The following is a 57,671-nucleotide window of genomic DNA, read 5'->3' as shown; positions in this document are numbered from 1 at the left end:
CCCGCCGCCCTCATGCCGAGATCCCGCAGCCCGATCGCCACCGGGTTGCGGATCTTCGTCACCCTGCAGATCGCCATGGACCTGCGGACGATCTCCGCCGTACGGCCCAGCCGCGCCTCGGTGTAACCGGCCAGGTCCCCGCCCGCGTGGTGCGCGAGCACGACCGCGTCCTCGATCGCCTGGCAGGCGCCCTGCCCGAGGTTGGGCGTCATCGGGTGGGCCGCGTCGCCGAGCAGCGCCACCCGGCCCTGGTGCAGGCGAGGCAGCGGGGCCCGCATGGAGTACACGTCGTTGCGCAGGATCGCGCCCGGATCCACCGCCTCCAGCATCGCGGGGATCGGCTGGTGCCAGCTCCCGAAGCGCCGCAGCAGCTCGGCGCGCTCGTCGTCGGACCGCCCGCCAGGGGCGGCGAGGTCGGTGGCGTAGAAGTACACGATGTCGCCGGCGAGCTGATGAGTCCCGAACACCAGGCCGGAGCCCCAGCTCTCCGCGCTGTGGACGGTCGCGCCCTCGGGCCGCCGCAGCAGCCCGCGCCAGGCGGTGACCCCCGAGTAGACGGGCTCCGGGTGTCCGGGGAAGAGCCGCCGCCTGGTCCCGGAGCGGATGCCGTCGGCCGCGACGACCAGGTCGGCCCGGAACGTCTCCCGCCCGGTCTCAACGGCGCCGCCCTCGGGGTCCAGATCGGTGACCTCGGTGTTCAGGCGGATGTTCGCCCGGCCGAGTCCGTCGGCCAGCAGGTCCACGAGCACGCGCCGCAGCATGAGCACGACGCCGTCGCCGTAGCGGACCCGCGCGCTTTCCTGCGAGGTCTGTGACAGCCAGCGCCCGTCCGGCTTGCGCACCCCGGCGGCGCCCTGCACACGGGCCAGTTCGCGTACCGGGTCCCCGAGCCCGACGGTGTCCAGGGCGTGCAGCCCGTTCGGGGAGACGGCCAGTCCCGATCCCACGTTCTCCAGCGCGGGGGCCCGTTCCAGAACCGTCACGTCCCAGCCCTTGAGCCGGAGCGCCAGCCCCGCGGTCAGCCCGCCCACGCCGCCGCCGATCACCACTGCCGTCGCCATCGCCCACTCCCTCACTACGCCTGTAGTTCGCGACGGTACTACAGGCGTAGTTTCGACTACAAGTGTAGTATCCGGTGCCGTGAACCGTTCCGAGCTCATCGCGGACACCGCGATCGCATTGCTGTCCGAGCGGGGCATGCGCGGCCTGACCCACCGCGCCGTGGACGAGGCCGCGGGGCTCCCGCCGGGCTCCACCTCCAACCTGGCCCGCACCCGCGCCGCCCTCCTGGAGCTCACGCTGAACCGCCTCACCGTCCTGGAGCGCAGAACGTTCGAAGCGGTGATGGAGCCCGGCACCGACCCGATCGACCTGCTCGCCACCGCCCTCCACAAGCAGCTCCAGGACAGCCGCCGCACGCTGGCCCGTTACGAGCTCGCCCTGGAGGCCACCCGCCGCCCGGAACTGCGCACGATCTACGACGCGGCCGGCAGCCAGTTCCGCGCGCCCGCCACCGCCATCGCCGCCGCCCTGGGCTCGCCCGATCCGGTACGGCACGGCCGCCAGCTCATCGCCTACGCCGAGGGCCTGGTGTTCGACGCGCTGGCCGGGGCCGGCGAGATCCCTTGCTACGAGGACCTGCGCAAAGGCCTCGAAGAGGTCGTGCGCGGCATGACCGGGCGGTGATCCTCAACGCGGGCCGGTGCGCGGCGGCCGGCACAGGCCGCGGAAGGGCAGTTCGGGCAGGTGCTGGGCCCACTCCTCCCGGCTGAGCCCGCCCGAGTCGGCGCAGATCGCCTCGGCCGACCTGGCCGCGGCCACCGGGGCGGCCCGGCGCCCGCCGTCGGCGGCGATCGACAGCACCGTCCCGCGCCCGGCCAGCACCCAGATGCCCGCGCTCGACTGATCGAAGACCGCCTGCACCGGCCGGTCCCCACCGGCCAGCGGCACCTGCCGGTCCACCGTGAGCGTGCCGCTCGCCACCCGCCAGACCCGCACCCGGTCGCTGTCGGTCCCGGCCAGGTACTTGCCGTCGGGGCTGAAGCGCAGCGTGCCCGACGCGGGCTGCAGCGGCGTCGACAGCGTCGGCACCCCGGTCAGGTCGTAGAGCTGCACCCCGTCCTCGCCGGCGATGGCCACCCGCGAGCCGTCGGGGCCGAAGGCGGTGTAGTCGGGCGGCATCCGCTCCAGCCACGGCGCGGGGGTGACCCGGCCCGTGTGCAGGTCGTCGATCACCGAGCGGCGGCCGTCGAACTCCAGCACCCGCCGGTCGTCCGGCCCCACCACCACGAACCGGCCGGCGAACGCCTCCTCGTCCAGGCCGAGGTTCCAGGCCCACCGCTCGCCGTACTCGCTGCCCTCGGCGAACAGGAAGGCACCTCCCGGGCTGAACCACGCCGCGTGCCGGCCCGGCTGGCTGAGCCCCCGGGCGAACCTCACCTTGACCCCACCTTGCAACGTCGTGTCCCAGAAGTAAGTGCGTTCGATGCCGACGAGCGCGAGGTCACGTTCCAGCGACGACCAGGCGATGGCCCGGATCTTCTCCGGCGGGCCGGGCGTGGTGGCGAGCTGCTCACCGGTGAGGGTGTCGAAGATCCGCAGCACGCCGTCGGTCAGGGCGGCCAGCTTCCTGCCGTCGGCGCTCAGCGTGTGCAGCGACCGCTCGGTCGCCGTCGGGTCGGTGAAGGAACCGCTCACCGGGTCGGTGTCGGACTTGGCGAGCTGCCGCTCCGCCTCCGGCACCGGCGCCAGGGCCCAGGAGGTGAAGCTCAGCTTGCGGGCCAGCACCGGGTCGCTCGGCCTGATCGTCTCCGCCCTGGTGGCCGCGACCCTGGCCATCGCCTCGTCGACCTGGCCCTGGGCGGTGCCGTACTGCCAGATCGCGACCGCGAGCACCGCGACCGCCACCGACGCCGCCACGATCCAGCGGCGCCGGCCCCTGCGCCGTCCCGACGTCAGCCCCGCGTCGAGGAAGGCCTGCTCGTCGCCGCCCAGCGTGACGTGCCGCCGCCCGGTGGCCGCCCAGGCCAGCGCCCGGTCGAGCGTGCCGTCGTGGAACAGGTCGGCCTCGCGCCGTCCGCCGCTCTCCCACCGCCGCGCCGCCCGAGCCAGCTCCCGGTGTACGGCCAGCCCGTCGCGCTCGGCGTCGAGCCATTCGTGCAGCCTCGGCCACGCCCGCAGGAGCGCCCCGCAGCCCATGGTCACGCTCTCGTCGTCGCGGGCCAGGAGCCCGGCCTCGCCGTACACCTCAAGCACGCGCTCGATCGCGGCGGCCTGCTCCGGCGTGCGCCCGGCCACGAGCTCGGCCCGCCGGACGGTCACGCGGGTGTCGTCGCCGCGCTCGTCCATGCCCACCAGGCGCAGCAGCACCTCGGGGACGAGTTCCTGCTCGGCCCGGCTGAGCGCGGCGTAGAGCCGCTCGGCGCGGGTTCCGAGCGGCAGGTCGTGCACCGGCTCGGGCGGGAGTAATCGGCCCTGCTGCGACTGCGGCTGGTCCAGCAGCGACATGAGCAGTTGCCTGGCGCCGGGGCGGCGTTCGGGGTCGGCATGGAGGGCGGCGGTGACCAGGTCGGCCAGCGCGAGGTCCAGCTCGGCCAGGCCGCCCGCGGCGAAGGCGAGCAGCCGGCCCCAGGCGCGTACGTCGTCGGCGGGCCCGCACGCGTCTCCGGTGCCGAGGCCGACCAGGCGGGGGCCCGCGTCGGTGAGCAGGACGGCGCCCGGGTCGAGCGCGCCGTGGACGGCGCCGGCCTCGTGGATGGCGGCCAGTGCGGTGGCCGTGGCGGCGGCCAGGCGGTAGAGGTCGTCGGCGGAGTAGGGGCCCCGGGTCTCGACGGCCTGGCGCAGGCTGTGTCCCTCGACGTACTCGCTGATCAGGTAGGTGGCGGCGACCTCGACGACGGCGGCGACGTGCAGGCTCTTCACGCGTCGCAGCGGCTCGGTGTCCTCCGGCGGGACGCACTGGGTCAGGGCACGGCGCAGCCCCGACTCGTCGTAGGCCTCAACGGTGCGCCCACCGAGCCGGATGCCCAGCCAGTAGTCCCCCAGCCGATCATCCATCAGGGATTAGACGCCGCCTTTCGGCTAACGGTTCAGGCGAGCCCGGTGCTCGGGCCACTCCTCTTCGAGGATGCCGAAATAGGCGGAATCGCGCCAGGTGCCGTCGGGGCGTCTGCGGTGCCGGCGCAGGGTTCCCTCGTGGACGCCGCCGATGCGGGCGACCGCCGCCTTTGAGCGTTCGTTGAGGTCGTCGGTCTTGAACATCACCCGGTTGTAGCCGAGGGAGAAGGCGTGGTCGATCAGGAGGATCTTGCAGTTGGTGTTGACCCCGGTACGCCAGGCGGCGCGGCCGTACCAGGTCCAGCCGATCTCGATGCTCTCGTCGAACCCGGGCACGTCCGCGTAGGTCGTCTGGCCGATGGCGCGGCCCCGGTGAATCACGGCGAACGAGACGTGGTTGGCGGTGACGCCCTTGACGATCCGGGCCAGCTCCTCCTTGGTGCGCGGGGTGGGCGCGGGCATCCAGCGCCAGACCTCGTCGTCGTCGCCTCCGGCGGCGAACAGGTCGGGGACGTGGTCGAGGGTGAGCGGTTCGAGCCGGACGACGTCGTTCTCGAGCACGGTGGGAGCGGGCATGCGCGCGGTCATGCGGCTCAGCTTAGAGGGCGGGTTGACCTGGGTTTATGGCCACCTGCGGGGAAATGTGGGAGACCACTGTGGACGGTCATACCGACCGGTCGGTAAGGTCGCGCTATGGACTTCGCCTTCGACAGCGTCACCGAGGACCTGCGCGAGCGCCTGCTCCGCTTCATGGACGAATGTGTCTATCCGGCCGAGGCAGCCTTCGAGGAACAGGCCGCGGAGAGCGGCTGGAGCGCGCCCCCGCTCCTGGCCGACCTCAAGGACGAGGCCAGGAAACGCGGGTTGTGGAACCTGTTCCTGCCCGGGGACCACGGCGCGGGGCTGACGAACCTCCAGTACGCCCCGCTGGCGGAGATCATGGGCAGGTCACCGGCCATCGCGCCGGTGGCCACCAACTGCGCCGCGCCCGACACGGGCAACATGGAGGTCCTCTCCATGTTCGGCAGCGAGTGGCAGCGCAAGGAGTGGCTGCGGCCCCTGCTGGACGGCGAGATCCGCTCCGCGTTCGCGATGACCGAGCCCGACGTGGCCTCCTCCGACGCCACCAACATCGCGACCTCGATCACCCGCGACGGCGGCGAGTACGTCATCAACGGCCGCAAGTGGTTCATCTCCGGCGCCATGAACCCCAACTGCAAGATCTTCATCGTCATGGGCAAGACGGACCCCGAGGCGCCCTCACACCGCCAGCAGAGCATGATCCTGGTCCCGCGCGACACCCCCGGCCTGCACATCAAGCGCGGCATGCACGTCTTCGGCTACACCGACGCCGACCACGGCGGCCACGCCGAGATGGTCTTCGAGGACGTCAGGGTGCCCGCCGAGAACCTCGTCGGCGAGGAGGGCGGCGGCTTCGCGGTCGCCCAGGCCCGCCTCGGCCCCGGCCGCATCCACCACTGCATGCGCCTGATCGGCATGGCCGAGCGGGCCGTGGAGATGATGTGCAAGCGGGCGCTGGCCCGCACCACCTTCGGCAAGCCCGTCGCCCAGCAGGGTGTGGTCCAGGACTGGATCGCCGAGTCCCGCATCAAGATCGAGCAGCTGCGGCTGCTGGTGCTGAAGACCGCCTGGCTCATGGACACCGTCGGCAACCGCGGCGCCCACACCGAGATCCAGGCCATCAAGATCTCCACGCCGATCACCGTGGAGTGGATCCTCGACAAGGCCATCCAGGTCCACGGCGCGGGCGGCGTCTCCCAGGACTTCCCGCTGGCCGGCCTGTGGGCGGGCGCCCGCTCGCTCAGGTTCGCCGACGGGCCGGACGAGGTGCACAAACGTTCTCTTGCCTACCGGGAGCTGAAGAAGTGGATGTAAGGGACAGGATCGCCGGCCTGCTCGCCTCGGCCGACCCCGCCGACCAGGTGGGCTTCCTGCGGGCCCGTTTCGACGCCGGGCTGGCGTGGGTGCACTTCCCCGAAGGGCTCGGCGGCCTCGGCGCGCCCCGCGACCTGCAGCAGGTCGTGGAGAAGGAGCTCGCCCACACCCCGCAGCCCAACCTCGGCCTGCAGGCCATCGGCCTCGGCATGGCCGCGCCGACGATCCTCGCCTTCGGCACCCGGGAGCAGAAGGAACGGTTCCTGCGCCCCCTCTACACCGGCGAGGAGATCTGGTGCCAGCTCTTCTCCGAGCCCGGCGCCGGATCCGACCTGGCCACCCTCGCCACCCGCGCGGTACGCGACGGCGACGAATGGGTCGTCGACGGCCAGAAGGTATGGACCTCGGGAGCCCACCACGCCCGCTGGGCCATCCTCGTCACCCGCACCGACCCGGACGTGCCCAAGCACCGCGGCATGACCTACTTCGTCTGCGACATGAGCGCCCCCGGCGTCGAGGTACGCCCGCTGCGCCAGATCACCGGCGAGGCCGAGTTCAACGAGGTCTTCCTCACCGGCGTGCGCCTGTCCGACGACCTGCGGCTCGGCGAGGTCGGCGACGGCTGGCGGGTCGCCCAGACCACGCTCATGAACGAGCGCGTCGCCATCGGCGGCACCCCGGGCCGCCGGGGCGGCGGCATGATCGGCGTCGTCTCCGACACCTGGCGCTCCAACCCCGGCCTGCGCACCCCCGAACTCCACCAGCGCCTGCTCCAGCTCTGGGTCGAGTCCGAGGTGACCCGCCTGTCCGCGGTACGGCTGCGCGAACAACTGGCCGCCGGCCAGCCCGGCCCCGAAGGCTCCGGCATGAAGCTCTCCTTCGCCAAGCTCAACCAGGAGCTCACCGGCCTGGACCTGGAGCTGCGCCGCGACCTCGGCTACGACGACTGGTCGTTCCGCCGCTCCGAGGACGTCGACATGCTCGGCCGCGGCCCCGGCTACCGCTACCTGCGCGCCAAGGGCAACTCCATCGAGGGCGGCACCTCGGAGATCCTGCGCAACATCGTCTCCGAACGCGTGCTCGGCCTGCCCTCGGAACCCCGCATCGACAAGGACGTGCCCTGGAAGGACCTGCCGCGGTGACCACTCTGCTGTACACGGAGGTCGAGGAGGAGCTGCGGGCCGCCGTCCGCGCGCTGCTGACCGACCGCTGCCCGCCCTCGGCGGTGCTGAAGCGCGTGGAGTCCCCCGCGCCCTACGACCTCGACCTGTGGAAGACGCTCTCCCGCGAGATCGGCGTCGCGAGCCTGCTCGTCCCCGAGTCCTACGGCGGCGCCGGCGCCTCGGCCACCGAGGTGGCCGTCGTCCTGGAGGAACTGGGCAGGGCGGTGGCGCCGGTGCCGTTCTTCACCAGTTCGGTCCTGGCCACCAAGGCCGCGCTGGACACGGGGGCCGTCGGCCTGCTCGGCGAACTGGCCTCCGGCGACACGACCGCCGCGCTCGCCGTCCCCTTCACCGCGACCCCCTACCGCCGGGCCGCCGCCACCGTGGAGGTGTCCGGCGCGACCCTCACCGGCACGGTCGCGGACGTGGCGGGCGCCGAGGCGGCCGACGTGCTGCTGGTACCGGCCGGTGACGCGCTCTACCTGGTCGAGGCCGGGCACGCGGAAGTCACCACGCGCCCCTCGCTCGACCTGACCAGGCCCGTCGCCACCGTCACCTTCTCCGGGGCCGCCGCCGCGCGCCTCGGGGCCTGCGACGTGGCCGAGGTCCTGCGGTTCGGGGCCGGGCTGCTGGCCTCGGAACAGCTCGGCGTGGCCGAGTGGTGCCTGGAGACCACGCTGGCCTACGTCCGCGAACGCCACCAGTTCGCCCGGCCGATCGGCTCCTTCCAGGCGATCAAGCACCGGCTGGCCGACCTCTGGCTGGACGTGGTCCGTGCCAGGGCCGCCGCGCGCAACGCCGCCGCCGACGGCTCCGGCCTGGCGGTCGCGGTGGCCCAGGCGTGGAACGCGGGCGTGGCCGTACATGTGGCGGAGGAGGCGGTGCAGTTGCACGGCGGGATCGGGATGACCTGGGAGCATCCCCTCCACCTCTACCTGAAGCGCGCGAAGGCCGCCGAGATCGCGCTCGGCACGCCCGGCGACCATCGCGCGGCGCTGGCGGAGCTAGCAGATCTTCCTGGGTGACAGGCCCGGCAGATACCGCGCCCAGGCGGCCGGCGACAGCTCGCCGTCCTGGGCGCAGATGCCGCGCAGCGCCCGTTCCGGGTCCACGGCGATCGTTCGCCGCTGCCCGTCGGCGCCGACCGCCAGGACGTCGGCGCCCTGGGCCAGGACGGGCTCGGCGACCTCCACCGGCTGGCCGAGCCTGGCGCCGGTCCGTACCTCCCAGAGCGTCAGCCCCTCCTGCCCGGCGGCGGCCAGCACGGCGCCGTCCCGCGAGAACATCAGCGCCCGCACCCGCTTCCCGGTCGCCAGCGGCGGGCCGAGCGGGGCGCGCAGGCCGGTGTCCCAGAGCGTGACGTGGCCGAGCGTGTTGCCGGTCGCCGCCATCCTGCCGTCGGCGCTGAAGGCGACCACCCCGGCGGCCTTGCCGTTGGCGTTGGGCACCGACGGCGCGGCGGTCAGCGGGTCCACGGTGTAGACGCGCTCGTCGTCGTACGCGACCAGCAGCAGCCCGTCGGGCCGCCAGGCCAGTCCGGGCCCGCTCACCCCCGCCACGCGGCGTACCTGCCCGGCGGCGTGCAGTTCGACCCAGTCCTTCGAGGCCACGGCCAGCGTCCTGCCGTCGGGGGAGAAGGCCAGGCCCGCGACCGGGGAGGAGCTCAGCGTGCTGGTCCTGCTGCTCTCGGCCAGGTCCCAGATGTCCACGGACGGCTGGCCCGGGGTAGCCACGGCCAGGCGCCCGCCGTCCCAGCTGAAGGTCATGAGGGTGGCGGTGCTCGGCAGGGTGGCGGTGAGCCTGCCCGAGTCCCAGAGCGTGATCGTGGTTCCGTCGGCCACGGCCAGGATCCGGCCGTCCCTGCTCAGGGTGCGCGTTCCGGGGCCGAAGGGCGGCTGCGCGGTGGCCGGGACCGTGTAGGTCCGCACCCGGCCGCCCGCGCCGGCGTACCGCACCCCGGACGGCCCGACCACCGGTGCCCGGTCCGTGGCCTCGCGTCCCTGCGGCGAGTCGCGGAGGTGCAGCATGCGCTGCCAGGTTCCGGTCCGCCAGACGGTGACGCCCTCCTGGCCGCCCTGGGCGAGCAGCCGGCCGTCGGGGGAGTAGGACAGGGACGAGGCGGCGGGACCGGTGCTCGCCAGCGTCCGGCCGCTGGACAGGTCATGGACGCGGGTGCCCGAAGGGCCCGACAGGACGACCGTGGCGCCGTCGGGGCCGAGCGCCCCGGTCGTGACGGCGTCCCGGAGCGCGGCCAGCCATGGGAGGTCGAGTTTGCCGCCGCCCTCCCAGATCTCCGGCGGCCTGGGCGCGACCACGTCACTGGCGACCGAGGTGGCCAGCACCCGCCGCCCGTCCGTGCTCAACTTGCTCATCGGCCGCGCCGTCACCTGCCCGCCGTCCGTCCGCCACAACACCCCCAAGCCCGACTTGTCGGTCGTGGACAGCGTCTCGCCCTGATACGACAGCGCCAGCGCCGCCTTCACCGGCAACGAGCGCAGCAGGATGCCGGAACGTGTGTCGAACACCCGCACGTCACCCGTCGTGGCGACGGCCAGGGTGGTGCCCGCCGGGTTCAGCGCCGCCAGCCGCGCCGAACGCCCCGCGCCCCTGATCTCCATCAGCAACGTCTTGGCCACCGGGTCCCACACCCGCGCCGTACCCCCGCGCACCGCCACGAGCCAGCGCCCCGCCTGGTCGAAGGTATACACGGAGTCGGCACCGGCGTCCGGGTCGGCGAACACGTCACGCACGGGGTCCGTCGCCGCCGCCATCAGCGCCGAGCGCGCCTCCGGCACGGGCGCCAGCCGCCACGCCGCCGCGCTCAACTGCCGCGCCGTGATCGGGTCGGTGGTCCGCAGCGTCCCCGCCGTCCCGGCCAGTGCCTTGGCCGTCGTCTCGGAGAGCGCCCGCGTCGCCGTACCGGCCTGCCAGAAGGCCACGCCCGCTACGGCCAGCGCCGCCGCGAGCAGGACCGCGAGCACGCCCGCCGCCACCCCCCGCCGCCGCGCCCTGACCCCGGCCAGCCGCGTCCCGGCCGCGACGAACTCCTGTTCGGTACGGCTCAGCGCCACCATCCGCCGCCCACCGGCGGCCCAGCCCAGGACGGTGTTCAGCCGCTCACCCTGCGGCAGATCCGCCGCCCGCCGCCCCTTCCGCTGCCAGGCCTCGGCCGCCTCGGCCAGCGACCGCCGGACGACCAGCTCACCCCGCTCACCCTCCAGCCACTCACGCAGCCGCGGCCAGGCCCGCAACAACGCCGAGTGCGCCAGCACCACACCCCCGCCATCCCCTCCCGGCAGTCCCGGCTGGCCCGCGCCGTTCGGCCCTTCCGGCCCTCTCGGCTTGCTCGCGTCATCCGGCCGTTCCGCGGCACTCGGCTCTCCCTCGCCGCTCGGCTCCCCTTTGCCGGGCTTTCCACCTCGGCTGCCAGGGGTCGGCGGTCGGGTGTGGAGGAGACCGGCGTCGGTGTACCTCTGGATGACCAGGGCGGCGGCAGGCCCGACGAGCGGGCTGGTGTCGGAGCCGTCGGGGGTCCGGCCGGTCAGGTGGAGGAAGACCGCGGGGGCGGCGTCCTGTTCCGCCCGGCTCAGGCCGGCGTACACCTGCTCCGCCAGCTCTCCCAGCGACGGCTCCGGCGCGTCGGTGCGCAGGCCGCGGGCGGTCCCGGCGCCCTCGGCCAGCGGGTCGCCCGAGCTGTCCAGCAGCTTCAGCAGCAGGTCGCGGGCGGACGGCCGCCGGTCGGGGTCCTCGTCGAGCGCCTGCGCCACCAGGTCACGCAGCGGCGGCTCCAGCGCCGCCCCGGAGCCGGTCTCCTCACCGGTGGCGGCGAACAGCGTCAGGCGCCCCCACGCGTACACGTCGGCCTCGGGCGTCTGGTCCTCGGTCCCGGAGGGCCGGCCCGTGGAAGGGGGCAGGCCGAAGTCGATCACCTTGGGGCCGTCGGGGCCGAGCAGGACGTTGTCCGGCGTGAGATCCCGGTGCGCCACCCCGGCCTCGTGGATCGCGGTGAGCGCGGTGGCCGCGCCGGTGGCCAGGCGGTGCAGGTCCCCGCCCTGGTACGGGCCGGACTCGCCGACCTTCACCCGCAGGCTCGGCCCGGCCACGAACTCGCTCACCACGTACGGCGTGCCCCCGTCCACCCCGGCGTCCAGCACCCGGGACACGCAGAAGGGCCGGACCCGCCGGGCCGCCTCGACCTCACGCTGGTCCGGCGCGGTGTGCAGTGCCTTGAGCGCGTACCGCTCGCCGTCGTCGTCGTAGGCCTCGTAGACCACACCCTGGCCGCCGCTGCCCAGGCGTCCGGCTATCCAGTAGCCGCCGAGGTGTTCGGGATCCGTCTTCACAAAGACTTAGATGATGCGCAAAATCCGGCGGTTGTCCATGGGTAGGGGGTCACGGCTTGAGGGAGGTCAGGAGGAGCTCGGCGAACTGGCGGCCCACTTCGCCCCCCGACAGCGGCCCGTCGGTGTGGTACCAGCTGCCCAGGTGGTGCACCGAGCCGAAGAAGAAGTCGACGACGATCTCGGCCTGGATGTCCTCGCGGAAGACGCCTTCGCGCTGCCCCTCGGTGACGAGGTCCCGGAAACGCTCGTGGTAGCGTCGGCGCTCGGCCCGCACGCTCTTCTGCGTCTCCGGGGCCAGCAGGTGCATCGACCGGAAGAAGATCTTGGAATCGTCGAGGTTGGCCGTGGTGGTCTCGACCACGTCGGCGGCGGCGTCGCGCAGCCGTTCCCTGACCGGGCGGCGTTCGTCGGCGATCTGCGTCAGCCGTTCCATCTGCATCCGCAGGACCCGCGCGTAGATCTCATGCAGCAGGTCATCCTTGGAGTCAAAGTAGTGGTACATGGCGCCCTTGGTCACTCCGGCGGCGGCCACGATCTCCTGCACCGAGGTGCCCTCGAACCCGCGCTCGGCGAACAGCCTCGTCGCCTCGCTGAGCAGCCGCCGGCGCACCGGCTCATCCTTCCCCGTCACGAACCCCAGCATACCGACTGGTCGGTTGAGCGTCTTGCGCGTGATTCGCGGTGCTATTTCCCTCACCTTAGGGTGGCCTTTGTTTGATATTGGGTATCACGTGACGTGGCGAGGGATCTCCGGCGTGGCAGATCCAAGTATTTCCTAGCAACTCGGGGAGTTTGCCGTGCCTGGTGGCTCGATCTATGTGCAGCAGGACCCGAAGTTCACGGGGTCGTCGCCCCAGTGGTACTACGAGAAGTTCTGGAGGGAGGACACCAGAAACCGTCGTCGCAACCGTGCGATCAAGGCCGCCGTGGGCTTCGCGGCCGGCCTGGCTCTGGCGATCCGCTTCGACCTGCCGTTCCCCGCGCTCTACGCGCTGGGCCTGGCCGGCATCGTGGCGGGCGCCGACTGGTACTGGTACTGGGCGCAGTTCCGCGCCACCGCGGTCTGGCGAGGACGCCGCCGCGGTGAGGCGATCACCGGCAAGACACTGCGCCGCGCGCTGACCAAGCAGGGTTACCGCGTGCTGGACGGCCGCGCGATCCGCGGCCAGGCCTCCATCGATCATCTGGTCATCGGCCCCGGCGGTGTCTGGATCATCGACAACGAGTCCTGGAGCCCGGACACCGAGATCGCCTCCTACGGCGGCCGGCTGTTCTTCGGCGAGAAGTTCGGCACCAAGGTCGCCAAGGGCCTGGTGGAGACCGGCCACGCGTTCGCCGAGCTCCTCACCAAGGAGACCGGCATCCCGGTCACGATCACCCCGATGGTCGCGGTGCACTGCGGGATGATGCCGAGAGGCGGCCTGCTCACGGCCGAGGGTCTCACCCTCCTCAAGCCGCACCTGGCGCCCCGCATGATCCGGGCGACCTCGTCCGCGGCGCTGAGCACCACGCAGGTGGAACTCCTGGCCCGCATCGCCGCCCGGGAACTCCACCGCATGTGAGCACGTGGGCGCCGTCCGCCGGCGGCGCTTCGCTCGGCCGGTCCATAGCACGGAGTGCGGTTGATCGCATGATGGATACGGTGCGGGTCAATCAGGGTGACACCCGATCGGAATTGTTCACACTAGACATATGGCTCCCGCTCCTCAGCAACCGCAGGCGTTCGCTCACCTGAGCGCGCCCAACGCCGCGTTCTACCGGGAGATCCTGGTGGCGTTCGCGCGGGCGAAGGAGCGGTTCGTGGTCCACCTGCGGCCGGAGGAGGTCGCGGCGGAGCTACGGCGCGACAGCGACGACCAGCTCGCCCAGGCGCTCAAGCGGCTCGTCGACTGGGGCAACCTGCGCTCCGACGCCGACACCGGCAGGGTCTCCTCGGTCGAGGACTTCCACCGCAAACGGCTGCTGTTCCAGCTGACCGCCGCCGGCCAGGCCGCCGAGCAGGCCATCGCCTTCTACGAGGAGGCGATCGGCCGGCGGGGACAACTCCAGGCGGTGGCGCTCGGCGACATCGCCGACCAGCTCCAGGCCCTGGTCACGCTGAGCGGGCAGGACGACCCCGACCCGGCGGGCGTCCACCTGATCCTGATCTCTCTGGCCGAGCGGTTCGCGTCGCTGGCCGACAACGCGCGGGCGTTCATGGCGTCGCTGCGGCGCGCGATCGACTTCGCCGACGGCGACGTGGACGGCTTCATCGCCTACAAGGAGCGGTTGATCGACTACATCAACCGCTTCATCGCCGAGCTGGCCAACTCCGGGGCCCGCATCGCCCGGCTGCTGCTCGAACTGGAGGAACTGGGCCAGCACGGGCTGCTGGAGACGGCCGCGCGGCGCGAGGCCGCCGACGCGGTGCCGGACGGCGCCGACGCCGCGGCCGAGTACGCCAAGGTGCTGGCCGGCTGGGAGAACAAATGGCGTGGCCTGCGCGACTGGTTCGTCTCGCGCGACGTCGGCCACCCGTCACAGGCCCGGCTGCTGCGGCAGTCGGCGGTCACCGCGATCAAGCAGCTCATCGACACCGTCGGCCTGCTCAACGAGCGGCGATCCGGCCGATCGGACCGCTCGGCCGACTTCAGGACGCTGGCCAAGTGGTTCGCCGACGCGCCGGACGAGGCCGCGATGCACCGGCTCTGGCGGGCCGCGTTCGGGCTGGCCCCGGCCCGGCATCTGACGATCCCGCCGCAGGAGATCGCCGACGTCCCCGCCTCCACCCCGTGGGCGCAGGCGCCGCCGATCCGGATCTCGCCGCAGCTTCGCCGTACCGGATCCTATGAACGGCGCGGCAGGCCCAACAAGGTGGCCGACCGCTCGCAGGCCCGCCGGGTTCTGCTGGAGCGGGCCGAGCGGGAGGCGGCGCAGACGGCGCGGGCGCGCGAGCGGCTGCGCACGGACGGGCCGGTACTGCTGTCGCGGCTGGGCGTGCTGGACCCGATGGCCTTCCGGCTGTTCCTGGGGCTGCTCGGGGACGCGCTGTCGGCCCGCGGGCCGCACGACACGGAGGTGAAGACCACCACCGGCGACGGTTCGATGGAGGTACGGCTCACGCTGGTGCCGGACGGCGGGATGGTCGCGATCGAGACCGAGGACGGGGTGCTGACCGGCCCCGAGCACGTGATCGAGATCACGGTGGTCGCGTGACCCCCGAGGAGGAGCTGGCCCAGTGCCAGGCGGCGCTGCGCGCCCTGCTGATGAGCCCGCTGCTGCGCGACCCCGAGAAGCTCGTGCTGGTCCGGCGGCACGCCGCCGAGCTGCGCGACTGGCTGACCAGGGAGACCGGCTGGCGGCTCGTCGTGGACGCGGAGTCGGCCCGGTTGTTCAAGGCGGTACCCGACACCCTGGACGCGACCCGTCCCGCGCTCGGCCGGGCGGGCGAGCCGTTCGGGCGGCGGCGTTATGTAGTGCTCTGCCTGGCGCTGTCGGTGCTCGAACGGGCCGACGCGCAGACCACGCTGGGCAAGCTGGCCGAGGAGGTGCTGGACGCGGGCGCCGAGCACGCCTTCACGCTCGGCAGCAGGGCCGAGCGCGGGGACCTGGTGGCGGTGGTCCGTACGCTGCTCGGCTGGGGAGTTCTCGACCGGGTCTCGGGTGATGAGGAGGCGTACCTGGCCGAGACCGGCGACGTGCTCTACGACGTACGGCGCAAGGTGCTGGCCGGGCTGCTCACCGGGCTGCGCGGGCCGTCCACGATCACCGCCGAGTCCTTCGAGGAACGGCTGGCCGAGCTGACGGCCGAGCCGTACGCCGACACCGACGACCTGCGCAACCAGGCGATACGCCGCCGCCTGACCAGGTGGCTGCTGGACGATCCGGTCCTGTACTTCAAGGATCTGGGGGCGGACGAGCTGGCGTACCTGACCTCGCAGCGGCACGCCGTCATCCGCAGGATCGAGCAGGCCACGGGCCTGGTCGCCGAGGTCAGGGCGGAGGGCATCGCCATGGTCGACCCCGACGACGAGCTGACCGACGTACGGCTGCCCGAGCAGCGCACCGACGGCCACGTCACCTTGCTGGTCGCCGAGCGCCTGGCCGCGCTGGGCAGCGCCTCGACCGAGGAGCTCAGGGCGTTCGTCCGGCATGCGGCGGCCGAGCACACCTCCTTCTGGCGCAAGGGCGTCACCGATCCGGGCGCGGAGGACGGCCTGCTGGCGGTGGCGCTCGGCAAGCTCACCGCCCTGCGCCTGGCGCACGTGGAGGGGAGCCGGGTCACCGGCCTGCCGGCCATCTCCCGCTACGCGCTCGATCCGCCTACGGTCAAAGGAAACTGATGCTGCCCACCCCCGGCGCGGAGCGCTGGAAGCCGCTGCGCGCGGGCCTGGTCGACATGTTCTACTACGACGTCGAGGAGTTCCATTTCCACGACGGCCGCCTGCTGCTGCGCGGCAACAACGGCACCGGCAAGTCGAAGGTGCTCGCGCTCACCCTGCCCTTCCTGCTGGACGGCGAGCTGACCTCGCACCGGGTCGAGCCGGACGGCGACCGGCAGAAGCGCATGGAGTGGAACCTGCTGCTCGGCGGGAAACATCCGCATCCTGAGCGGCTCGGCTACACGTGGCTGGAGTTCGGCCGCCGCGCCGCCGACGGCGGCCAGGAGTTCCGCACGATCGGCTGCGGGCTGAAGGCGGTGCGAGACCGGGGCGTGGTCAGGCACTGGTTCTTCGTCACCCCGCAGCGCGTCGGAGCGGGACTGAGCCTGATCTCACCCACCGGCGTGGCGCTGACCAGGGAGAACCTGCGCGAGGCCGTGGACGGCCACGGCATGGTCTACGACCGGGCGGCCGACTACCGGCGCGCGGTGGACGAGGCGCTGTTCTGGCTGGGCGAGCACCGCTACGAGGCGCTGGTCAACCTGCTGATCCAGCTCCGCCAGCCGCAGCTGTCGAAGCGGCCGGACGAGAAGCTGCTGTCCAGGGCCCTCACCGAGGCGCTGCCCCCGCTCAGCTCCACGCTGCTGGCCACGGTCGCCGACGCCTTCCGCGGCCTGGACGAGGAACGCGACGCGCTGCGCGGCCTGGACGAGGCGCGCAAGGCCGCGGCCGGCTTCCTGGACCACTACCGCGCGTACGCGGCCACGGCCACCAAGCGGAAGGCGGCCGGGCCCAGGCTCACGCAGAGCCGCTACGAGCAGCTCGGCCGCGACCTGGCCGAGGCGGAGCTGCGCCAGTCGAAGGCGGAAGCCGAGCTGGAGTCGGTCGACGACCTGCTCAGCGAGCTGGCCACGGAGAAGAACCTGCTCGACGCCCGCCGTACGGCGCTGCAGCAGAGCCCGGAGATGCGTGACGCGGAGCGGCTGGACCAGACGCGCGAGGAGGCGGGCCGACTGGCCGAGCACGCCCAGCGCACCGGCAAGGAACTGAGCCGCGCCGACGGCGAGACCGGGCGGCTGGCCCGCCGGGCCGAGACCGCGCGCGAGAAGGCCGCGCGGGCGCAGGAGGAGCACGACACGATCCACCACGCGGCGGCGGACGCGGCGGGCCGGGCCGGGGTCGAGCTGTCCGAGTCCCGGCGCGAGGCCGAGAACGCCGTCGTCCGCCAGGAGCACGCGATCGCCCAGCTTGAGCGGCTGCTGCGGGCGGTGGCCGACGCCGCCGCCGGTGTCACGACGGCCAGGGCCGAGGTCGACCGGCTGACCGGTGAGCTCACCGAGGCCGCGGAGGCGATCGCGCTGGCCGGGCAGGTGGCCGGGGATCGGGCCGCCGAGCTGCTGGACTCCTTCACCGGCTACCTCACCGGGCTGAGCGAGCTGTGGGTGGCCGACCGGGACGGCGTGCTGGCCGTACTCCGGGACTGGGCGGAGAACGCGGCGGGACCCAACCCCGCGGCCGCCGCCGTGGACGACGCGCTGAGACAGGCCACGGCGGCGCTCGCCCGGCGCGAGACGGAGCTGGACGCCGAGCTCGCCGCCGCCCGGCTGGCCGCCGACGAGCTGGCCGTGGAGATCGCCCGGCTGGAGGCGGGCGGCCACGACGCGCCGCCCGCCCCGCACACCCGCGCCCCTCGCGGCGACACCCGGCCGGGCGCGCCGCTGTGGAAGGTCGTGGACTTCGCCGACGGGGTGCCCGCCGATCACCGCGCCGGTCTCGAGGCTGCCCTGGAGGCCTCGGGCCTGCTGGACGCGTGGCTGACCCCGCAGGCCGAGCTGATACTCGGCGACACGGTGATCCTGCGCGGCAGGGTGACCGGGCCGTCCTGCGCCAACGTGCTGCGCCCCGCGATCGACCGCGCCGACCCGCAGGCCGCCGCGCTCGACGACGCGATCGTGCTCTCCGTGCTGGCCGGGATCGGGCTCGGGCCCGGCTCGCCGACCTGGATCGCCACCGACGGCCGCTGGGTCAACGGCCTGCTGGCCGGCGCCTGGCACAAGTCCGGCGCCGACCACAACGGCGAGGGCGCGCGCGAGTCCGCCCGCCGCGCCCGCCTGGCCGCGCTCGCCCGGGAACTCGCCGACGCCACGCTGCGCGCCGACGACCTCGACCGCGACAAGCAGGATCTCGCGGTACGGCAGGCCGTCCTGGCCGCCGAGCACCGCGCCCTCCCCTCCGACGCCCCGGTCCGCGAGGCCCACGTGAAGCTGGCCGGAGCCCACGAGCACCGCAGGACGATTCACGAGCGCCACCAGCGCGCCGTCGGCGTGATGAACACCCGGCAGGCCGAGCTCGACGCGGCCCAGGTCAGGGCGGCCGAGTTCGCCGGTGACGTGGGCCTGCCGGCCGAGCACGGGCCGCTGGGGGAGATCAGGGCTTCGCTGGCGGAGTACCGGCTGGAGCTGGCCAGGTTGTGGCCGGCCGTACACGCGCTGAACTCGGCCCGCGAGGACGAGCGTGAGGCCGCGCAGGAGGTCGCGCTCGCGGCCGAGCGGCTGGCCGAGGCGGCGCAGCTGGCCGCGGAGGCGGGGGAGCGGGCACGGGCGGCGGCCGAGGTGTACCGCTCGCTCGCCGAGACGGCGGGCGCGGCGGTGGAGGAGCTGTTCCGCCGCCTGGAGGAGGTACGGCAGGAGCTGCGCGGGCGCGACCGTGCCGAGAACGACGCCCGCGCCAGGCAGCAGCGGCTGGCGACCGAACGCGGCAAGGCAGAAGGTGTGCGCGAACGGCTGGCCGGCGAGATCGTCGAGGCCACGCGCGCCAGGGACGAGGCGGTGCGCGACTTCCGCGCGTTCGCCGCGACCGGCCTGCTCAAGGTCGCGCTGCCCGGCCGCGACATGCCGGACCCGGCCACCGCCTGGTCGGCCACGCCCACGGTCGTCCTCGCGCGGGCGGTCAACGCCGACCTGGAGGCGGTCGACGACGGCGACGGCCCGTGGGAACGCGTGCAGCGCAAGGTCGCCGACGAGCACAAGCTCCTGTCCGACGCGATGGCCAGGCAGGGCCACTCGGCGGGGCTGACCGTCACGGAAGGCGTCATGATCGTCGACGTGACGTTCCAGGGCCGGGCCCGCGACATCCCCGACCTGGTGGCCGCGCTGGCGGAGGAGACGGCCGGCCGCGCCCGGCTGCTGTCGGCCAAGGAGCGCGAGCTGCTGGAGAACCACCTGCTCAACGAGGTCGCCGGAACGCTGCACGAGCTCATCGCGGCGGCCGAGACCGAGGTCGGCAGCATGAACGAGGAACTCCAGTCGCGCCCCACCTCCACCGGCATGCGGCTGCGCCTGGTGTGGAAGACCGCGAAGAACGCCCCGGAAGGCCTCGACCGCGTCCGCGGCAAGCTGCGCCAGACCGTCGACGCGTGGTCGCAGGACGACCGGACGGCGGTCGGCTCCTTCCTGCAGGAACGCATCGCCAGGGAGCACGCCGACAACCCGGCGGCGGGCTGGATCGAGGCGCTGACCAGGGCCCTGGACTACCGGGTGTGGCACGAGTTCGCCATCCAGCGGCTCCAGGAGGGCCAGTGGCGGCCCGCCACCGGTCCCGCCTCGGGCGGCGAGCGGGTGCTGGCCGCCTCGGTGCCGCTGTTCGCCGCCGCGTCCGCGCACTACAAGTCGGCGGGCAACCCGCACGCGCCGCGCCTGGTCGCGCTCGACGAGGCGTTCGCCGGGGTGGACGACGACTCGCGGGCCAAGTGCCTCGGCCTGCTGGCCACCTTCGACATGGACGTGGTGATGACCAGCGAGCGCGAGTGGGGCTGCTACCCGCAGGTGCCCGGCTTGGCCATCGCCCAGCTGTCGCGGCACGACGGCATCGACGCGGTCCTGGTCACACCGTGGCGCTGGGACGGCAGGGAGCGCCGCCGGGTCGAACGCCCTTCACCGGGAGGAGGCCTGGCCGATGAGTGACCGGCTCGCGCGGCTTCTGGGCGGGGACGAGCTGGCGTGGCTGGTGGACCGGGCGCGTACCCGCCTGGAACGCGGCAGGCCGCTGACCGGCTCGGTCTCGCTGGCGGGCGCGACGCACGGCCAGCGGCGGGCGGCCGAGACGCTGCTCGGCCGCCGGGCCGGGAGCGGGGCCTCGCTGTCGGTGTCGCTGGAGGAGGTCGACCGGGTGCTGCGGGCCAGCGGCGCCTGCGACGGCCTCGCCGAGGCGGTCGCGCTCCTGCGCGGCCCGATCCGCGACCTGACCGCCCTGGCCGCCGACCGCGACACCGCCTGGCGCACCGCGTTCGCGGTCTTGGACACGCACCTCGCCAGGCGCGCCGGGGACGGGCAGGATCTCGCGGGGTGGCGGGGCTGGCTGGACTCCTCCGGTCTGGTACGCAGGCTCGCGCCCGAACCCGCCGACGCCGGGTCGCTGCTGGACCGGCTCGTCGCGGTGCTGGCGCGGCTGCCGTCCACGGGCGTGCCGATCGGCCGGCTGGCCGCCGAGACCTGCGGCGACGCGCACGCGCTCGACGACGGCCGCCCGGTGGCGACCCTGGCCCTGTCGGCGGCCCGCGCCCTGGCCGGTCTGCCGTACGCGGCCGAAGGCGGCGCCGATGCCAGGCGGGCGGCCTGGGCGGCGGTCGGGGTGCACCTGGACGAGCTGTCGTCGCTGGTCCTGAGCCTTGGCCTGCCCGGCGACCCCACGCCGGGCGAGCCGCACGTGCGCACGCTGCGCCAGCTCCGCCGCGCGGACCCGATCGCCGCGGGCCTGGTGCGCCTGTGCGAGAACCCGGTCGTGGTGGCCGCCGCCGCGGACGACCTCGGCGCCGCCTGCCCGCCCCTGGTCTGCGTGAACGGCCGGCCGTCCGCGGCCGTCTGGCGGCTGCTCGGCCTGCTGGCCGCCGGGGGATCGTCGTTCGCCTACCACGGCGACTTCGACTGGGGCGGCGTCGCGATCGCCGCGGCCGTCCACGAGCGCGTGGGGTTCACGCCGTGGCGATACGACGCCGCGTCCTATCGGCGGGCGGCCGGTGACGCCCCGCTGGCAGGACGCGCCGTGCCCACGCCCTGGGACCCGCCGCTGTCGGAGGCGATGCGGCGGCGGGCGGTCCGCGTGGAGGAGGAGCTGGTCCTGTCCGAGCTGCTGAGCGACCTGGCCGCGCCTCAGGCGAAGACGTCCTGCTGGTAGCGGCCCGCGGCGTCGAGCGCCGCCAGCCACTCCTCGCCCGGCCGCCCGGTCTTGCCGTGGTGGATGGCGAGGAAGGCCTGCCGTACGGCGGGGGCCATGCGCAGCCCGTCGCCGCAGACGTACACGTGGGCGCCCCGCTCCAGCAGCTCCCACACCCGGTCGGCCTGCTCGGCCAGCGCGTCCTGGACGAGGCGGCCGTCGCGCGCGGAGAAGGCGACGTGCGCGTCCGGCGCCCACGCCGCCACGTCCGCGCGGTAGAGCCAGTCGTGCTCCGGATGGCGGCAGCCGGTGAACACCAGGGCGGGCCCGGTGGCGCCCCGCAGCGCCCGGTCCTCCAGGAAGCCGCGCAGCGGGGCGAACCCGGTCCCGGGACCGACCATGATCACCGGCGTCGCCGGGTCGGCGGGCAGCCGGAACGGCGGGGCGGGCACGCGGACGTAGCCGTAGAACACCTCGCCCTCCGCCAGCCCCGCCAGGTACGCCGAGGCCATCCCCCGATACTCGCCCGTCCCCGACCAGGCCGCGCCCTCCACCAGCCCGACCGTGATCCGGATGCGCCCGGGGTCGGCCAGCGGCGAGGACGAGGCGGAGTAGTAGCGCGGCTTGATCGGCCCCGCCAGCTCCAGGAACACGGGCAGCGGCAGCTCGATCGCGGGGAAGCGGTCGAGCAGGGCCAGCACCGAGACGCGCTTGGCCAGGATCTCGTCGGCGTAGCCCTCGGTCAGCTCCCCGAGCTGCCGGGTGGTCCAGGGGCAGGCGGTGTGCGCGGCCAGCATGGACAGGTCCGCGCGGGTGGCCACCTGCTGCAGTTCCACGAAGTCGGTCAGCAGAAGGCCGGCGGTGACCGGGGTGTCCAGGGGGAGATGGGTGGCGCCCTGGGCGCGCAGCCGTACCACCTGGTCGCGGGGGACGCGCAGCACACGCAGCGCCCACTCCACCAGCTCGGGGTCGTTCTTGGCGAAGACCGCCAGGTGGTCGCCGGCGGCGTAGGCGACGCCTTCCGGCAGTTCGGCCACGATCGAGCGCACGCCCGCCCGCGGCGCCTCCTTCGAGAAGTCCCACAGCCCTGACGGGTCGCCGGTCAGCTCCTCGTTGGAGACCACCCGCAGCGGCACCGCCCGCTCGGACACGACCGCGGGCCGTACCTCGGCCTCGGTCAGGACCTCCATCTCGTAGCGCGGCCCCGCCGCCTCCGCCGAGGCCGCGTACTCCTCGGCGAGCGCCGCCCACAACCGCGCCGTCCACGCCGAGACGTCCCCGTCGAAGTCGCCGTCCGCGTCCGCCTCACCCCTTTCGATCAGGGGTACGGCTCCCGCCGCCACCAGCTTGTCGAACGCCCGGCGGGGGAAGTCCTGGTAGGTGGGCCACTGGGTGTTGCCGCAGCCGAGCACGGCCAGCCGTACGCCGGAAAGGTCGGGAAGTTCTTCCAGCGCGTCGAAGCGCTGGGCGTTGTCGGGCGCGCGGCCGTTGTAGGAGGAGGTGACGACCAGCAGCAGGCCGTCGGCGGGCGGCCGCAGGTCGTCGAGCGTGGTCAGCGTGGTGGCGAAGCCGGCCCGGCCGGCCCGCTCGGCCAGGCGTTCGGCGAGGTCGGAACAGGTGCCGAGGTTGGAGCCGTAGGCCACCGTGAGCGGGGTGCCGGTGACGGCGAGATCCTGCTGCTGTTCGTGCTGTTCGGGGACCGGCTCCTGGGCGGCGCCGCGCTCGTGGGGGCGGCGCTCGCGGACCCGTACCGTGAAGCCGTCCGGCTTGAGGGTGAGGGTCTGCTTGGTCTTGATCTTGTAGGCGGTGGGGTCGGAGACGGCGAACCGGCGCAGGACCATCGCGAGCGCGAGGCGGGCCTCGGTGAGGGCGAACTGGCGGCCGATGCAGGCACGCTCGCCGTTGCCGAACGGTTTGTACGCCGATTTATGATGATTTTTACGGTTTTCGGGGAGCCAGCGGTCGATGTCGAACTCCTCCGGCCGGTCCCAGGCCTTCGGGCTGCGGTGCAGCGACGGCAGCACGACGACCGCCTGCTGGCCGGCGCGTACCGGATAGGAACCGCCGATCACCGTGTCCTCGAACGCCGACACCGAGAAGGCGGGGATCGGCGACCACACGCGCAGCGTCTCCTCCAGTACGCGCGAGATCACGTCCAGCTTCATGATCGTCTCGTAGGTCGGCGGGGTGTCGCCGGGCATCAGGGCGTCGACCTCGGCGTAGGCCCTGGCCAGAGTGTGCGGGTCGCGCAGCAGGTTGTACAGGGCGAAGGAGAGCAGGCCGCTGGTCGTCTCGTGCCCGGCGATGAGGAAGGTGATGACCTGGTCGCGGATGTTCGCATCCGACAGCCGCTCGCCGGTGCGCGGGTCGGTCGCCTCCATCATCAGGCCGAGCAGGTCGGAGGCGCCTGACGGCCGCGCGGTGCGCTGCTCGATCACCTCCTCGACCAGAGCCCGCATCGTCTGGATGTCGCGCTCGTAGGCCTCCTGGCGCTTGCGCAGCATCTTGGTGACCACGGGCGGCTGGCGCAGGCGCAGCATCGCCTCGGTCAGCGCCGAGCCCATCGCGCGCAGGAACGGGTGCAGCTCGGGCTGGTCGAAGGAGCGGAAGCGGTAGCCGAAACCGGTCAGCGAGATCGTGTCCAGGGTCAGCCTGGTCATGTCGTCGGACACGGGCAGGTCCTGCCCCTGACGGGCGGCCCAGGAGTCGATCAGCTGGTCGGCGACCTCCAGCATCTGCGGGAAGTAGGCGCGCATCGAGCGCTGGCTGAAGGCGGGCATCAGGATGCGGTGCGCGTGGCCCCAGACGGGCTCGTCGTGCCGGGCGGTGAACAGGGCGTCGCCGCCCAGGTCGCGCAGGAAGGACAGCGGCGGCTGGATGCCCTTGTGGAAACGGCTCTCGTCGCAGAGTTCCTCGACGAGGTCGGGGTCGTAGACGAACAGGACGTCGCTGCCGAGCAGGTTCAGCCGGAACAGGCCCTCCTCGTAACGGGCGGCCAGCTCGTCGAAATAGGCGGCCGGCGAGTGGGCCGGCACCTGAAGCATGTTGCCGAGCAGGGGCAGACCAGGCGGTGAGGGGATCATGGGTACTCCAATGGGTCAGCCATACACCGTATGGCGGACGCTACCATACGGCGTATGGCAGTGAGCGCGCGGAGGGGTGCCCCTCTGACTCCGGAAGAGATCTACGCCGCGGCGTGGCGGCTGATCGACGCGGGCGGCGTGGAAGGGCTGTCCATGCGCAAGCTCGCCGCCGAACTGGACGTCAACCCCATGTCGGTCTACCACCACGTCGAGAACAAGACCGCCCTGCTCCACGAGCTCTGCCTCAGGGCCGCCGGCCGGCTCGCGATCCCCCCCGACGACGGCTCGCCGTGGCAGGACCAGATGCGGGCGCTCGGCCACGCCTACCGCGAACTGGCCCGCCGGCAGCCGTCGCTGTGGCGGTACGTGTTCAACCACCCCGAGGTGATGAGCAGGCAGCAGGGCGGATTGTGGGAGGTGCTCGACCGCCTCCTGCGCACGGCCGGAGTCCCGGAGGACGAACTGCCACGGACGGCCGAGATCCTCAGCTCGTTCGTCAGCGGCTTCATCTTCTCCGAGTCGACCGGCGGCGTCCGCCCCGACGCCTTCGACGACGCCGTCACCCTGCTGATCGGCGGCCTGGAAGCGTACCTGGACCGGTAACGTCGCATTCATGGATCTACACGTGGGTTGCGCGATGTGGAGTCATTCCCGCTGGGGGCTTCCGCAGGGCGAGCGGCTCGCCTCCTACGCCTCCCGGTGCAACGCGGTCGAAGGCAACACCACCTTCTACGCCACGCCGTCCCGCGCCACCGTCGAGACCTGGGCGGCTCAGACCCCGGCCGACTTCCGCTTCGTGATCAAACTGCCCAAGACGATCACCCACGAAGGCCGACTCGGTGACGTCGGCGACCAGGTCCGCGCCTTCCTCCACGCGATCGAACCCCTCGGCTCCCGCGCCCACGCCCTGTGGGTGCAGCTGCCCGGCTCCTTCTCCCCGTCCGATCTGGGCGTGCTGGCCACGTTCCTGCGCCGCATGCCCACGGCTTACAACTACGCGGTCGAGGTACGGCACCGAGCCTTCTTCGACCACGCCCCGTCCATCGGGAACCTGGAGCGGCTGCTGGGTGACCTGGACGCCGAATGGGTGCCGTTCGACACCGTCACGCTCTTCGAAAGCCCGCCGTCCAGCGACGCCGAGCGGGACGCGTGGACCAAGAAACCCCGTGTCCCCCGCCGCTCGCACGCCCTCACCGAACGCCCGATCGTCCGCTACCTCGGCCGCGACGACACCGCCAGGACCGTCGAAGGCTGGCGGTTCTGGGTGGAGACGGCCGCGGCCTGGCTGCGCGAAGGGCGATCACCGACGGTCTTCGTCCACACCCCCGACAACGCCGAGGCGCTGACCCTGGCCCGCCGCTTCCACGACGAGGTACGCGCCCAGCTCCCCGGCCTCGCCCCGCTGCCTGAGCCGGTGGCCGACGAGCCGCCGCTCACCCTGTTCTGACCCGATCAGCCTCTTTTCGGGTCAGGCCTGGGCAAGCCGCTGACCGCCTGAGAAAGAGGCGCCGGGCCTGCCATCCTGGGCCGGTCATGGCGGAGTACGCGGCGGCGCTGGCAGCCTTCCAACGAGTGACGGCCCTGGCCATCGAACACCACGCCGCACTGGACACCGCCACCCGGCTGATGCACGCCCACGCCTGGGTCGGGGGCGGCGCCACGGCGTTCACGACCGACCTCACGGGACACCGGACCAGGCTCCAGTCCTCCCTGTCCGCCGCGATGCGCGCTATGGCCGACCTGGTCGTACGGCAGGGCGGCCCGAACCCCGCGATCCCCGCCGTGACCACCTCACCGACCGGCGCGAGCGCCCCGGCAGGCGCGTTCCGTGGAATCGACCCGCAGGCGATGGCCACACTGGCATCGGCCCTGGACCAAGCGGCACACACACTCGCGCCGGCCGGTGCCCGCCTGGGTTCCGAACTGACCGGACACGGCCTGTCCGCCCAGCCGGGCCACACCCTCGGCCAGGTGGCCGGCTGGTCTGCGGAAAGCAGCCGGGACCTGCGACAACGCCTGTCCCGCATCCAGCGATCCGTTCCCTGGAGCACACTTCCCGCCGGCCGGGCGGCGTACGACCTGTTCGGCGCCCATGCGCCGGGCTCCGCTCAGGTCCGCCGGCTCCTGAACCAGATCGCCGCCGGAGACGCCGGGGCAGTCCGCGCGCTGCTGGCCGTACAGGAAAAGGGACAGGACACAAGCCTGGCCGCCCGCGTGAACACCTGGTGGCACACCCTGCCCGAGGACTCCCGCCTGACCACCCTCGCCGGATTCGGCAACCTCAACGGCCTGCCCGCGACCATCCGCGACCAGGCCAACCGCCACTGGCTGAGCGCGGAAAAGGCCCGCCTGACCACAGAACTGGAGAAGACGGCCATCGACCACCCAGAACACCTGGGCACCTGGGAGAAGATCGCCAACCAGCTCCGCCGCCTGAACCTCATCGAACAGGAACTCCAGCCCCGCCCCGGCTACCCGAGCCCGCTGCTGCTCGCCTTCGACCTGACCGGCAACGGCAGGCTGATCATCTCCTGGGGCAACCCCGACACCGCCGACATCACCGTCACCAACGTCTCCGGCCTCACCTCCGGACTGGACGCCGCCCACGGCGACCTGGAACGCGCCCGAGCCCTATGGCGCCAGGCAGCGGTAACCGGCGGCGGAAAATCCATAGCCTCCATCACCTGGCTGGGCTACGACGCACCCCAAATCGACCCCGGACTCTTCGATCCCGGCAAATCCGTAGCCTTCCAAGGCGCCGCCGCGAAGGGCGGCGCCGCCCTGGCCTCCTTCACCGACGGCCTGCGCGCCTCCCACCACCCCTCCAGTACGGCCCGCGCGGTCGTCATCGGCCACAGCTACGGCTCCCTCACCAGCGGCCACGCCGCCACCCTCCGCCCAGGCCGCCTGGCCGACGACCTCATCCTGGTCGGCAGCCCCGGAGTAGGCGTCAACCACGCCAGCGAACTGGGCCTCGACCCGAAACACGTCTGGGTAGGCGAGGCCGGCGGCGACCCGGTAACCACATTGGGCAGCTTCGGGGCGGATCCGGGGGACGATTCGTTCGGCGCCCACCGCTTTCCCGTGGGCCGGGAGGTCTACACAGCCGCTCACAGCAGCTATTGGGACGCCGGATCCACCTCATTGCGCAACATGGGCCGGCTCATCAACGGCCAATACGACCATCTGACAATGCCTCGGCCGGGTAGCGGCCAGCCCCAACTCCTCATGCCTGAGATCGACCCCGCCCTGGCCCGCAAGCCGAACAGGTGACGATGTGCTCCGTGCTCTCCTTGCTCTTTTTCTCCTCCTCTTGACGGGATGCGCCGTGAACAAGCCCACTCTCAGCCAGACACAGGCGATTGCCCTCAACGACAAGCTGATCAACGAGACGGTTCAAGCGGTTACTCCCAAACCTAGGCTGGAGGTGATCGCGTCCTTCAACACGCCAAGTGGTTGCCTGGGCGAAGGTGCCTCCGAAAATCAGATCATCGTGAGCCGCGCATACTGGCTGCGCGATGTTCCGAAAGATCAAAATCTGGCTATTTCTCGGCAGATTCGGGTGTTCTGGCAGTCTCAAGGTCATCGCATCGTATCCATGGGGAGTAACGGCAATCCGGACCTGAGTGGGGAGTCTCAGCCTGACGGCTTCAGGTTGTTCCTTACCTGGGCTGAGGGTGACGATCTCTTTCTCGGTGCATCGTCCACCTGCATCTGGCCCGAAGGAACTCCAGCCCGCTGACCATGACTGATGCCCACGGTGCGGGACATTCATTGCGTGACGAGCTGGACACCACCTGGCAGGGATCGTGCTGCGCGGGGCCGTCTCGGTGCGTATCCCGCTCGGCTCCTAGCGGGCTGGGCTCCCGTACCTTGGTCATGAACGGGCTGCCCACATGAAGGAAGACACCATGAAGCGCATCGGGATCATCGGCGTGGGCGAGATCGGCCGGGCCATCGTGGTGGGTCTTTGTGAGGGAGCGGGGGAGCCGCCCGAGGTGTTCCTCTCCCCGCGGGGAGCGCGCACGGCCGCGGAGTTGTCCTCGTCCTACGACAGCGTGCGGGTGTGCGCGGACAACCAGGCCGTGGTGGACCGCTCCGAGCTGGTCATCATCGCCGTACGTCCCTACGACCGGCAGGAGGCGCTGGCCGGCCTGCGGGTGGACGCGGGCAAGATCGTGGTCAGCCTGATGGCCGGTGTCGGCATCGATGACGTGCGCCGGGTGCTCGCCACCGACGGTCCCGTGGTGCGGGCCATTCCGCTGCCGCCCGTACGCGAACGCGACTCCGTGACGGTGACGTGCCCGTCGCACCCGGAGGTGGACGCGCTCTTCGAACGGCTGGGCGGTGCGCTCCCGGTCGAGGACGAGGCGGGCTTCAACGTCTTCTCCGCGCTGACGGGGACGCTGACCACCCACTACTCCTACCTCGCCACGCTCGCGTCGTGGGCCGCCGGCCAGGGCGTGCCCAAGGAGGTCGCGGACCGCTACGTTCGCGGCCTCTTCCAGGGCGTCGGGCGCAGCCTGGGCGACGAGGCCCGCTCCCTGAGTCAGCTCGCGGCCGACCACGAGACCCCGAACGGGAGTAACGAACGCGTCCGAACGACCTGGTTCAACGACGCCAACTCCGAAGCTCTCGGCAAGGTCCTCGACGATCTGCTCGCCCGGCTCAAATAGCCTAGTCGTGGGCGATGTGCAGGAGCTGGCGCCACAGCAGCACCACGAACACCGCGGAGCCGGCGAACGCGAACCAGAACGGCGCCGCCACCCCGAAGCTGGTGGCCAGGATGCCGCCGATCAGGGAACCGACGACCAGGCCGCCGAAGACGCAGATGGTGTTGACGGCGCCCACCCGGCCCTGCAGCTCACGCGGGACCGCCCGCTGGCGGATGGTGACCGAGGTGGTGCCCCAGATGAAGGCGTGCGCGCCGAAGACCAGGAAGATGCCTCCGGCCACCCATGGCGAATGGGTCAGGGCCAGTCCCAGGTGGGTGAGGGTCTCGATGATGAGCCCGATCCGCATCAGCGCGCCGAGGCTGAGCCTGCGGGTGATGGTGCCATACAGCGCGGTGCCGATGAGACCGCCGATCCCGCTGATGGTGCTCATCAGGCCGAAGCCGATGTCACCGAGGCCGAGCTGGTCCTGGGCATACAGGACGAGCACCGACCAGGCGGCGCCGAACGTGAAGTTGAAGATCAGGATGGTGAGCGCCAGCGTGCGTACCGCCGCGTGCTTGATGGTCCACCGGAACCCGGCGACGAGCTCCCGGATCGTGTCGGGCTTGGGGTCGCCGGCCTGCCGGCCGTGGGGCGGCAGGCTGATCCGGCTGACCAGCAGGACTCCCGCCAGCACCAGCAGCAGCTGGCTGGCGAACGGCCAGGTGTAGCCCACGGCGAACAGCGCGGCGCCGATCGGCGGCCCGGCGAGCTGGTTGAGCGTGATGAACCCGGTGCCCAGGCGGGCGTTGGCGACCACGAGATCGTCCCGGTCGACCATCGTCGGGGTCAGCGTGGCCGTCGCGTTGTCGGCGAACACCTCGGCGACGGCTCTGAGCGTCAGCATGATCAGCGCCGTCACGACCGTCACCGTGCCGGTGGCCAGGAGGACGACGAGCACCGCGAGCACCACCGCGCGGGCCAGGTTCGCGACCATCACGATCCGGCGCCGGTCGTGCCGGTCCGACAGCACCCCGGCGTAGAGGCTGAAGAGCAGTTGCGGGGCCCAGCCCACCAGCGCCGACAGTGAGATCATCAGCGGGTCGCGGGTCAACGACGCGATCAGCAACGGCCCGGCGGCGGCCGCGAGCCCGTCGCCGAGATTCGTCAGCCAGCTCGACGCGAGCAACCAACGGAACCCTGTCCCCAGCCGGGCCGGCAGGACCCGTTCCACCACTCTGATCACGAGCGCAAAACCATACTTTTCATTGCCTACCTGCGGCAATGTGTTTTTCCTCTGTCAGCCGGCCTGTCCCCATTCGAGAACGACCTGGAACTGCGCCTCCGACGAGGTCTTCGCGATGGCCACGTCGGCCTCGCCGGAGATCTTGATACCGAACGTGAGCTCCAGCCGGTCCGGCGGGTTCTCGATGTCGCGCAGCTTGCGCGCGATGCTCTCCACGGCCGGGGTCACGCTGGTGATCGCCGCCTGCAGGGTGCTGCCGGCCTGGCGGAGAGCGCGGGCGGCGCGACCCGCCCGCTGGATCTCCTCGGCTTCCGCGGGCTCGACCTCGACGACCAGCCTGCCGCCGCCGTCCAGCGGTATCTCCACGTAGGTCACGAAGGGAGCGTACGGCAAGCCAGGCCGTTTGGGCTTAGCGTGGTTCGCATGCGGACGAGCGCCCCGAGCGTGGCCGGTGTGCTGGGCCGGGATGGGTGGCCGGTGGGGGCCGCCTTCCCCGTGACCGGCGAGCATCTGATCACCGCGGCCCACGTGGTGAGCCTGGCCGCCGGCCTCGACTTCGAGCTCGATCCCCCGCCGGAGGGCCGCGTCCCGGTGACCTTCCTGACCGGTGGCGCCCGGCTCGACGCCGAGATCATGCTCTGGGACGGGGAACACGACGTCGCCGTCCTCCGCCTCGGCCGGAACGTGGACGTGGCGCCCGCGCCGCTCGTCGACCACGCCTCCTTCGGCGAGCGGGTCGCCATGCTCGGCTTTCCCGACGGCAAGGAGCAGGGGGTGTGGAGCGTGGGTGTGCTCCGCGGCCCCCAGTCGCAAGGCTGGCTCCAGGTCGACGTCGAGGAGGGCAGCCGGTTTCACCTCGAGCGCGGGTTCTCCGGCACACCCGCCTGGCACCTCGATCGCGGCGACGTCGTCGGCATGGTGGTCGCCGCGTGGACGGGCGACCGGCGCAGCGGCTACCTCATCCCCACCGCCAAACTGCTGGAGGCCTGGCCGGGGTTACGCGACGCCGTACGGCCGCTCTCGCCCTTCCGCGGACTGCTGCCGTTCGGGCGCGAGCACACCGCCAGCTTCTTCGGCCGCTCGGACGAGGTCGCCCGGATCGCCCGGCTCGTCGCGGAACGTCCGGTGGTGACGGTCACCGGGCCGTCCGGCGTGGGCAAGTCCTCGATCATCCAGGCGGGCGTGATCCCGCGCCTCCAAGGCCCGGCGGTCGCCCTCTTCCGGCCGGGACAGGGACGGAGCCCGCTGCACGCGCTCGCCCTCGCGCTGACCCATGGGGAAGCGGCCGACCGCCTCACCCGGGCCGACGAGCTCGCCGGGCATCTGGAGCACGGCGCCATGCCGGAGCTGGTCAGCGCGGTTCTCGACCAGCTCGGCGCATCCCGGCTCATCCTGGTCGTCGACCAGCTGGAAGAGGTGCTCTCCGCACCGGCGGAGCAGCGTACCGCCTTCGCCAGAGCCCTGCTCCACGCCGAGCGGCCGAACTCCGCGCTCGGCGTGCTGGCCGCGCTACGGACCGACTACCTGACCCCCGTCCTGCGCGACGCGGAGCTCGCGCCGCTCGCGGCGGGGGAGCGCACCATCAACGTGGGCGAGCTCTCCACCCGCGGCCTGCGTGACGCGGTGCTCGAACCGATCACGCGGATTCCGCTGGTGGACTACGAGCGGGGCCTCGCCGTCCGGCTGCTGGACGACCTCGGGGTGGGGCCTGGACGGCTCCCTCTGCTGCAGTTCACCCTGGCCCAGCTCTGGGAACGCCAGTCGGGCGGGAAGCTGACACACCAGGCCTACGAGGAGATCGGCGGCGTACGCGAAGGCCTGAACCGCTTCGCCGAGCAGGTCTGGGGAGAGCTGACCGCGGACGAGCGGCGGGACGCCGAGCGCCTGCTCATCCAGCTGACCCGCCCGGACCCGGAGGGCCAGGAGATCACCCGGCGGAGCGCGCCGCGCGAGCAGCTCGACGCGGCGCAGTGGGCGGTGGCGCAACGCCTCGCCGTCTCCCGCCTGGTCGTCGTGGAGGAGGGGCGCCGCGCGGACCTCGTCCACGAGGCGCTGGTCACGCGCTGGACCCGGCTGCGGGAGCTCGCCCGGCAGGCCCGCGAATTCCGGCTCTGGCAGGAGTCACTGCGCCGGCGGATCGCGCTCTGGCGGCGGCACGACCGCCTCCCCGCCCGGTTGCTCGCCGGCGCGGACCTCGGCGACGCGCTGCGCCGCCTCAGGCAGCGGCCCGAAGATCTGAGCGAGGAGGAGCGGGAGTTCATCGGGCTCAGCGTACGGCGGCGCCGATCCGTCAGACGGCGGCGCGCGGCCGGCCTGGCCGTGGTGGTGGCTGCCGGGCTCGCCGTCTGGATCCCGCTCAGCGGCGCGGTCTCCGCCAACGCCGCGCAGACCCTGCTCGAACGGGCCGAGCAGCGAGCCGCCACGGACCCCTACGGCGCGGCCCAGCTGGCCATCCGCGCCCACAGGACACGGGACACCCCGGACACCCGCAAGAAGATCCACGAGTTGTACGGCGACGCCCTGCCGCTGGCCCGGATCATCCCGGACACCTCGGTCGGCCTCGTGTCCTTCAAGGGGGAGGCCCGCCCCGGCGGCAGCTTGTCCGGAAAAATCACGACAGACGGCCGGGCGCTGCTCACCCGCTCCCCGGACAGCAGAGTCGTCCTGTGGCGGCTCGGCAACGGCACCGCGTACCCGGTGACTCTGCCCGGCGAGGGCGCCGACGGCGCGAACCGCATCGCCCTCAGCGCCGACGGCCGCTACGCCGCAGCCACCTACACCGCCAGGATCGCGGTCACTCCGTACAGCCGGGTACCCGACGGCATGTGTGTGATCAAGGTGCCTGACTCGCCCACCGCGCACGAAGCCTTCACCGTGGTGCGCACCTGCCTGGTCGTCACCGACCTCGCCCGCATGGCCACCGTCTTCGCCCTTGTGCTGCCGGACAACGTCGTGCCGGGAGCGCTCTCCATCGATCCGGAGGGGCAGAGCGTCGGGCTCGTCACGGCCGTGGCAGGGAAGACCAGCATGATGCGCTGGGACCTGCCCGGCGGCAAGGCGCTGCCCGCGGTTCCGCTGGAGGTGGGCCCCACCGACTCGATCTCGTTCTTCCGGCTCGTCGCCGGCGGTGCCGTACTCGGACATCTGGTCTTTTCCACCGACACGAAGGCGGGCAGGCAGAACGCGACCGGTCACCGGCTGCTTCGCCTGGCCTTCGACGGCGCCACCACCGTGCTGCACGAGAGCCTGGCGAGCTCCATCGTCACGATGAGCGCGGACGGACGCCGGGTGGCGGCGTTCGAGGAACGTGAGAAGCAGCCGGCCTTCCTCGTCTGGGATGCCGAGACCGGCCGGCAGATCGCCCGGCTGGACGACATGAGCCTCTCGGAGTCGGTCGGCTCGCCCGCCTTCGACGCCACCGGATCCACCCTCCACAACACCTGGCTCGACTTCCCGCTCGCCCAGCCGAGCAGCCTGTCGCTGGAGGACATGCGGGTCTTCGCCACCCAGTTGAGCGACGCGCAGCGGGTCACCCGCTGGTCGATTCCCGGCGGGCGACGTGCCGAGCAGCTCCGCCTGCCCATGGCCTGGCGGACCCTGCTCCCGGTGGGCGACGACGGATTCGCCCTGGTCGCCGCTGACCAGATCGGGCTCCTGCTGCCCGCGGGCGGGCGGAGCGCCGCCGACCGGCTCGCCACGATGGCGGCGCGGGGCGCCGAGGCCGCCTCGCCCGGGGTCGAGGCGGAGCTGGCTCATCTGTGCCGGGTGTACGGAGAGCTGGCCGCCGAGTCCGACGAGATCAAGAAGCTGGTGCCGGACGGCGGCCACACCGACCCGCTCTGCCCCTGACGGTCGCCTGCGTGCCGGGTCGGACGGCGGCGGTAGGTGCTGGGGCCGGTGCCGAAGGTCCGGGAGAAGGACGATGGACGGGTGAATCCCCAGCGGGCGCCGATCACCTGAACAGGCTGTGACCTCGACCTGCCCCAGGCTCAGGATCCGGGTTCACGCTCGGAACCCTGACCACGGCCCTGGACACCACATGCCGGTACCAGTCGGCCCTGTCCTTCGGCACGACCTCGTCCGTGGACATCCGCACCCACACGACGGTCTCCTCTCACGAAGCGCTGGACCGGGGTTGGGGCACCGTCCGCTACGCTGCCAACCGTCCCGGCACCCTTGCGTACCCGCGGCCGACCGGTATATGAACGAAACGCCCTTAAGAGGCGGATGCCCCACTGATCGGTGATCTTGGGGATGATCCCGCCTACGCGGGATCACAGGTTCTCACCAGCTCAGAAGGACTACGGTGACGGGCTGCTGTGCCAGGCACGCAGGATTCCTGTCCAATACTTGCACGGACGACTCGCCTGCCTCCGTGTGTGGATATCTATGAGGAAGTTGCCGAGCTGACAGCGCATCGACATGACCGACGCCTGGGAACTGCGCGGTGGGTGGCGCCTCGGTCTACGGCTCGCACGCAGACGATCCCCGTCCTCTTCACCGTGATCTTTGTCCAGTTGGGCTTCCCCTCCGGGAAGAGAAAGGCCACTACGTGACTCAGCAGTTCCAGGAGCACCACACCTGGCCGCAGGACCTCAGGCGCGAGCTGGAAATCCACCTGGCCGACTGGTCTCAGCGCACGGGGATCGCGGTGGAGACCTGGGCCCTGCCTGCGGAACCTGTGTCAGGTCCGGTGGCCGACACCGCCCTGGCCTGCATCTTGGAAGCTCTCTCCAACGTCGAACGGCACAGCCAGGCGCAGACCGTGTCCATCGCCGTGACGGTGAACCGGGGCGGCCTGCGCCTCACGGTAAGCGACGACGGTCGCGGCTTTCACGAGGCAGTGGACGGCAAGGGCATGGCCATCATGAGAACGCGCATGGCCGCAGTCGGCGGTTCCTGCTCCATCAACGGCACCCCGGGCGGCGGCACCACTGTCACGGGCGTGATCCCCCGAGCCCGCGACCAGCTGTATTGACGCGATCCGAAAGGGTCGACGCGATGCTGATCTACGGTAGATGCCACCTGCGATCAGCCCGGACGAGTACGCCGGTCACTACAACACGCATCGACCGCACCAGCCCTGCCGGCAACGCCCACCCAACCATGACAAACACAGCGCCGTAGGTGTTAGGCGGTGCGATCACGAGAACCACCGAGCCGCGTGACCGGCCCGATGAAACGCCGGCTCAGACCACGTGTACGAGTTTTGAAGCGGCACAGCCCTGTCGCGCCGTGGTAGTCGACAAAGGAATTCGCGAGGCATTACCTGCGAGTTCTGGACAGAGTCTCGAGGTACCGACGGACGCTTGCGGATTCCTCCGTTCTGCGGGGCGCTTTGGTAAGGCTGGAATCCAAGCCTTCCGACGGCCAGAACTGTATGCACCATTCCTCGACTCCATGTGGAGGAACATCTTCGTCTGGCCAGCTCCAGCCGGTTCCCGGACGACGGCTTGCTCTGATCGCCCAGTCGCCGGCGTCTTTACGCAGATCCATGGGAACGGGCGGGGGACCGCTGCCGAACAGCTCGCTCAAGTAGACGAGACCTGAGCTGGAGTAGAAAGACGTCGTCTTACTTCTCTCCCAGGAGCCGGAGATGTCAGGAGGAGGGCCATCCCATAGCTCCAGAACCACCGGGGTATCGTGCCACGGGGCGCTGCTCAGGAATACCGCCCAGTTCAAGGTCGCCTCGAACCAGGAGCCCTGGCTGAGGCGTGCTGAGATCTCCTCCAGGCGAGGCCAGCCAGGTGGCTCGTCCAGCGTCCCCTCCTGATCTCTCAGTAAGAATTCGCTTCTCTCCACTGTGATGACCTCGCGGAGACGTTCAACGAGTTGAGACATTCATTCTCCGTACGTCCCGATGGCGCAGTGTGCGGCCTCCGCGTGGAGACCGCACACTGCGTTTAGGCGGGCGTCACCGTCCACAGGGCGACTGTTCTTGACCGTCAGTCTCTCTATGGTGGCGACGGCATCTGTGCCCTGTCTCCGTCCTGCGGTGGTCGTCGCCGCGGCGGCGACGGACGTGTTCGTGTCGGCCTGGATCTGAGCGGCGGTCTGGACGACGTTGTAGACGCGCACCTCGCCGGTCATCAGCGCCTGCGCGACTTGCGCGCCGTTGGAGGATCGATTTCTGCTCGCAGGACTGCTGCGCCACCCTGCCCATGGACAGGCCTGGAGGTGGCCGCACTCGGCGGCTCCGCTGTGTGGGACATGCGGCTCCCGTCACATAAGGAGTCCGAGCTGCGGCCGGTTTGAGCCGTCAGACCCCTCGCCTGGATGAGGGCAGGAGTCTATGAGAACCGAGAAACCCCAGCTCAGCGCACTGAACTGGGGTTTCGATCGGGTGCGCCGCCAGGGACTCGAACCCCGGACCCGCTGATTAAGAGTCAGCTGCTCTAACCAACTGAGCTAGCGGCGCTTGCAGAGAGGAATATACCGGGTCCTCCCCACCAAGCGCGAATCGATACCGGACGGCCTCAGCTATTAGAATAAAGTTCGGCCTACCCGCCTCGACAGGAGCGCTATGTTCGACTCGCCCGCCGATGTGTCCGTGCGGCTCGCCGCCGCCAGCTACCTCTCCGACGATTCCATAGCCACCTCCGTCTACCTGGCCGCCGCCCTCGGCAAGCCGCTGCTCGCCGAAGGACCGGCGGGGGTGGGGAAGACCCAGCTGGCCAAAGCCGTGGCGGAGGCGACCGGGGCGACGTTGATCAGGTTGCAGTGCTACGAGGGGCTGGATGAGGCTCGGGCACTCTATGAGTGGAACTACAAGAAGCAACTGCTCAGGATTCAGGCGACCAGCACCGATGAGGACATCTTCGGTGAGGAGTTCCTGCTGGAGCGGCCGTTGCTCAAGGCGGTGCGGGCCAGTGAGCCCACGGTGCTGCTCATCGATGAGATGGACAAGGCGGATGTCGAGGTCGAGGGCCTGCTGCTGGAGCTGTTGTCGGATTTTCAGGTGACGATTCCGGAGCTGGGGACGATCGCTGCCGTTCGCCGGCCGTACGTGGTGCTGACCTCGAACGCGACGCGTGAGCTGTCCGAGGCGCTCAAGCGGCGGTGTCTCTATCTGCACATCGCTTATCCGACGCCGGAGCGGGAGCGGGACATCGTGCTCAGCCAGGTTCCCTCCATCCGGGCGGATCTGGCTGAGCAACTGGCGCGGACCGTGGCCACGCTCAGGGCGCTGGAGCTGAAGAAGGCGCCGTCGGTGGCGGAGACGGTGGACTGGGCGCGGACGCTGCTGGCGCTGGGCCGGGACGAGCTGGATGAGGAGACGGTCGCCGCCACGCTCGGGGTGGTGCTCAAGCACAACTCCGACCATGTGCGGGCGGTCAAGGAGCTCGGGCTCTGATGTCGCTGGTCGACAGGCATGTCGGGTTCGTGCACGCGTTGCGCGAGGCGGGGGTGCCGGTGTCGCTGGCCGAGGGGCTGGATGCCGCGCGGGCGCTGCGGGTGATCGATCTGTCGCAGCGGGAGGCGCTGCGGGCCGCGTACGCGACCACGCTGATCAAGAAGCCGGGGTATCGGGCCGGGTTCGACGTGCTGTTCGACCTGTGGTTCCCGCCGGTGATCAGCGGGCTGCACGTCCCGGCGGATCAGGACGGCGATCCTCGTGAACGGCTGGCCGGCCTGCTGGTCGACTCCGGCGACGCGGAGATGGCGGAGTTCGCCCGCGCCATGGTCGAGCGGTTCGGACGCCAGCCCGCCGGACCGGGGCGGCAGAACTGGTTCAGCTACAGCGTCCTGCGCGCCCTGTCGCCGGAGACGCTCATGGCGCGCATCCTGCGGGAGGTCCTGGCCGGTCAGGAACGCGGCGGCCTCGCCGAGAAGACGGCCCGGCAACGGGTGAACGCCAATATCGCGCGATTTCAGGATGCGGTGGCGGCGGACGTCCGGCGGCGCATCGCCGAGGACTCCGGCGTCGAGCGCATCGCCCGCTCCACCGTGAAGCCGCCGCTCGACCAGATCGACTTCCTGCGCGTCACCAAAGCGGACCTGGCACGGCTGCGCAGGGAGGTGTACCCGCTGGCCCGCAGGCTGGCGGCACGCCTCACGATCAAGCAGCGGCGCGGCCGCCGGGGGCGCCTGGACTTCCGGTGGACCGTCCGTGCCTCGCTGCAGAGCGGCGGGGTGCCGCTGACGACGGTGTTCAAGCCGCCCCGGCCGCACCGCCCCGAGCTGGTGGTGTTGTGCGACACCAGCGATTCGGTGGCGTCGTTCGCACATTTCACGCTGTTGCTCACCTACGCCCTGAGGGAGCAGTTCACGAAGGTACGCGCGTTCGGCTTCGTGGACCGGGTGGACGAGATCACCAGATTCTTCGTCCCCGGCGCTGACGTCGTCGAGGCGATGACCACGCTGGCCAACGAGTCCGACATGATCAGGTTCGGGCGTACCAACTACGGCCACGCCTTCGAGGGCTTCGCTGAGCGGTACGGCGACGCCGTAGGACCCAAGACGTCCTTGCTCATCCTCGGCGACGCCCGCAGCAACTACCAGCCCCCGGCCCTGGACACGCTGAAGGCCCTGACTGCCAAGGCCCGCCACGCGTACTGGCTCAACCCGGAACCCACCGCCCAATGGGACACCGGCGACTCGATCGCCTCTTCCTACGCCACGGTGATCCCCATGCATGAATGTCGAAATGTCCAACAACTGACAGCATTCATCGAGACACTCGCATAAGTCGAGACAGGGGCCCGGGGCTGGGTTACGTTCCCGTCAGACACCCAGTCCCGTCGAGGGGGCACCATGAGCTACACCCTGCTCAAAGGCGAGTTCGTCATCCGCTACCCCGATCTTCCCCGCCAGGGGCCGGAGCCGGACGGCGACACGGTCAAGTTCAAGCCTGACGCCCCCGCGCTGGTCGAGGGCCTGCCCCGCCCCACGGGAACGCCCCCGAAGATCAACGGCCGCGGCATCTCCACCCGCCTGGAGGCGATCGACGCCCTGGAGACGCACTTCGGCGACACCCACCAGGAGTTGCGGGGAGCCAACGCCGCCCGCGACGAACTGCTGCGCCTGCTCGGCTTCACCAATGTGGTCTACTTCCCCGATCTGCCGAACAAGGTCCAGTCGGCCGACCAGGACTCGATCCGCGGCCACGTGCTGTCGAACGGCATCGACGGCAACGGCCGCCTGATCGCCTTCGCCTTCCCCGGCGAGCATCCGGGCGCGGACGGCTCGGCGGTGTTCCTGGACGAGGCCGGAGTGGACCGTTCCGTCAACGCCGCCCTGATCAAGAACGGCCTGGCCTACCCGGCCTTCTACGCCACCCTGCCCGCGAGCCTGCGCGAGCACCTGGCCACGGCCTCACGTACCGCGCGCGACGGCAACGCGGGCATCTGGCCCAGATCCACCGGCGACCCGAACGGCACCGCCAAGATCGCCGACCTCCACGCCCTGCAGCAAGCGGTGATCTGGCCCAAGCTGTTCCGCCGGCTCGTCCCCTATCTGGCCTCGGGCCGCACGACGTTCGACGGCTTCGACGCGTGGCTGCGTGAGGACCCGGTCAACCGCGACGACCAGCTCTTCCTGCTGCAGAAGGGCGAATACGGCAACATGCACGACGTCGTACGCGCCGCCGGGAACGAGATCCAGCTCACCGCTTGGCCCGAGGACTTCATCATCAGCCCCGACCCGGCCCCGCCCGGCGCGCCCGTCCACCCGAGGCCCGCGGCGATCGGCGACGTCCTCATCGTGGCCGCGCTCCCCGACCCGGTGGGCCCCGACGGGGGCCGCGAGCGCGTCACGCTGATCAACACGACGCCGAGCCCGGTCAACCTGCAGGAATGGGCGCTGCTCGACGCCGCGGGCGGCCGGCACGCCCTGTCCGGCACGCTCGGCGGCGGCGACGTCCACCAGGTGACGCTGAGCGGCGCGCTCCAGCTCGGCAACGCGGGCGACGCGCTGGTCCTCACCGACGGCGCGGGCGCGCTGGTCGACCAGGTCTCCTACAAACCCGAGGCGGTGCTGGCCGGCCGTACGATCTGCTTCGGGCGCTAACCCCCACCCATCCATTACGGCCCAGCCGCCCCACCCCCACCCGCCGACGCGGGCGGGGGCCGATCGTGGGGGTCGCTTCTCACGCCGGACACACGCACCACCGCAACGGCCAACCTCGACCGGCCAAGTGGTACCAATGACGGATGATCGGAATGTCGGAGTCCACGACCGCCGAGCGCTACCTCAGCTTCGGCCGGTCGGAGGCGAAGGGGAACTCGCCCGCCTACGCCGCACGCTGCGAGGAGATCGCCGGGGACGCCGCCTTCCTGGCCCTGCTGGACGGGCTGCCCGAGCCGAAACGGCAGCCCAACCTGCTGTTCGCCGCCGTCCGTTTCCTCGGCGGCCCGGTCGGCGGCGGGCTGAGGGAATGGGCCGCCGCCCACTGGGGCGAGGTGACGGCCGTCATGCTGGCCCGTAGCACCCAGACCAACGAGCCGGGCCGGTGCGCGAGCCTGCTGCCGTTGCTGGCCCGGCTGCCGCAGCCGCTGGCGCTGATCGAGGTCGGGGCGTCGGCAGGGCTCTGCCTGTTTCCGGATAAATACCGATACGAGTACTCCGGTCATCCGCCCTTCGGGCCCGCGAGCCCGGTGACGCTGGCCTGCCGTACCGAAGGACCGCTTCCCCAGCGGATGCCGGACGTGGCCTGGCGGGCCGGGATCGACCTCAACCCGATCGACATCACCGACCTCGAGCAGACCCGCTGGCTGGAGGCGCTCGTCTGGCCCGAGCAGCACGAGCGGCTGGCGCGGCTGCGCGCCGCGCTCGACCTGGCGCGGGCCGAACCGCGGCCCCTGATCGTGCGCGGCGACCTCAACGAGCACGTCGAGGAGCTCGTCGCGCGGGCGCCGTCAGGGGCGACCACGGTGGTCTTCCACAGCGCCGTGCTCTGGTACCTCGCGCGGGAGGACCGTGAGCGGTTCGCGCGGACGATGCGGCGGCTGCCGGCGCGCTGGATCTCCAACGAGGCGGAGCCGGGGCGGGAGGGGTTCACGCTGGCGCTGGACGGCGAGCCCGTGGCGCGCACGGGCCCGCACGGCCAGTTCCTGGAGTGGCTCTAGCGGGCGCGGGAGCGCCACAGGAGCCAGACGAAGTACGGCGTGCCGATCAGCGCCGTCACCAGCCCGGCCGGAACCTGGGCGGGCGCGATGACCGTGCGGCCGAGGGTGTCGGCCAGGCTGACCAGGAGCGCGCCCAGCAGCGCGGCCACCGGGAGCACGCGCGCGTGCTTGGCGCCGACCAGGGCCCGCGCGGCGTGCGGGGCGACCAGGCCGACGAATCCCACCACGCCGACGGCCGACACCGCCGTCGCGGTCAGCACGACGGAGGCGGCCAGGGCGGCCAGCCGTACCGGCTCAAGGGGGACGCCGAGCACGCGCGGCGTGTCCTCGTTGAGCGCGAGCAGGTCCAGGTCGCGGCGGAGCCAGGCGATCAGCGGGACGGACACCACCAGCGCCAGCGCGACCGGGATCAGCTGGATCGGCATCCGGCCGTAGGTGGAGCCGGACAGCCAGGTCAGGGCCTTCGCGGTGTTCCAGGGGTCCGACTTGACGATGATCATGACGGTCATCGCCGTGCAGGCCGACTGGACGGCGACGCCGATGAGGACGAGCCGGTCGGAGTTCAGGCCGCCGCGCCAGGACAGCAGGTAGACCAGCCCGAACGCGACCAGCGCGCCCGCGCTCGCCGCGCCCGTCATCGCCCAGATGCCCGCCATCGGCACCGTCGTCAGCAGGGCGATCGCGCCCACTCCGGCTCCCGTGGTCACGCCGAGCACGCCGGGCTCGGCGAGCGGGTTGCGGCAGACCGCCTGCACGGCGGTGCCGGCCACGGCGAGCGCCGCGCCGGCCAGCAGCGCGGCGAGCACGCGCGGGTAGCGCTGGTCGAGGACGTAGGTGAGGGCCCGACCGGTACGGCCCTGCAGCCAGTTGGCCACGTCCCCGGTGAGCAGCCACGTGTCGCCGCCCAGCATGCCGAGCACCGCGGCCCCGGCCAGGAGCGCGAGGCAGAGAGCGACGACGATGAGGAAAGCGGTCCGGGAACGGCCGGCGACCGTGCGTACGGCGGGCGGCTGCCGGGTGGGACCGGCGTCGCGGTAGCGGCGGGCCAGCCAGATCATGACCACCGCGCCCAGCAGCGTCGTGACCACGCCGGGCGGCACGTCCACTCCGGCCTGCGCGCCGAGCACGGCCCGCAGCAGGATGTCGGAGCCGAGCACGATGAGCGCCCCGGCCAGCGCGGACAGCGGCAGCAACGAGCGGTTGCGGTGCAGCCCGGGGATCGACCTGGGCAGCAGCCTCACGATCACCGGCGCGCAGAGGCCGACGAAGCCGATGGGTCCGGCGATGGTCACGGCCGCCGCCGCCAGCACCACGGCCAGCAACGTCAGCACGAGGCGCAGCCTGCGTACGTTGACGCCGAGCACGGAGGCGGTGTCGTCGCCCAGGCCGAGGATGTCCAGCTTGGGACCGGCGGCCATGGCGGCCAGCAGGCAGGCCAGGATGACCGGGCCGAGCTGGGTGACCGCGTCCAGGTCGCTCTGGACCAGCGAGCCGCTGCCCCAGGCGTACAGGCCGGTCGTGCCCTCCTGGAAGAGGATCATGACGAGGTTGGTCAGCGAGCCGAGCGCCAGCGCGGTGGCGGAACCGGCGAGGATGAGCCGGGTGGTGCCGGTACGCCCGCCCGCCGACAACGCCAGCACCAGCGCGGCGGCGGCCAGCCCGCCGAAGAACGCGAGGCCGCCGGAGAGCACGAGCGGCAGCGAGAGGCCGAACGCGGCCGCCGTGGCGACGGTCAGGTACGCGCCGTTGCTGACGGCGAGCGTGTCCGGCGAGGCCATCGGGTTGCGGGCGACCGACTGCAGCAGCGAGCCCGCCGCGCCGAGCGCGACGCCGACCGCGATCCCGGCCAGCAGCCGGGGCAGGCGGGAGGCCAGCAGTACCCTGGCCGCCTCGTCGCTGCGGCCGAAAAGGCCGGACAGCACGTCCATGGCGCCCACCGAGGAGGTGCCCTGGGTGATGTGCACGGCCGAGACCAGCACGAGGGCCGCCAGCGCGAGGAGAAAGACCCCCGCGGTCCCGACCCGCCGCAACGGCGTGATCGGGACCTCGACGGACGTGAGCGTGCTCAAGCGGTGAGGGCCTTGACGAGCGCCTCCGCGTACTGCTTGCACGACGCCGGGCCACCGAAGGTCCAGATGCCGTCGGGCAGCTTGGTGACGCCCTGCTTCTTCACGAACGGCAGCGACTTCCAGATGGCGTTCGAGGCCAGGCCGTCGGCGAAGACGTCGACGCCGTCGGAGGCGCTGTAGAAGAAGCGGGTCTCGGCGTCCTTGAGCGCGGTCAGGCCCTCGACGTCGGTGTTGCCGAGGCCCCAGACCTTGTCGACCTTGCCGCTCCAGGCGTTCTTGAGCCCGAGCCCCTCGGCCACGTCGGAGACCAGCGCGCCCTTGCCGAACAGGCGGACGGAGATCGTGCTGCCTTCCTTCCACCCGTCGGCCATGGCGAACGGCTTGCCCGCGACGCCGGCGGCGGCCAGCTTCTGCTTGCCGTCGGCCAGGGCGGCGTCGAAGTCCGACAGCGCCTTGTCCGCCTCCGCCGTCTTGCCGACCGCGGTGGCGAGCGTCTTGAACTCCTCGCGCATGCGCTGGAAGTTGCCCGTCGCGTCGCTGCCCTTGAAGACCAGCACCGGCGCGATCTTCTCCACCTGGGCCACCAGGCCCTCGTCGTCGGTCTCCATGACGACGAGGTCGGGCTGGAGGGAGGCGATGGAGTCGACGCTCGGCTCGGTACGCAGGCCGACGTCCTTGACCGACGCGTCGAGCGGGGCCGCGGTCACCCAGGTGGCGTAGCCCTTGACGTCGGCGGCGCCGACCGGCATCACGCCGAGGCTGGCCAGCATCTCGGTCTCGCCCCATTCGAGGCTGACGACCCTGCTGGCCGGGCGCTCGAGCGTGATCGGCTTGCCCCGCGCGTCGGTCACGGTGACCGGGGTGGCGGTGGCGGGAGCCGTACCCCCGGGGGTGGAGGACGCGGCGGGGACGGGGGTCTCGGTGGTGCCGCAGGCGCTGAGAGCGGCGATCGCGGCCAGGGCCGCGAGGGCCGTGCGCAGGGGGAGCATGTCTTTCCTGTCAGGTCGCGACGGGCAGGTGCCGGCCGATCGGCCGGGTGCGCACCGTGCCCGTCTGGGGGTCTTGCGTGACGTCGATGCGGATGCCGTAGGCGTCGGTGAGGAGCTCTTCTGTGAGCACCTCGGCGGGCGGGCCGTCGGCCCGTACCCGGCCCTCGTGCAGCAGCACGATGCGGTCGGCGATCTCGGCCGCCTGGTTGAGGTCGTGGAGCACGATGCCGATGGCGACGTCGTGCTCGTCGGCCAGGTCGCGGACGAGCTCCAGCAACTCGACCTGGTAACGCAGGTCGAGGAACGTGGTGGGCTCGTCCAGCAGCAGGACGGCGGTGTCCTGCGCCAGGCAGGTGGCCAGCCACACGCGCTGGAGTTCGCCGCCGGACAGCTCGTCCACCGGGCGGCCGGCCATCGCGGCGACGCCGGTCAGCGTCATCGCGCGGGCGACGGCGGCGGCACCGTCGGGGTCGCCGGCCTTCCAGCGGCCCCGGTACGGGTGGCGGCCGTAGCCGACCACGTCGCTGACCTGCACCCCGCTCGGGGTGGGGCGGCTCTGCGCGAGCAGCGTGACGCGGCGGGCGAAGTCGCGGGGCGACAGGTCCAGTGCGGACCCGCCGTCGCCGAACGTCACCGTGCCCGCTTCGGGACGGTGCAGCCTGGCCAGCGCGCGCAGAAGCGTGGACTTGCCGCTGCCGTTCGGGCCCACCAGAGCGGTCACCTGGCCGGGGCGGAGGTCGATACGGCCCTCTTCGACCACGCACGTACCGTGGTAGCTGAGGCGGAGATCGGCTCCGGCCAGCGAGATCTTCCCTGTCACGGGCATAAGGTTAGGCTACCCTTGCCTAAAGTCAATCCTTTGTGACCAGCTGTCGATTTCCGCTCGCCTCGTTTGTCGGATGGGTAAAGCACCGGACGACGAAGGAGACGGAACATGTCCAGAGCGATAGAGGTGCGCTGGCAGGGCGAGCTGGAGGGCACGCCGGAGCAGGTCTGGGAGGCCATCACCGTCCGCGCGGACGGCTGGCTGTGGAAGATCGTCTACGAGCCGCGCGTGGGCGGCAGTGAGACAGGACTCACAGCGGCGGGCGGCACCGTGACGGTCTGGGAGCCGCACAGCCACTTCACCACCCGCGGGCCCGACCTCGACGGCTTCAACCAGCTCGACTTCGTGCTGGAGCCGCGCGGCGCGAAGACCTTCCTCAGCTACATCCACAACGGCGTCCTGCCCGACGACGACTACGACATCCAGGCCGACGCCTGCCGTCAGCACACCGCCTTCTACAACCACTCACTCGGCCAGTACGTGCGCCACTTCGCCGGCCTCCGCTGCGACTACGTCACCGCGGAGGCCGAGGTGGGCTTCGCCGCCGTCCGCGCCGCGCTCGGCCTGCCGGCCGAGGTCGAAGCCGGTGACAGGGTACGGCTGACGCCCGCCGGCCTGACCCCGATCGACGGCGTCGTCGACTACGCCACGCCCGCCTTCCTCGGTGTCAGGAGCGACGACGCGCTGTACCGTTTCTACGGCCGCGACGTGTGGGGCTGGCCGGTCGGCGTGGCCCACCACCTGTTCGCGGGCGGCGACTCCAGCGCGGACTGGAACGCCTGGCTGGTCAAGGAGGTGGCGTGATGCCCCAGTACGCGGTGCTCATCTTCGAGGCCGTACCGCCCGAGAACCTCCCGCCCGAGGTCATGCAGGGCCACATGGACCTGCCCGGGAAGATCGCGGAGAAGGGCGGCAGGACCATCGCCGGGCTGGCGCTCGACCAGCCGGGCACCGCCACGGTCATCCGCGGCGGCCTGGTGACCGACGGGCCGTTCATCGAGACCAAGGAGGCGCTCGGCGGCGTCTTCGTCATCGAGGCGCGCGACCTCGACCACGCGCTGACGCTGGCCGCGATGACGCCGATCGTGGAGGGCTGCGTGGAGGTCAGGCCGCTGATCGGCTTCGAGGTGGTGAGCTGAGCTCCACGGCCCGTTCGGCCGAGCGGGCCGTGGAGGACGCGCACCGCGGCGAGTGGGCCTACGTTCTCGCCGCCACGGTGCGCGTCACCCGCGACCTCGACGCCGCCGAGGAGGCCGTCCAGGACGCCTACCTCCAGGCACTGCGCACCTGGGCGAAGGACGGCGTGCCTGAACGGCCCGGCGCGTGGCTGACCACGGTCGCCCGGCGCACCGCGCTCAACGCCATGCGGCGCGAGCGGACCCTCGCCGCCAAGCTGCCGTTGCTCGTCGGCGTCGAGGAGGAGACGCCGGAGACGCCGGAGACGGGCGCCGTGCCCGACGACCGGCTCCGGCTGATCTTCACCTGCTGCCATCCCGCGCTGGCCCCCGAGGCGCGGGTCGCGCTCACGTTGCGGCTGGTGTGCGGGGTGGCGACGCCGGACATCGCCGGGGCCTTCCTGGTCTCAGAACCGACGATGGCGGCCCGGATCACCAGGGCCAAGAAGAAGATCGCGGCGGCGCACATCCCCTACGCGGTGCCGTACGCGGAGGATCTGCCCGTGCGCGTCGACGCGGTGCTGACCGTGATCCACCTGCTGTACTCGACCGGCCACACCGCGCGCTCCGGCCGCGACCTGGTGCGTGACGAGCTCACCGGCCGCGCTCTCGACCTGGCGCGCATGCTGGTCCGGCTGCTGCCCGCCGACCGGGAGGCCACCGGGCTGCTGGCGCTCCTGCTGGTGCACCAGGCCAGGCGGGCCACCCGTACCGACGGGGCGGGGCGGCTGCTGCGGCTGGAGGAGCAGGACCGCTCGCTGTGGGACCGCGAGCTGATCGCCGAGGCCGACCGGCTCATCGTCGGCGCGCTCACCGCGGGAGCGCCCGGCCGCTTCACGCTGCAGGCCGCGATCGCCGCGCTGCACGCCCAGGCGTCCAGCTACGACGAGACGGACTGGCCGCAGATCCTCATCCTGTACGGCGAGCTGCTGCGGATCTGGCCGTCACCCGTGGTCGCGCTCAACCGGGCGGTGGCCCTGGCCATGGTCGAGGGTCCGGCCGCCGCGCTGGAGGCGATCGAGGAGCTGGAGCGCGAGGGCCGCCTGGCCGGGTACCGCTACCTGCCGGCGGCCAAGGCCGAACTCCTGCACCGGCTGGGCCGCGACGCCGAGGCGGTCGAGGCGTACCGGGCCGCGCTGGAGCTCAGCGACAACGCCGCCGAGCAGGAGTTCCTGCAGGAGCGCGCCAGAACTGTCGGTGCCATGTGGCACGGTGTGGAACTGTGGCCCAACCCCTGAAAGAGCTCGTCAACGCCGCCTCCGTCGGGGTCCTCGCCGACGGCCTCGCCGCCTCGCTGCCCGGCTTCGCCCGCGAGCGCTTCGTCCACGAGGCCGTCTCCGGTCTCGGCCCGCTGGAGCTCAAGGACCGCGTGCGGCACGTCGCGAGCACGCTCGGCCTGGTCGCCGGCCTGCCGTTCCCCTCCGTGGCCGCCGCCCTGCGGGCCGGCGCGCCCAAGTTCGACATGTGGAGCGGCTGGCCCGCCACCGACTACGTCGCGCTCCACGGGCTCGGCCACCTCGACGTCGCGATGGAGACGCTGGCCGCGATCACACCGCACGCCACCGCCGAGTTCGCCGTGCGGCCCTTCCTGGAGCGTCACGGGCAGGCCGCCCTGGAGATCATGTACGGCTGGGCGGGCTCGGCCGACGAGCACCTGCGCCGCCTGGCCTCCGAGGGCACCCGGCCCAGACTGCCCTGGGCCACGCGGGTGAGCTGGCTGATGGAACCGGGGCCGACACTGCCGATCCTCAACCGGCTGCGCGACGACCCGAGCGAGTACGTGCGCCGGTCCGTGGCCAACCACGTCAACGACTTCACGAAGGGGCATCCGGAGGCGGCGATCGCGTTGCTGGCCGGGTGGCGGGCTTCGGGCGGGTCTCATGTGGAGAAGGTGGTGCGGCATGCCGTACGAGGGTTGTTGCGTGACGGGCATCCCGAGGCGCTGGGGCTGGTCGGGGCGCGGGCGGGCGGGGGCGCGGTGGAGTCGCTGACGCTGGCTGCCGGGCAGGTGGCGGTGGGGGAGAAGCTGCCGTTCACCGTGGTGGTCACGGCTTCGGAACCCGGGCCGGTGGTGTTGCGCTACGCGGTGTGCCGTGCGGGGTCGCGGCGGGTGTTCCACCTGGGCGAGCGGGTGGCGGGGGTGGCGGGGGAGGCCTTCTCGGTGACCAAGTCCCACTCGTTCCGGCCGGTGACCACCCGTGTGGAGCCTCCGGGGCCGCGCACACTGGAAATCATGGTCAACGGCGTGGTCAGAGCCAGCGCCGCCTTCCACCTCACCCCCTGACCCAAGCCACTCGCACCCCCTGACCCCACAAGCGGCTGAACCCGCCGGTTCCCCCGGCGCGACCGGCCGCGCCCCGGCATTGCCGCCGGAACCCGGTACGACGCCTGCCACGACGGGTTGCACCAGGCCGAACCCCCGGCACGTCCGGCCGTGCCCCGGCGCTGTTGCCGGAACGCGGGGACGGCCGCTGGACCCGATCCGTGATCTGGGACCGCCAAAAGCGGCGCCGCACTCCGGGCGCTTGCCCGCGGGGCGAAAGGCCGTAGCCCAAGGGACGGGCGGAAGGGCTGATCGGGGGCGTGGCGTGGGTCAGGTGGACGGGCTGATCGGGGCGTGGCGTGGGTTGGCTGGGGGTGGGCGTAAGGGGAGGGGTCAGGGTGGGGTGGTGCGGTCGCGGCGGGCCTGGCGGCGGCGGGTCATGCGGTCTGTGGGGTCTGCTGGGTCCGTGGGGGACGGGGGTGGTTCCTGGGTCAGGTGGCGGGCCAGGGCTGCGACGGTGGGGTGAGTGTAGAGGGTGGTCAGGGGGAGACGGCGGCCCAGGGCGGTTTCGAGGTGGAGTTGGACCTTGGCCATCAGGAGCGAGTGGCCGCCGGTGTCGAAGAAGTTCTGGTCTCTGGGCACCTGGGGGAGGTCCAGGGCGGTGCGCCAGGCGGCGGCGATCACTTCCTCCAGGCCGGTGAGGGTGGACGCCCGGGTGACGGGCTGGTGTGTGGGGAGCGCGGCGGTGTCCACCTTGCCGGTCGGGGTCAACGGGAAGGCGCTGAGGGCGGTGAACGTGGTCGGCAGCATGTACTCGGGTAGCACGCCGGACAGGGCGTCCCGGAGCCCGGCGGCGGACTCGGCGATGACGTAGGCGTGGAGGTGTTCGTCACGGGCCACGACGGTCGCCTTGGACACGCCGGGGAGCGCGGACAGGGCGGCCTCCACCTCGCCAAGCTCCACGCGGTGGCCGCGGATCTTGACCTGGCGGTCCAGGCGGCCGAGGTAGGCGATGCGGCCGTCGGGCAGGAGGCGGCCCAGGTCGCCGGTCAGGTAGTAGCGGGTGCCGTCGGGGTCCGTGCCGAACCTGGCGGCGTCCCCGGCGGGCGCGCACCAGTAGTCGGCCAGGTAGGGGCTTCTGATCACGATCTGCCCCTCCGGGCCGGGCGGCTCCAGGGTGACCCGGGTGCCGGGGAGGGGGCGGCCGATGGGGACGACTCCGGCCGGTACGAGGGCGGCGTCGGCCTGGGTGAGGTGGTTCTGGACGGCGAAGGAGATCTCGGTGGCGCCGTAGCCGTTGACGAGGACGCAGGAGTCGCCGAAGTGGCGGCGGAAGCGGTCCAGGTCGGCGCCCACCACGGCCTCGCCGCCCAGCACGATGGCGCGCATCCGCGACAGCCGTTCACCGTCCGCGAGCGCATCCACCAGATAACGGAAAACCGTCGGCGTGGAGTGATAAATGGTGATCTCTCGGGCGGCTGCGGCCAGCTCCGACAGGCCCGCCGCCCGCACGTCCACCGGCACCACGCACGCCCCGTTCAGCAGGGCGGAGAACGTGTCGGTCACCGCCATGTCGAAGCTGAACGACGACAGCACGCTGACCCGGTCGGACGGCCCGATTCGCAGGTTGTTCGTGTGGGCGGCGACCTGGAACAACACCCCCCGATGCGTCTGCACGACCCCCTTCGGCTCCCCGGTCGAGCCCGAGGTGAACAGGATGTACGCCGCCGAGTCCGGATCCACCGGCACCCAGCCGGACGGCTCCTCGGCCAGGGCGGTCACGTCCACCACGCGGCACCCCTCCAGCAGCTCACCCGCCAAAGCCAGGTGGCCGGGCGAGGTCAGCACCACGTCCGCGCCGGCCAGGGCGGCCATGCGGCGCAGCCGTACCGGCGGATAGCGCGGATCGAGCGGCACGTAGGCCGCGCCCGCGCCCAATGTGCCGAGGATCGCGGCGATCGTCCGCTCGCCGTGGTCGAGCAGCAGCGCCACCCGCCGCGCCCCGCGCACCGCGGCCGCCACCAGCCCGGCGCGACGGGCGAGTTCGGCGTAGGTGAGGCCGTCGAGCGCGGGCCGGTCGGGGTGGGCACGGGCGGCGGCGAGGAAGCGGGCGGGGATCGACTCGGCCAGCCATTCGGCGCGGAACTCCCGGTGTTCCGGGACGACGAGCGTGCTCACGTCATCGCCACCAGGACCTTGCGCGTGCCGGTGAAGGCGTGCCGGCCGTGCAGGACCAGCATGTTGTCGATCACCAGGACGTCTCCTTCCCGCCACGGCTCGGCCCACTCGCCGGCGCGGGCGACCTCGCGCACGTGGTCGAGATCGCCTGCGGGGATGGGGGTGCCGTCGCCGTAGAGGGCGTGCAGGGGGAGTTCCTCCTCCGACTCGACCAGGCCGAGCAGCGCCTCGGCCTCGTCGGCGGGCAGGGAGGAGACGTGCCACTGCTCGGCCTGGTTGAACCAGACCTCCTCGCCGGTCAGCGGGTGCTTCCTGGTGGCCGGGCGCGTCTGCCGTACGCGGAGATCGCCCTCGTCGCTCCAGGTGAACCGCGCGCCCGCCGCGCGCAGGACAGACTCGACCTCGGCGCGGTCGGCGGTCTCGTAGGTGTCCTGCCAGGACTTGCCCAGGCCGAAGCCGCCGTGGAGGTTCTGCAGGTAGGTGACGCCGCGGGTGGTGAAGCGTTCGCGGACCTCGGGGTCGAGCACGGCCAGCAGGGCGCGGCCGTCCGAGATCGGGGTGGCGCCGCCGGTGTCGGCGGCGTCGAGGCAGCAGAAGAACAGGCGCTCGGGCCACAGCGCCGCCTGCGAGAGTTCGTTGTGCAGGGAGATGCGGTATTCGGCCGGGTACTCGGTGGAGGTCCAGACTCCCTCGTGTACGGCTTCGCGCGGCGAGTTGCCGTGCCGGTAGGTGGTGAACGGCTCGCCGAACTCGCGTACCACCTGATGGAACTCCCCGGCGGACGAGACGCCGAGCCCGCGCAGGAGCACGGCGCCGTGCTCGCGCAGGAGTTCGGCCGTCTTCACCGGGTCGGCGTGGTCGAGCGTGGCGACGGTGGTGGCAGGCATGGTCACTCCTGAGGGGTGGGCATCGCGCGGGTACGGGGCACGGGGGACAGGGCCAGAATGACCACGGGGACGAGCGCCCCGAGCGCGCAGATGATCAGCGTGGGCCTGACGCCGATCCCGGCGGCCAGCAGTCCGGCCAGCGCGGCGCCGACGGGCGCGAAGGCCAGCGCGACGGCGCGCTGCGAGGCCATCACGCGGCCCTGGAGCCGGTCGGGCGTGGCGCCCTGTCTGAGCACGGTGTGGTTGACGCCCGCAATCGGGCCGGTCACGCCGAGCAGGAACTGCGAGATGCCGATCATGGTCAGCGCGAGCCAGAACGGCCCGGTGGCCAGCGCGATGAGGATGAGCGAGCCGTTGCCGACCACGGTCGCCCAGAAGAAGCCGGGCCCCATGCCGATCCGCTTCATCACCGGTACGGCCAGCAGCGACCCGAGAATCGCCCCCGGAGCGCCGACCGCGAACATCACACCCACCCAGTACGGCTCCATGCCCAGGCTCTTGGTGATCCAGAACGGCAGCAGCACCTGGATGCCGGTGAAGAAGAACATGTAGAAGCCGCTGGCGATGACGCCGGGCCGTACCAGAGGCTGCCGCCAGACCCAGACCAGCCCCTCCTTGATCGAGGAGATCACGCCCGGCCGGTCCGCCGAGGGATCCTGCCGCGGCTCCTCCTTCTTGATCAGCGCGCACAGGACCGCTGAGGCGAAGAACGAGACCACGTCGATGACCAGGATCACCGCGGCGCTGACGGTGGTGACCAGCGCGGACCCGAGCGTGTTCCCGGCGATCTTGCCGACCGAGGTGCTGAGCTGCAGCTTGGCGTTGCCGTCGCCGAGCTGCTCGCGCCCCACCAGGAACGGCAGGTGCGACATGTTGGCCACCTCGAAGAACACGTACATGGTGACCAGCACGAACGACACGAAACCCAGCCAGATGAGGTTGAGCGAGCCGGTCAGCCAGAGCACGGGGATGAGCATGAGCGCGAACCCGCGCACCACGTCCGTGACGATCATCGTGGGCCGCTTGCGGAACCGGTCCGCCCAGAAACCGGCGAACAGGAACAGCAGCATCGGCACCCGCCCGATCGCGCCGAGGAAGCCGAGCTGCTCCTCGGACGCGCTGAGCAGGACGATCGCGACGAGCGGGAACGCCACCTCGGTGACGGCGTTGCCGAAGGCGGAGGCGGTGAACCCGCTCCACAACTTCAGGAAGTCCCTGTGCTTCCACAGGCTGGGCGTCTCGGGCGGCGCATCACTGGCCGTCGTCTCCTGTGCCATGATCCATCCACCTCCTCCATTCGGTTGCGGTGCGGGCGACGTAGGGCGGGAAGAACGAGCTGAAACGGGCGCCGGGCAGGTAGCCGACGTCGAGCCGGTCACAGACCGCGCGCCAGCCGTAGTCCTCGTCGAGGGAGACGCCGTCCCCCTCGGGGATGAGCAGGACGGCGCGGCCGTCGTAGGGCTCGTGGGTGTAGTGGCCGACGGCGTGGGCGTTGGCGCGGAAGACGTCCAGGTAGCGCCGGATGTAGGCGAGGTCGTCGGGTCGCTGGCGGAGCGTGCCCTCGCTGGAGGCGGCGTTGATGACCGACAGCAGTTGCTCGGCCGGTTCCAGATGCCTGAACTCCTGGATGTCCACCGTGGTCAGCCCGCCGGCCAGCGCGTGCCCCATGAGTTCCAGGTCGTCCTCCAGCGACCTGCGGACGACCGGTTCGTCGGCCGAGGACCAGGCCAGGAAGACGGCCGGCACCTCCTCGCCGGCCGAGCGCAGCCGCCTGGCCACCTCCAGCGCGATGTTGCCGCCGATGCAGAACCCGCCGAGCGCGTAGGGGCCGTGCGGGCGCACCGAACGGACATAGGCGGCGTACGCCTCGGCCATCTCGGCGATCGTCGCGTGTGGCGTCTCGCCTTCGGCCAGGCCGTGCGCGGGGATCGCGTAGACGGGCTGGTCCTCGCCGAGCGCGGTGGCGAGCGGCTGGTAGCGGAAGACCTCCCCGCCGAGCGCGTGGATGAGGAAGACGGGGGTACGGTCCCCGCCCTCGCGCAGCGGGACGATCCGGCCCTTGCCGACCGGCGTGTCCGCGTCGTGCCGCAGCGCGGCGGCGAGCTGGGCGACCGTGGGCGCGGGCAGGATCGTGGCGACCGGCACTTCCCGGCCGAGGTCCTGGCGCAGCCGCATGGCCAGGCGCAGCGCGAGCAGGGAGTGGCCGCCGAGGGCGAAGAAGTCGTCGCGGATCCCGACCTCCTCCACGCCGAGCACGTCGGCGAAGAGCTTGGCGAGGTGCTCTTCCAGCTCGTCGCGCGGCGCCTCGTACGGCGGGCGCGGCGCCGGAGCCGGATCGGGCAGCGCCTTGCGGTCGAGCTTGCCGTTGGCCGTGGTCGGCAGCCGTTCCAGCGACAGGAACGCGCTCGGCACCATGTGCTCGGGCAGCCGCGCCCGCAGGAACGCGGTGACGTCGGACAGCTCGGCCACGGTGCCGGGTTCGAGCACGACGTAACAGGCCAGCCCGCCCTTGTACGGCACCACGACCGCGCTCCTGATGTTCGGGTGCAGGCCGATCGTGGCCTCGACCTCGCCGGGTTCGACCCGCATGCCGCGGATCTTGACCTGGTGGTCGATGCGGCCCAGATACTCGACCTCGCCGTCGGGCAGCCAGCGGGCCAGGTCGCCGGTGCGGTAGAGGCGTCCGCCGTCCGGGTGCGGGGTGAACTGGGCGGCGGTCAGCGCCGGCCGCCCCCGGTAGCCGTCGGCCAGCCCGGCTCCGGCGATGCACAGCTCGCCGGGGGTGCCGATCGGGACGCGCCGGGCGTTCCTGTCGAGGATCTCGATGCTGATGCCGGTGATCGGTTTTCCGATGGGGGTACGGCTCTCGCCCGGCCGGCAGGCGTGCCAGGTGACGTCGACGGCCGCTTCGGTCGGGCCGTACAGGTTGTGGAGTTCGACGCCGGGGAAGGCGGTGTGGAAGCGTTCGGCCAGCGAGGTGGGCAGGGCCTCGCCCGAGCAGATCACCCGCCGCAGTGATGGCAGGCTCGGGGTCTCCTCGACCAGGGCCTCCAGCATCGACGGGACGAAGTGCAGGGTGGTCACGGCGTGTTCGCGGATGAGGCGGGTCAGGGCCGCGGTGTCGCGGTGGTCGTCGGGGCCCGCCACGATCGTCCCCGCGCCGGCGATGAGCGGCCAGAACAACTCCCAGACCGAGACGTCGAAGGTGAACGGCGTCTTGTGCAGGATCCGGTCCTCTGGAGTGAGCGGGAAGGCGTCCGACATCCAGAGCAGGCGGTTCACGATGGCCGCGTGGGAGACGACCACGCCCTTGGGGTTGCCGGTGGAGCCCGAGGTGTAGATCACATAGGCCGGAGCATGTGGCGAAACTTCCGGCAACCCACCCCACCTGCCTCCGCTCGATGCGGTGGGCAGCAGAGAGGCGGTGGGCGGAGGGGCGGTGGGTGGGAGAGGGGCGGTGGGGGGCACGGTCGTGTGGCTGGGGAAGCGGTCGGCGGAGTCGGTGATGATCACCTGGGCGTCGGCGTCGCCGGTCAGGAAGGTCAGCCGTTCGTCGGGGTAGGAAGGCTCCAGCGGCAGGTACGCGCCCCCGGCGGCCACCACCGCGTGTACCGCCACCACCAGGTCCACGCTCCGCGGCAGGCACACCCCCACCACCGACCCGGCCCCGACCCCGGCGGCCTGAAGCGCACCGGCCAAATCCCGGACCCGTCCCGAAAAATCGGTGTAAGTCAGGGTGGAGCCGGAAGGCCCCACCACGGCCACCGCATCAGGCGTCCGCTCCGCCTGCGCCGCCAGCAGCGCGGGCAGGGTGCCAGAGACGCCCGGCCCGGTGGCGTTCCACCCGGCGATCACCGCCGCGTCCGCCGCCACGTACCCGCCGCTCTCCCGCGGATCGATGGCCAGGTCGGCGGCGACGTCGGCGAACGCCCGCCGGTAGTACGCGGCCGCCCGCTCGATCTGGCCGGCGGCGAACTGCGTGCGGTCGTACTTCAACGTCAGCCCGAGCCGCCGCGTCCGCGGCGACCAGGTGAAGTTGGCGGCGTAGGCCAGGTTCGTCTGCTCGAAGAACTCGGTCTCCGACACGGCCAGGCCGTCCCCGCCCAGCTCACGGTAGGCCTTGAAGTCCCGGTAGTCGAAGAGCGCGTCGAAGGCCGGGGCCCGTCCGGTGAGCCGCTGGATCTCGAAGAGCGGGTAGTGGCGGTGGGGGTGGAGCGCGACCTCGGTCTCGAAGACGCCTCTGATCAACGCCTCCCAGGTGGGCACGTCGGTGCGTACCCGCAGCGGAACGGTGTTGAGGAACAGCCCGAGCACCTCGCCCGCGGCCTCGTGTTCGGGCCGCCCGTGCGTGACCACGCCGGTGACGGCCTCGCCCTCGCCGGTGAGCAGGGCGAGAACCCGCAGGTGGCAGGCGAGCAGCACCGTGCGCAGCGGCACCCGCAGCCGCGTGGCCGCCTCCGCCAGGCCGGCGACCACGGGCTCGTCCATGGCGACCGGATGGGACACGGCCTGCTCGGTGTCACCGGCCCGGTAGCCGGGCAGCCTCGGAAGGACGCCGTCGGGGGCCTCGTCGAGCAGGTCCCGCCAGAACCCGGCGGTCTTCTCGTCGGCGATCGCCGCCTTCTCCGTGGCCACGAAGTCGCGGAAGCTCGGCTCCAGCGGCTCCACCGGCAGCGGGGTTCCCGCCAGGTGCGCGGAGTAGCGGCGCAGCAGGTCGCCGGTGAGCGTGGAGACGCTCCAGCCGTCCAGGATCGCGTGGTGGAAGCTGAGCCCGAGCCCGAACTCCGCCTCGCCCCTGACCTCCACCGCCACCCGGAACAGCGGCGCGCTCCCGTAGTCGAACGCCCGGCCGCGCTCCGCCTCGCCCCAGGCCCCGATCGGCTCGGCGACCTCGGCCAGCGGCGGCTCGACCTCGTCCCACACGAGCTGGAGCGGTTCCTCGAAGCCGGTGAGGTCGAACGACGTGCGCAGCACCGCGTGCCGCGCCATGACCTCCCGCAGCGCCGCACGCAGCGCCGCGGCGTCGTAGCGTCCGTGCAGCACGAGCGTGAACACGTCGTGGTACGTCGGCGACCCCTCCTGGTAGGAGCTGTGGAACAACATGCCCGCCTGCAGCGTGGTGAGCGGGTAGGCGTCCTGCAGCGCCGTCATGGTCGCCCTCCTTGGAAGCGTTGCTTGATGCGGTCCAGGTCACCGGCCCCGAGCAGGCCGAACGCGGCGCGGGTGGCGCTCTCGGCGGCCGGGCCGCGCTCCAGCGTGGTGGCCAGTTCGCGCACGGTCTGGTGCGTGAACAGCCGCTCCAGGGCCAGCCGGTAGCCGCGGCCCCGCAGCCTGGCCACGACCTTGAGCGACTGGATGGAGTCGCCGCCCAGGGCGAAGAAGTTGTCGTGCGCGCCGACGTCCCCGACGCCGAGCACCTGCGCCCACACCTGGGCGACCGCCTCCTCCTCCGGCCCGGCGGGCGGCTCGTGGACGGGCGCGGCGGCCGGACGGGGTTCGGGCAGCGCGTGCCGGTCGAGCTTGCCGTTCGGGGTGAGCGGCAGTTCCTCCAGCACCGCGTACTGGGCCGGGACCAGGTGCTCGGGCAGCCGGACGCGCAGGTGGGCGGTGAGCGCGACCAGGTCGATCTCCGTCTCGGCGACCAGGTAGCCGACCAGCGCGCCGCGCCGGGCCAGGACCACCGCGGACCTGACCGAGGGGTGCGCGGTGAGCGCCGCCTCGACCTCGCCGGGTTCGACCCGGATGCCGCGGATCTTGACCTGGTGGTCGATGCGGCCCAGGTACTCGATCTCGCCGTCGGGTAGCCAGCGGGCCAGGTCGCCGGTCCGGTAGAGGCGGCCGTGCGGCGAGGGCGTGAACTGCCGCGCGGTCAGCCCCGGCCGCCCCAGATACCCGTGGGCCAGGCCGATGCCGCCGACGCACAGCTCGCCGGGCGCGCCGATCGGGACCCGCTCGCCGTTCCCGTCGAGGATCTCGACGCGGATGCCGGTGATGGGCCGTCCGATGGGGGTACGGCTCTCGCCCGGCTCGCAGGCGTGCCAGGTGACGTCGACGGCCGCTTCGGTCGGGCCGTAGAGATTGTGCAACTCGGTGTCCGGCAGGGCGGCATGGAAGCGTCCGGCCAGCGAGGTGGGCAGGGCCTCGCCCGAGCAGATCACCCGCCGGAGAGAGGGCAACGCGGGCCGTTCCTCCAGCAGGGCGTCCAGCAGCGAGGGCACGAAGTGGACCGTGGTCACCCGGTGCTCGCCGATCAGCCGGACCAGC

Annotated in this window: 41 protein-coding genes and 1 tRNA gene (2 of these 42 running past the window's edge); 24 read left to right on the top strand and 18 right to left on the bottom strand. The window is 72.0% G+C overall.

Annotated elements, in window-relative coordinates; genetic code table 11:
- Positions 1 to 1,061, bottom strand: partial view of an FAD-dependent monooxygenase gene (locus ACFWY5_RS01490; RefSeq protein ID WP_379630262.1) — the 5' portion only. Its footprint begins 109 nt before the window's first position; only the first 1,061 of its 1,170 coding nucleotides appear in the window; its start codon is at positions 1,059 to 1,061; its stop codon lies beyond the left edge, outside the window.
- Positions 1,062 to 1,140: 79 nt separating this feature from the next.
- On the opposite strand from ACFWY5_RS01490, the gene ACFWY5_RS01485 reads away from it, so the two are divergent.
- Positions 1,141 to 1,686 carry a TetR/AcrR family transcriptional regulator gene (locus ACFWY5_RS01485; RefSeq protein ID WP_379612303.1) on the top strand — a complete coding sequence of 182 codons (546 nt, stop codon included), beginning with the start codon at positions 1,141 to 1,143 and terminating at the stop codon, positions 1,684 to 1,686.
- A gap of 3 nt (positions 1,687 to 1,689) precedes the next feature.
- Here the strand turns inward: ACFWY5_RS01485 and ACFWY5_RS01480 are convergent, their stop codons facing one another.
- Positions 1,690 to 4,056, bottom strand: coding sequence for a hypothetical protein (locus ACFWY5_RS01480; protein WP_379612302.1), 2,367 nt, complete (start codon positions 4,054 to 4,056; stop codon positions 1,690 to 1,692).
- Positions 4,057 to 4,080: 24 nt separating this feature from the next.
- Positions 4,081 to 4,644: a GNAT family N-acetyltransferase gene (locus tag ACFWY5_RS01475; protein WP_379612301.1), complete on the bottom strand. Its 564-nt coding sequence runs from the start codon at positions 4,642 to 4,644 to the stop codon at positions 4,081 to 4,083.
- A 105-nt stretch (positions 4,645 to 4,749) separates the two neighbouring features.
- Here ACFWY5_RS01475 and ACFWY5_RS01470 point away from each other — a divergent pair, with 105 nt between their 5' ends.
- Genes ACFWY5_RS01470 through ACFWY5_RS01460 form a run of 3 tightly spaced genes read left to right on the top strand, consistent with a single transcriptional unit; the run spans position 4,750 to position 8,140 of the window.
- Positions 4,750 to 5,952 (top strand): acyl-CoA dehydrogenase family protein, encoded by a 1,203-nt coding sequence (locus tag ACFWY5_RS01470; RefSeq protein ID WP_379612300.1) that lies wholly within the window; start codon positions 4,750 to 4,752, stop codon positions 5,950 to 5,952.
- The gene (locus tag ACFWY5_RS01465; protein WP_379612299.1) at positions 5,943 to 7,094 is read left to right on the top strand and encodes an acyl-CoA dehydrogenase family protein; all 1,152 of its coding nucleotides are present in this window, start codon (positions 5,943 to 5,945) and stop codon (positions 7,092 to 7,094) included. Before ACFWY5_RS01470 ends, ACFWY5_RS01465 begins: the two co-directional genes overlap by 10 nt.
- Positions 7,091 to 8,140 carry an acyl-CoA dehydrogenase family protein gene (locus ACFWY5_RS01460; protein WP_379630261.1) on the top strand — a complete coding sequence of 350 codons (1,050 nt, stop codon included), beginning with the start codon at positions 7,091 to 7,093 and terminating at the stop codon, positions 8,138 to 8,140. Before ACFWY5_RS01465 ends, ACFWY5_RS01460 begins: the two co-directional genes overlap by 4 nt.
- Here ACFWY5_RS01460 and ACFWY5_RS01455 read toward each other — a convergent pair.
- Together ACFWY5_RS01455 and ACFWY5_RS01450 are read right to left on the bottom strand one after the other, a co-directional pair.
- Complete coding sequence (locus ACFWY5_RS01455) at positions 8,120 to 11,458, bottom strand: protein kinase (RefSeq protein ID WP_379630260.1); 3,339 nt, start codon at positions 11,456 to 11,458, stop codon at positions 8,120 to 8,122. The genes ACFWY5_RS01460 and ACFWY5_RS01455 overlap by 21 nt on opposite strands.
- A 49-nt stretch (positions 11,459 to 11,507) precedes the next feature.
- On the bottom strand, positions 11,508 to 12,101 hold the full coding sequence (locus tag ACFWY5_RS01450; RefSeq protein ID WP_379612296.1) for a TetR/AcrR family transcriptional regulator: 594 nt from the start codon (positions 12,099 to 12,101) through the stop codon (positions 11,508 to 11,510).
- A 154-nt stretch (positions 12,102 to 12,255) separates the two neighbouring features.
- Between ACFWY5_RS01450 and ACFWY5_RS01445 the strand changes: the two genes are divergently transcribed.
- From ACFWY5_RS01445 to ACFWY5_RS01425, 5 genes are all read left to right on the top strand, one after another.
- Positions 12,256 to 13,020 (top strand): nuclease-related domain-containing protein, encoded by a 765-nt coding sequence (locus ACFWY5_RS01445; protein WP_379612294.1) that lies wholly within the window; start codon positions 12,256 to 12,258, stop codon positions 13,018 to 13,020.
- Positions 13,021 to 13,150: 130 nt separating this feature from the next.
- The gene (locus ACFWY5_RS01440) at positions 13,151 to 14,653 is read left to right on the top strand and encodes a TIGR02677 family protein (protein ID WP_379630259.1); all 1,503 of its coding nucleotides are present in this window, start codon (positions 13,151 to 13,153) and stop codon (positions 14,651 to 14,653) included.
- Positions 14,650 to 15,780, top strand: coding sequence for a TIGR02678 family protein (locus ACFWY5_RS01435; protein WP_379630258.1), 1,131 nt, complete (start codon positions 14,650 to 14,652; stop codon positions 15,778 to 15,780). Before ACFWY5_RS01440 ends, ACFWY5_RS01435 begins: the two co-directional genes overlap by 4 nt.
- On the top strand, positions 15,780 to 19,781 hold the full coding sequence (locus tag ACFWY5_RS01430; RefSeq protein ID WP_379630257.1) for a TIGR02680 family protein: 4,002 nt from the start codon (positions 15,780 to 15,782) through the stop codon (positions 19,779 to 19,781). The genes ACFWY5_RS01435 and ACFWY5_RS01430 overlap by 1 nt, the downstream gene beginning before the upstream one ends.
- A complete protein-coding gene (locus ACFWY5_RS01425) occupies positions 19,774 to 20,991 on the top strand; it encodes a TIGR02679 family protein (protein WP_379630256.1) in 1,218 nt (405 codons plus the stop codon). The genes ACFWY5_RS01430 and ACFWY5_RS01425 overlap by 8 nt, the downstream gene beginning before the upstream one ends.
- On the opposite strand, the gene ACFWY5_RS01420 is transcribed toward ACFWY5_RS01425, so the two are convergent.
- On the bottom strand, positions 20,967 to 24,053 hold the full coding sequence (locus tag ACFWY5_RS01420) for a bifunctional cytochrome P450/NADPH--P450 reductase (protein WP_379630255.1): 3,087 nt from the start codon (positions 24,051 to 24,053) through the stop codon (positions 20,967 to 20,969). The genes ACFWY5_RS01425 and ACFWY5_RS01420 overlap by 25 nt on opposite strands.
- A gap of 54 nt (positions 24,054 to 24,107) precedes the next feature.
- Here ACFWY5_RS01420 and ACFWY5_RS01415 point away from each other — a divergent pair, with 54 nt between their 5' ends.
- The 5 genes from ACFWY5_RS01415 to ACFWY5_RS01395 all read left to right on the top strand — a co-directional run bounded on the left by ACFWY5_RS01415 (position 24,108) and on the right by ACFWY5_RS01395 (position 28,729).
- Positions 24,108 to 24,656: a TetR/AcrR family transcriptional regulator gene (locus tag ACFWY5_RS01415; RefSeq protein WP_379612288.1), complete on the top strand. Its 549-nt coding sequence runs from the start codon at positions 24,108 to 24,110 to the stop codon at positions 24,654 to 24,656.
- A gap of 10 nt (positions 24,657 to 24,666) precedes the next feature.
- Positions 24,667 to 25,500 (top strand): DUF72 domain-containing protein, encoded by an 834-nt coding sequence (locus ACFWY5_RS01410; protein WP_379630254.1) that lies wholly within the window; start codon positions 24,667 to 24,669, stop codon positions 25,498 to 25,500.
- A gap of 86 nt (positions 25,501 to 25,586) precedes the next feature.
- Complete coding sequence (locus ACFWY5_RS01405) at positions 25,587 to 27,326, top strand: alpha/beta hydrolase (protein ID WP_379630253.1); 1,740 nt, start codon at positions 25,587 to 25,589, stop codon at positions 27,324 to 27,326.
- A 55-nt stretch (positions 27,327 to 27,381) separates the two neighbouring features.
- On the top strand, positions 27,382 to 27,795 hold the full coding sequence (locus tag ACFWY5_RS01400) for a hypothetical protein (protein ID WP_379630252.1): 414 nt from the start codon (positions 27,382 to 27,384) through the stop codon (positions 27,793 to 27,795).
- A 169-nt stretch (positions 27,796 to 27,964) separates the two neighbouring features.
- Entirely contained in the window at positions 27,965 to 28,729 is a 765-nt protein-coding gene (locus ACFWY5_RS01395; protein WP_379630251.1) for an NAD(P)-binding domain-containing protein, read from the top strand.
- Position 28,730: 1 nt separating this feature from the next.
- On the opposite strand, the gene ACFWY5_RS01390 is transcribed toward ACFWY5_RS01395, so the two are convergent.
- Together ACFWY5_RS01390 and ACFWY5_RS01385 are read right to left on the bottom strand one after the other, a co-directional pair.
- Complete coding sequence (locus tag ACFWY5_RS01390) at positions 28,731 to 29,954, bottom strand: MFS transporter (protein WP_379630250.1); 1,224 nt, start codon at positions 29,952 to 29,954, stop codon at positions 28,731 to 28,733.
- Between the two features lie 54 nt (positions 29,955 to 30,008).
- Positions 30,009 to 30,329 (bottom strand): CU044_2847 family protein, encoded by a 321-nt coding sequence (locus ACFWY5_RS01385; RefSeq protein ID WP_379630249.1) that lies wholly within the window; start codon positions 30,327 to 30,329, stop codon positions 30,009 to 30,011.
- A gap of 48 nt (positions 30,330 to 30,377) precedes the next feature.
- Here ACFWY5_RS01385 and ACFWY5_RS01380 point away from each other — a divergent pair, with 48 nt between their 5' ends.
- Together ACFWY5_RS01380 and ACFWY5_RS01375 are read left to right on the top strand one after the other, a co-directional pair.
- Positions 30,378 to 33,803 (top strand): trypsin-like peptidase domain-containing protein, encoded by a 3,426-nt coding sequence (locus tag ACFWY5_RS01380; RefSeq protein ID WP_379630248.1) that lies wholly within the window; start codon positions 30,378 to 30,380, stop codon positions 33,801 to 33,803.
- A gap of 703 nt (positions 33,804 to 34,506) precedes the next feature.
- Complete coding sequence (locus tag ACFWY5_RS01375; RefSeq protein WP_379630247.1) at positions 34,507 to 34,932, top strand: sensor histidine kinase; 426 nt, start codon at positions 34,507 to 34,509, stop codon at positions 34,930 to 34,932.
- 863 nt (positions 34,933 to 35,795) lie between these two features.
- Here ACFWY5_RS01375 and ACFWY5_RS01370 read toward each other — a convergent pair.
- Both ACFWY5_RS01370 and ACFWY5_RS01365 read right to left on the bottom strand, forming a co-directional pair.
- Complete coding sequence (locus ACFWY5_RS01370; RefSeq protein ID WP_379630246.1) at positions 35,796 to 36,044, bottom strand: hypothetical protein; 249 nt, start codon at positions 36,042 to 36,044, stop codon at positions 35,796 to 35,798.
- Positions 36,045 to 36,298: 254 nt separating this feature from the next.
- Positions 36,299 to 36,372, bottom strand: a tRNA-Lys gene (locus tag ACFWY5_RS01365).
- Positions 36,373 to 36,477: 105 nt separating this feature from the next.
- Between ACFWY5_RS01365 and ACFWY5_RS01360 the strand changes: the two genes are divergently transcribed.
- From ACFWY5_RS01360 to ACFWY5_RS01345, 4 genes are all read left to right on the top strand, one after another.
- Positions 36,478 to 37,308, top strand: coding sequence for an AAA family ATPase (locus ACFWY5_RS01360; protein ID WP_379612276.1), 831 nt, complete (start codon positions 36,478 to 36,480; stop codon positions 37,306 to 37,308).
- Positions 37,308 to 38,642 carry a VWA domain-containing protein gene (locus ACFWY5_RS01355; RefSeq protein ID WP_379630245.1) on the top strand — a complete coding sequence of 445 codons (1,335 nt, stop codon included), beginning with the start codon at positions 37,308 to 37,310 and terminating at the stop codon, positions 38,640 to 38,642. Before ACFWY5_RS01360 ends, ACFWY5_RS01355 begins: the two co-directional genes overlap by 1 nt.
- 66 nt (positions 38,643 to 38,708) lie before the next feature.
- Positions 38,709 to 39,962, top strand: coding sequence for a lamin tail domain-containing protein (locus ACFWY5_RS01350; RefSeq protein WP_379612274.1), 1,254 nt, complete (start codon positions 38,709 to 38,711; stop codon positions 39,960 to 39,962).
- Positions 39,963 to 40,105: 143 nt separating this feature from the next.
- Positions 40,106 to 41,020: a DUF2332 domain-containing protein gene (locus ACFWY5_RS01345; RefSeq protein WP_379630244.1), complete on the top strand. Its 915-nt coding sequence runs from the start codon at positions 40,106 to 40,108 to the stop codon at positions 41,018 to 41,020.
- Here the strand turns inward: ACFWY5_RS01345 and ACFWY5_RS01340 are convergent.
- Genes ACFWY5_RS01340 through ACFWY5_RS01330 form a run of 3 tightly spaced genes read right to left on the bottom strand, consistent with a single transcriptional unit; the run spans position 41,017 to position 44,898 of the window.
- Positions 41,017 to 43,089, bottom strand: coding sequence for an iron ABC transporter permease (locus ACFWY5_RS01340; protein ID WP_379630243.1), 2,073 nt, complete (start codon positions 43,087 to 43,089; stop codon positions 41,017 to 41,019). The two genes, ACFWY5_RS01345 and ACFWY5_RS01340, sit on opposite strands and share 4 nt — an antisense overlap.
- On the bottom strand, positions 43,086 to 44,078 hold the full coding sequence (locus tag ACFWY5_RS01335) for an ABC transporter substrate-binding protein (protein WP_379612271.1): 993 nt from the start codon (positions 44,076 to 44,078) through the stop codon (positions 43,086 to 43,088). The genes ACFWY5_RS01340 and ACFWY5_RS01335 overlap by 4 nt, the downstream gene beginning before the upstream one ends.
- Before the next feature lie 10 nt (positions 44,079 to 44,088).
- Positions 44,089 to 44,898, bottom strand: a complete 810-nt coding sequence (locus ACFWY5_RS01330) for an ABC transporter ATP-binding protein (protein WP_379630242.1) — start codon at positions 44,896 to 44,898, stop codon at positions 44,089 to 44,091.
- Between the two features lie 114 nt (positions 44,899 to 45,012).
- Between ACFWY5_RS01330 and ACFWY5_RS01325 the strand changes: the two genes are divergently transcribed.
- From ACFWY5_RS01325 to ACFWY5_RS01310, 4 genes are read left to right on the top strand one after another with little or no spacing between them, the layout of a single operon-like run.
- On the top strand, positions 45,013 to 45,708 hold the full coding sequence (locus ACFWY5_RS01325) for an SRPBCC domain-containing protein (protein ID WP_379630241.1): 696 nt from the start codon (positions 45,013 to 45,015) through the stop codon (positions 45,706 to 45,708).
- Positions 45,708 to 46,043 (top strand): YciI family protein, encoded by a 336-nt coding sequence (locus ACFWY5_RS01320; RefSeq protein ID WP_184960169.1) that lies wholly within the window; start codon positions 45,708 to 45,710, stop codon positions 46,041 to 46,043. The genes ACFWY5_RS01325 and ACFWY5_RS01320 overlap by 1 nt, the downstream gene beginning before the upstream one ends.
- A gap of 29 nt (positions 46,044 to 46,072) precedes the next feature.
- Entirely contained in the window at positions 46,073 to 47,317 is a 1,245-nt protein-coding gene (locus ACFWY5_RS01315) for an RNA polymerase sigma factor (RefSeq protein ID WP_379630240.1), read from the top strand.
- The gene (locus tag ACFWY5_RS01310) at positions 47,302 to 48,363 is read left to right on the top strand and encodes a hypothetical protein (RefSeq protein WP_379612267.1); all 1,062 of its coding nucleotides are present in this window, start codon (positions 47,302 to 47,304) and stop codon (positions 48,361 to 48,363) included. Before ACFWY5_RS01315 ends, ACFWY5_RS01310 begins: the two co-directional genes overlap by 16 nt.
- Before the next feature lie 372 nt (positions 48,364 to 48,735).
- On the opposite strand, the gene ACFWY5_RS01305 is transcribed toward ACFWY5_RS01310, so the two are convergent.
- The 5 genes in view from ACFWY5_RS01305 to ACFWY5_RS01285 are tightly spaced (at most 2 nt apart) and all read right to left on the bottom strand, a layout consistent with a single transcriptional unit that may run on beyond the window.
- Positions 48,736 to 50,520 carry an amino acid adenylation domain-containing protein gene (locus ACFWY5_RS01305; protein ID WP_379630239.1) on the bottom strand — a complete coding sequence of 595 codons (1,785 nt, stop codon included), beginning with the start codon at positions 50,518 to 50,520 and terminating at the stop codon, positions 48,736 to 48,738.
- Entirely contained in the window at positions 50,517 to 51,407 is an 891-nt protein-coding gene (locus ACFWY5_RS01300) for a TauD/TfdA family dioxygenase (RefSeq protein WP_379630238.1), read from the bottom strand. Before ACFWY5_RS01300 ends, ACFWY5_RS01305 begins: the two co-directional genes overlap by 4 nt.
- A 2-nt stretch (positions 51,408 to 51,409) precedes the next feature.
- A complete protein-coding gene (locus tag ACFWY5_RS01295) occupies positions 51,410 to 52,684 on the bottom strand; it encodes an MFS transporter (RefSeq protein ID WP_379630237.1) in 1,275 nt (424 codons plus the stop codon).
- On the bottom strand, positions 52,659 to 56,558 hold the full coding sequence (locus tag ACFWY5_RS01290; RefSeq protein WP_379630236.1) for an amino acid adenylation domain-containing protein: 3,900 nt from the start codon (positions 56,556 to 56,558) through the stop codon (positions 52,659 to 52,661). The genes ACFWY5_RS01295 and ACFWY5_RS01290 overlap by 26 nt, the downstream gene beginning before the upstream one ends.
- Positions 56,555 to 57,671, bottom strand: partial view of an amino acid adenylation domain-containing protein gene (locus tag ACFWY5_RS01285; RefSeq protein WP_379630235.1) — the 3' end only. The gene runs 5,093 nt beyond the window's last position; 1,117 of the gene's 6,210 nt are visible here — the last part of the coding sequence; the start codon falls outside the window, past its right edge; the stop codon is at positions 56,555 to 56,557. The genes ACFWY5_RS01290 and ACFWY5_RS01285 overlap by 4 nt, the downstream gene beginning before the upstream one ends.

It is taken from the genome of Nonomuraea sp. NPDC059007 (assembly GCF_042740555.1).
In the GTDB taxonomy this organism is placed as follows: Bacteria; Actinomycetota; Actinomycetes; order Streptosporangiales; family Streptosporangiaceae; genus Nonomuraea.
This window is presented reverse-complemented; position numbering and strand designations above follow the sequence as displayed.

What these genes read in the sequence shown, in the direction of transcription:
- ACFWY5_RS01480 (WP_379612302.1), bottom strand. Translation starts at nt 4,056, where the DNA reads ATGGATGATCGGCTGGGGGACTACTGGCTGGGCATCCGGCTCGGTGGG.
- ACFWY5_RS01475 (WP_379612301.1), bottom strand. Translation starts at nt 4,644, where the DNA reads ATGACCGCGCGCATGCCCGCTCCCACCGTGCTCGAGAACGACGTCGTC.
- ACFWY5_RS01470 (WP_379612300.1), top strand. Translation starts at nt 4,750, where the DNA reads ATGGACTTCGCCTTCGACAGCGTCACCGAGGACCTGCGCGAGCGCCTG.
- ACFWY5_RS01450 (WP_379612296.1), bottom strand. Translation starts at nt 12,101, where the DNA reads ATGCTGGGGTTCGTGACGGGGAAGGATGAGCCGGTGCGCCGGCGGCTG.
- ACFWY5_RS01440 (WP_379630259.1), top strand. Translation starts at nt 13,151, where the DNA reads ATGGCTCCCGCTCCTCAGCAACCGCAGGCGTTCGCTCACCTGAGCGCG.
- ACFWY5_RS01430 (WP_379630257.1), top strand. Translation starts at nt 15,780, where the DNA reads ATGCTGCCCACCCCCGGCGCGGAGCGCTGGAAGCCGCTGCGCGCGGGC.
- ACFWY5_RS01425 (WP_379630256.1), top strand. Translation starts at nt 19,774, where the DNA reads ATGAGTGACCGGCTCGCGCGGCTTCTGGGCGGGGACGAGCTGGCGTGG.
- ACFWY5_RS01420 (WP_379630255.1), bottom strand. Translation starts at nt 24,053, where the DNA reads ATGATCCCCTCACCGCCTGGTCTGCCCCTGCTCGGCAACATGCTTCAG.
- ACFWY5_RS01415 (WP_379612288.1), top strand. Translation starts at nt 24,108, where the DNA reads ATGGCAGTGAGCGCGCGGAGGGGTGCCCCTCTGACTCCGGAAGAGATC.
- ACFWY5_RS01410 (WP_379630254.1), top strand. Translation starts at nt 24,667, where the DNA reads ATGGATCTACACGTGGGTTGCGCGATGTGGAGTCATTCCCGCTGGGGG.
- ACFWY5_RS01405 (WP_379630253.1), top strand. Translation starts at nt 25,587, where the DNA reads ATGGCGGAGTACGCGGCGGCGCTGGCAGCCTTCCAACGAGTGACGGCC.
- ACFWY5_RS01395 (WP_379630251.1), top strand. Translation starts at nt 27,965, where the DNA reads ATGAAGCGCATCGGGATCATCGGCGTGGGCGAGATCGGCCGGGCCATC.
- ACFWY5_RS01380 (WP_379630248.1), top strand. Translation starts at nt 30,378, where the DNA reads ATGCGGACGAGCGCCCCGAGCGTGGCCGGTGTGCTGGGCCGGGATGGG.
- ACFWY5_RS01370 (WP_379630246.1), bottom strand. Translation starts at nt 36,044, where the DNA reads ATGACCGGCGAGGTGCGCGTCTACAACGTCGTCCAGACCGCCGCTCAG.
- ACFWY5_RS01360 (WP_379612276.1), top strand. Translation starts at nt 36,478, where the DNA reads ATGTTCGACTCGCCCGCCGATGTGTCCGTGCGGCTCGCCGCCGCCAGC.
- ACFWY5_RS01355 (WP_379630245.1), top strand. Translation starts at nt 37,308, where the DNA reads ATGTCGCTGGTCGACAGGCATGTCGGGTTCGTGCACGCGTTGCGCGAG.
- ACFWY5_RS01350 (WP_379612274.1), top strand. Translation starts at nt 38,709, where the DNA reads ATGAGCTACACCCTGCTCAAAGGCGAGTTCGTCATCCGCTACCCCGAT.
- ACFWY5_RS01345 (WP_379630244.1), top strand. Translation starts at nt 40,106, where the DNA reads ATGATCGGAATGTCGGAGTCCACGACCGCCGAGCGCTACCTCAGCTTC.
- ACFWY5_RS01335 (WP_379612271.1), bottom strand. Translation starts at nt 44,078, where the DNA reads ATGCTCCCCCTGCGCACGGCCCTCGCGGCCCTGGCCGCGATCGCCGCT.
- ACFWY5_RS01325 (WP_379630241.1), top strand. Translation starts at nt 45,013, where the DNA reads ATGTCCAGAGCGATAGAGGTGCGCTGGCAGGGCGAGCTGGAGGGCACG.
- ACFWY5_RS01320 (WP_184960169.1), top strand. Translation starts at nt 45,708, where the DNA reads ATGCCCCAGTACGCGGTGCTCATCTTCGAGGCCGTACCGCCCGAGAAC.
- ACFWY5_RS01300 (WP_379630238.1), bottom strand. Translation starts at nt 51,407, where the DNA reads ATGCCTGCCACCACCGTCGCCACGCTCGACCACGCCGACCCGGTGAAG.
- ACFWY5_RS01295 (WP_379630237.1), bottom strand. Translation starts at nt 52,684, where the DNA reads ATGGCACAGGAGACGACGGCCAGTGATGCGCCGCCCGAGACGCCCAGC.
- ACFWY5_RS01290 (WP_379630236.1), bottom strand. Translation starts at nt 56,558, where the DNA reads ATGACGGCGCTGCAGGACGCCTACCCGCTCACCACGCTGCAGGCGGGC.